This window comes from Cupriavidus sp. 207A1, assembly GCF_057798955.1.
The window spans coordinates 1-56713 of the sequence record NZ_JBYOJO010000025.1 but is presented as its reverse complement, the minus strand read 5'-3'; the positions used below and the strand labels follow the sequence as shown (position 1 = coordinate 56713).

General features: G+C 66.8%; 50 protein-coding genes and 2 tRNA genes. 24 read left to right on the top strand and 28 right to left on the bottom strand.

The features are described 5' to 3' along the window. Nucleotides 1-267 precede the first annotated feature (267 nt). Complete coding sequence (gene phaR / locus AC3FMM_RS30600; RefSeq protein WP_018004481.1) at nt 268-819, top strand: polyhydroxyalkanoate synthesis repressor PhaR; 552 nt, start codon at nt 268-270, stop codon at nt 817-819. A 54-nt stretch (nt 820-873) separates the two neighbouring features. Here phaR and AC3FMM_RS30595 read toward each other — a convergent pair whose 3' ends face one another. Next, nucleotides 874-1164: an addiction module antidote protein gene (locus AC3FMM_RS30595; RefSeq protein WP_115680057.1), complete on the bottom strand. Its 291-nt coding sequence runs from the start codon at nt 1162-1164 to the stop codon at nt 874-876. A gap of 3 nt (nt 1165-1167) precedes the next feature. Then, on the bottom strand, nt 1168-1467 hold the full coding sequence (locus tag AC3FMM_RS30590) for a type II toxin-antitoxin system RelE/ParE family toxin (protein WP_115709155.1): 300 nt from the start codon (nt 1465-1467) through the stop codon (nt 1168-1170). Between the two features lie 219 nt (nt 1468-1686). Here AC3FMM_RS30590 and AC3FMM_RS30585 point away from each other — a divergent pair, with 219 nt between their 5' ends. The 5 genes from AC3FMM_RS30585 to AC3FMM_RS30565 all read left to right on the top strand — a co-directional run bounded on the left by AC3FMM_RS30585 (nt 1687) and on the right by AC3FMM_RS30565 (nt 7495). Next, nucleotides 1687-2643, top strand: a complete 957-nt coding sequence (locus AC3FMM_RS30585) for a tRNA dihydrouridine synthase (RefSeq protein ID WP_488688187.1) — start codon at nt 1687-1689, stop codon at nt 2641-2643. Nucleotides 2644-2801: 158 nt separating this feature from the next. After that, nucleotides 2802-4181, top strand: coding sequence for a 30S ribosomal protein S12 methylthiotransferase RimO (gene rimO, locus AC3FMM_RS30580; RefSeq protein WP_488688185.1), 1380 nt, complete (start codon nt 2802-2804; stop codon nt 4179-4181). Nucleotides 4182-4296: 115 nt separating this feature from the next. Then, complete coding sequence (bktB, locus tag AC3FMM_RS30575) at nt 4297-5481, top strand: beta-ketothiolase BktB (protein ID WP_115709161.1); 1185 nt, start codon at nt 4297-4299, stop codon at nt 5479-5481. Between the two features lie 8 nt (nt 5482-5489). After that, entirely contained in the window at nt 5490-6113 is a 624-nt protein-coding gene (locus AC3FMM_RS30570) for a hypothetical protein (protein ID WP_115709163.1), read from the top strand. A 164-nt stretch (nt 6114-6277) separates the two neighbouring features. After that, entirely contained in the window at nt 6278-7495 is a 1218-nt protein-coding gene (locus AC3FMM_RS30565; RefSeq protein ID WP_116312445.1) for a cystathionine beta-lyase, read from the top strand. 13 nt (nt 7496-7508) lie between these two features. On the opposite strand, the gene AC3FMM_RS30560 is transcribed toward AC3FMM_RS30565, so the two are convergent. From AC3FMM_RS30560 to mfd, 8 genes are all read right to left on the bottom strand, one after another. Next, a complete protein-coding gene (locus AC3FMM_RS30560) occupies nt 7509-7748 on the bottom strand; it encodes a DUF2789 domain-containing protein (protein ID WP_115709167.1) in 240 nt (79 codons plus the stop codon). A 98-nt stretch (nt 7749-7846) separates the two neighbouring features. Further along, on the bottom strand, nt 7847-9496 hold the full coding sequence (locus AC3FMM_RS30555; RefSeq protein ID WP_488688181.1) for a PepSY-associated TM helix domain-containing protein: 1650 nt from the start codon (nt 9494-9496) through the stop codon (nt 7847-7849). Between the two features lie 10 nt (nt 9497-9506). Continuing rightward, nucleotides 9507-9818 (bottom strand): hypothetical protein, encoded by a 312-nt coding sequence (locus tag AC3FMM_RS30550; protein WP_115709171.1) that lies wholly within the window; start codon nt 9816-9818, stop codon nt 9507-9509. Continuing rightward, a complete protein-coding gene (locus AC3FMM_RS30545) occupies nt 9815-10102 on the bottom strand; it encodes a hypothetical protein (protein WP_488688178.1) in 288 nt (95 codons plus the stop codon). Before AC3FMM_RS30545 ends, AC3FMM_RS30550 begins: the two co-directional genes overlap by 4 nt. Before the next feature lie 278 nt (nt 10103-10380). Beyond that, a complete protein-coding gene (gene serB, locus AC3FMM_RS30540; protein ID WP_115680068.1) occupies nt 10381-11235 on the bottom strand; it encodes a phosphoserine phosphatase SerB in 855 nt (284 codons plus the stop codon). A 107-nt stretch (nt 11236-11342) separates the two neighbouring features. Further along, nucleotides 11343-12722: an amidohydrolase gene (locus AC3FMM_RS30535; RefSeq protein ID WP_488688176.1), complete on the bottom strand. Its 1380-nt coding sequence runs from the start codon at nt 12720-12722 to the stop codon at nt 11343-11345. Nucleotides 12723-12861: 139 nt separating this feature from the next. Then, a complete protein-coding gene (argE, locus tag AC3FMM_RS30530; protein ID WP_488688174.1) occupies nt 12862-14097 on the bottom strand; it encodes an acetylornithine deacetylase in 1236 nt (411 codons plus the stop codon). Nucleotides 14098-14176: 79 nt separating this feature from the next. Further along, a complete protein-coding gene (mfd, locus tag AC3FMM_RS30525; protein ID WP_326348305.1) occupies nt 14177-17626 on the bottom strand; it encodes a transcription-repair coupling factor in 3450 nt (1149 codons plus the stop codon). A 231-nt stretch (nt 17627-17857) separates the two neighbouring features. Between mfd and ispD the strand changes: the two genes are divergently transcribed. Continuing rightward, nucleotides 17858-18598, top strand: a complete 741-nt coding sequence (gene ispD / locus AC3FMM_RS30520; RefSeq protein ID WP_326348306.1) for a 2-C-methyl-D-erythritol 4-phosphate cytidylyltransferase — start codon at nt 17858-17860, stop codon at nt 18596-18598. Nucleotides 18599-18602: 4 nt separating this feature from the next. Further along, nucleotides 18603-19112, top strand: a complete 510-nt coding sequence (gene ispF, locus AC3FMM_RS30515) for a 2-C-methyl-D-erythritol 2,4-cyclodiphosphate synthase (RefSeq protein WP_115706715.1) — start codon at nt 18603-18605, stop codon at nt 19110-19112. A gap of 2 nt (nt 19113-19114) precedes the next feature. Here ispF and AC3FMM_RS30510 read toward each other — a convergent pair whose 3' ends face one another. The 6 genes from AC3FMM_RS30510 to ompR form a co-directional block, all read right to left on the bottom strand. Beyond that, entirely contained in the window at nt 19115-19687 is a 573-nt protein-coding gene (locus AC3FMM_RS30510) for a GNAT family N-acetyltransferase (RefSeq protein WP_115680074.1), read from the bottom strand. 180 nt (nt 19688-19867) lie between these two features. Further along, entirely contained in the window at nt 19868-20389 is a 522-nt protein-coding gene (locus AC3FMM_RS30505; RefSeq protein WP_010810111.1) for a carboxymuconolactone decarboxylase family protein, read from the bottom strand. A 105-nt stretch (nt 20390-20494) separates the two neighbouring features. Beyond that, complete coding sequence (locus AC3FMM_RS30500; RefSeq protein ID WP_092317241.1) at nt 20495-21043, bottom strand: peroxiredoxin; 549 nt, start codon at nt 21041-21043, stop codon at nt 20495-20497. Nucleotides 21044-21307: 264 nt separating this feature from the next. Then, on the bottom strand, nt 21308-22612 hold the full coding sequence (locus tag AC3FMM_RS30495; RefSeq protein WP_115709176.1) for an MFS transporter: 1305 nt from the start codon (nt 22610-22612) through the stop codon (nt 21308-21310). 202 nt (nt 22613-22814) lie between these two features. Beyond that, entirely contained in the window at nt 22815-24164 is a 1350-nt protein-coding gene (locus AC3FMM_RS30490; protein ID WP_115709177.1) for an ATP-binding protein, read from the bottom strand. Nucleotides 24165-24188: 24 nt separating this feature from the next. Then, a complete protein-coding gene (gene ompR / locus AC3FMM_RS30485) occupies nt 24189-24911 on the bottom strand; it encodes an osmolarity response regulator transcription factor OmpR (RefSeq protein WP_010810107.1) in 723 nt (240 codons plus the stop codon). Nucleotides 24912-25224: 313 nt separating this feature from the next. Here ompR and AC3FMM_RS30480 point away from each other — a divergent pair, with 313 nt between their 5' ends. Next, nucleotides 25225-25572: a hypothetical protein gene (locus AC3FMM_RS30480; protein WP_115680077.1), complete on the top strand. Its 348-nt coding sequence runs from the start codon at nt 25225-25227 to the stop codon at nt 25570-25572. Here the strand turns inward: AC3FMM_RS30480 and AC3FMM_RS30475 are convergent. Together AC3FMM_RS30475 and hpnD are read right to left on the bottom strand one after the other, a co-directional pair. Further along, complete coding sequence (locus AC3FMM_RS30475) at nt 25569-26831, bottom strand: Zn-dependent hydrolase (protein WP_488688168.1); 1263 nt, start codon at nt 26829-26831, stop codon at nt 25569-25571. The genes AC3FMM_RS30480 and AC3FMM_RS30475 overlap by 4 nt on opposite strands. Nucleotides 26832-26881: 50 nt before the next feature. Next, nucleotides 26882-27718, bottom strand: coding sequence for a presqualene diphosphate synthase HpnD (gene hpnD, locus AC3FMM_RS30470; protein ID WP_111519829.1), 837 nt, complete (start codon nt 27716-27718; stop codon nt 26882-26884). Between the two features lie 415 nt (nt 27719-28133). Between hpnD and AC3FMM_RS30465 the strand changes: the two genes are divergently transcribed. Both AC3FMM_RS30465 and AC3FMM_RS30460 read left to right on the top strand, forming a co-directional pair. Continuing rightward, nucleotides 28134-29336 carry an efflux RND transporter periplasmic adaptor subunit gene (locus AC3FMM_RS30465; protein WP_488688165.1) on the top strand — a complete coding sequence of 401 codons (1203 nt, stop codon included), beginning with the start codon at nt 28134-28136 and terminating at the stop codon, nt 29334-29336. A 4-nt stretch (nt 29337-29340) separates the two neighbouring features. Next, nucleotides 29341-32454, top strand: a complete 3114-nt coding sequence (locus tag AC3FMM_RS30460; RefSeq protein ID WP_488688163.1) for an efflux RND transporter permease subunit — start codon at nt 29341-29343, stop codon at nt 32452-32454. Nucleotides 32455-32496: 42 nt separating this feature from the next. Here the strand turns inward: AC3FMM_RS30460 and AC3FMM_RS30455 are convergent, their stop codons facing one another. Then, nucleotides 32497-32937, bottom strand: coding sequence for a hypothetical protein (locus AC3FMM_RS30455; RefSeq protein WP_115709184.1), 441 nt, complete (start codon nt 32935-32937; stop codon nt 32497-32499). Nucleotides 32938-33200: 263 nt separating this feature from the next. After that, nucleotides 33201-33287: transfer RNA gene (locus tag AC3FMM_RS30450), tRNA-Leu, on the bottom strand. A 244-nt stretch (nt 33288-33531) separates the two neighbouring features. Here AC3FMM_RS30450 and AC3FMM_RS30445 point away from each other — a divergent pair. After that, nucleotides 33532-33900 carry a VanZ family protein gene (locus tag AC3FMM_RS30445; protein WP_115709186.1) on the top strand — a complete coding sequence of 123 codons (369 nt, stop codon included), beginning with the start codon at nt 33532-33534 and terminating at the stop codon, nt 33898-33900. On the opposite strand, the gene AC3FMM_RS30440 is transcribed toward AC3FMM_RS30445, so the two are convergent. Continuing rightward, nucleotides 33875-34732 carry a 23S rRNA (adenine(2030)-N(6))-methyltransferase RlmJ gene (locus AC3FMM_RS30440; RefSeq protein ID WP_115680083.1) on the bottom strand — a complete coding sequence of 286 codons (858 nt, stop codon included), beginning with the start codon at nt 34730-34732 and terminating at the stop codon, nt 33875-33877. The two genes, AC3FMM_RS30445 and AC3FMM_RS30440, sit on opposite strands and share 26 nt — an antisense overlap. A gap of 146 nt (nt 34733-34878) precedes the next feature. On the opposite strand from AC3FMM_RS30440, the gene mnmC reads away from it, so the two are divergent. The 6 genes from mnmC (at nt 34879) to AC3FMM_RS30410 (ending at nt 43650) form a co-directional block, all read left to right on the top strand. Continuing rightward, nucleotides 34879-36852, top strand: a complete 1974-nt coding sequence (gene mnmC, locus AC3FMM_RS30435) for a bifunctional tRNA (5-methylaminomethyl-2-thiouridine)(34)-methyltransferase MnmC2/FAD-dependent 5-carboxymethylaminomethyl-2-thiouridine(34) oxidoreductase MnmC1 (protein ID WP_414249304.1) — start codon at nt 34879-34881, stop codon at nt 36850-36852. 230 nt (nt 36853-37082) lie between these two features. Beyond that, entirely contained in the window at nt 37083-38438 is a 1356-nt protein-coding gene (gene tig, locus AC3FMM_RS30430) for a trigger factor (protein ID WP_115709188.1), read from the top strand. A gap of 99 nt (nt 38439-38537) precedes the next feature. Further along, nucleotides 38538-39188 (top strand): ATP-dependent Clp endopeptidase proteolytic subunit ClpP, encoded by a 651-nt coding sequence (gene clpP, locus AC3FMM_RS30425; RefSeq protein ID WP_011615108.1) that lies wholly within the window; start codon nt 38538-38540, stop codon nt 39186-39188. Nucleotides 39189-39439: 251 nt separating this feature from the next. Further along, entirely contained in the window at nt 39440-40717 is a 1278-nt protein-coding gene (gene clpX / locus AC3FMM_RS30420) for an ATP-dependent Clp protease ATP-binding subunit ClpX (protein WP_115680086.1), read from the top strand. Nucleotides 40718-40972: 255 nt separating this feature from the next. Beyond that, nucleotides 40973-43384, top strand: a complete 2412-nt coding sequence (lon, locus tag AC3FMM_RS30415) for an endopeptidase La (RefSeq protein ID WP_115681436.1) — start codon at nt 40973-40975, stop codon at nt 43382-43384. A 190-nt stretch (nt 43385-43574) separates the two neighbouring features. After that, a tRNA-Val gene (locus AC3FMM_RS30410) sits at nt 43575-43650 on the top strand. A gap of 204 nt (nt 43651-43854) precedes the next feature. On the opposite strand, the gene AC3FMM_RS30405 is transcribed toward AC3FMM_RS30410, so the two are convergent. Next, nucleotides 43855-44952, bottom strand: a complete 1098-nt coding sequence (locus tag AC3FMM_RS30405; protein ID WP_488688159.1) for an enolase C-terminal domain-like protein — start codon at nt 44950-44952, stop codon at nt 43855-43857. A 221-nt stretch (nt 44953-45173) separates the two neighbouring features. After that, entirely contained in the window at nt 45174-45908 is a 735-nt protein-coding gene (locus AC3FMM_RS30400) for an RNA polymerase sigma factor (protein ID WP_488688157.1), read from the bottom strand. Between the two features lie 300 nt (nt 45909-46208). On the opposite strand from AC3FMM_RS30400, the gene AC3FMM_RS30395 reads away from it, so the two are divergent. Next, entirely contained in the window at nt 46209-47510 is a 1302-nt protein-coding gene (locus AC3FMM_RS30395; RefSeq protein ID WP_473703655.1) for a c-type cytochrome, read from the top strand. 106 nt (nt 47511-47616) lie between these two features. Here the strand turns inward: AC3FMM_RS30395 and pdxR are convergent, their stop codons facing one another. Next, the gene (pdxR, locus tag AC3FMM_RS30390; RefSeq protein ID WP_116312480.1) at nt 47617-49032 is read right to left on the bottom strand and encodes a MocR-like pyridoxine biosynthesis transcription factor PdxR; all 1416 of its coding nucleotides are present in this window, start codon (nt 49030-49032) and stop codon (nt 47617-47619) included. A gap of 87 nt (nt 49033-49119) precedes the next feature. Here pdxR and AC3FMM_RS30385 point away from each other — a divergent pair, with 87 nt between their 5' ends. From AC3FMM_RS30385 to AC3FMM_RS30375, 3 genes are read left to right on the top strand one after another with little or no spacing between them, the layout of a single operon-like run. Next, on the top strand, nt 49120-49536 hold the full coding sequence (locus tag AC3FMM_RS30385) for a cupin domain-containing protein (RefSeq protein ID WP_115709258.1): 417 nt from the start codon (nt 49120-49122) through the stop codon (nt 49534-49536). Between the two features lie 9 nt (nt 49537-49545). After that, nucleotides 49546-50001, top strand: coding sequence for a carboxymuconolactone decarboxylase family protein (locus AC3FMM_RS30380; RefSeq protein ID WP_115706766.1), 456 nt, complete (start codon nt 49546-49548; stop codon nt 49999-50001). Nucleotides 50002-50006: 5 nt separating this feature from the next. Next, on the top strand, nt 50007-51044 hold the full coding sequence (locus AC3FMM_RS30375; RefSeq protein WP_198035970.1) for a LysR family transcriptional regulator: 1038 nt from the start codon (nt 50007-50009) through the stop codon (nt 51042-51044). Between the two features lie 21 nt (nt 51045-51065). Here AC3FMM_RS30375 and AC3FMM_RS30370 read toward each other — a convergent pair whose 3' ends face one another. Beyond that, nucleotides 51066-51617, bottom strand: coding sequence for a RidA family protein (locus AC3FMM_RS30370; RefSeq protein ID WP_240987664.1), 552 nt, complete (start codon nt 51615-51617; stop codon nt 51066-51068). Nucleotides 51618-51803: 186 nt separating this feature from the next. Between AC3FMM_RS30370 and AC3FMM_RS30365 the strand changes: the two genes are divergently transcribed. Continuing rightward, a complete protein-coding gene (locus AC3FMM_RS30365) occupies nt 51804-52889 on the top strand; it encodes an alkene reductase (RefSeq protein WP_488688153.1) in 1086 nt (361 codons plus the stop codon). Nucleotides 52890-53072: 183 nt separating this feature from the next. Here the strand turns inward: AC3FMM_RS30365 and AC3FMM_RS30360 are convergent, their stop codons facing one another. Both AC3FMM_RS30360 and AC3FMM_RS30355 read right to left on the bottom strand, forming a co-directional pair. Beyond that, a complete protein-coding gene (locus AC3FMM_RS30360; protein WP_488688151.1) occupies nt 53073-53966 on the bottom strand; it encodes a LysR family transcriptional regulator in 894 nt (297 codons plus the stop codon). A 179-nt stretch (nt 53967-54145) separates the two neighbouring features. Next, nucleotides 54146-54631 (bottom strand): DUF6130 family protein, encoded by a 486-nt coding sequence (locus tag AC3FMM_RS30355; protein WP_488688149.1) that lies wholly within the window; start codon nt 54629-54631, stop codon nt 54146-54148. Between the two features lie 276 nt (nt 54632-54907). Here AC3FMM_RS30355 and AC3FMM_RS30350 point away from each other — a divergent pair, with 276 nt between their 5' ends. Then, on the top strand, nt 54908-55309 hold the full coding sequence (locus AC3FMM_RS30350; RefSeq protein ID WP_488688147.1) for a cupin domain-containing protein: 402 nt from the start codon (nt 54908-54910) through the stop codon (nt 55307-55309). A 75-nt stretch (nt 55310-55384) separates the two neighbouring features. On the opposite strand, the gene bcaP is transcribed toward AC3FMM_RS30350, so the two are convergent. Continuing rightward, the coding region (bcaP, locus tag AC3FMM_RS30345) for a branched-chain amino acid transporter BcaP (protein WP_488688145.1) at nt 55385-56713 on the bottom strand (1329 nt) is incomplete at its 5' end.

Here is a 56713-nt window from a genome sequence, read left to right as displayed (position 1 = left end):
CGGTCTACCGGGTTTTCCTTAAGCCTCGTCGCTTTTCTTAGTGCTTTGTTGGGCATAGAATCAGGGCAGCGGCGCAGCCAGCACCATAGTCGTGCAGCATCGCCCTCGCGGGGGCGAGACGGCGGGCCGCGGCGCGCAGCCATGCGCGAACAGCCGCAACACGGCCAACACGACTACAGCAGATGGCGCGGGCGGTACCGATTTGCGCACTGCACCCCATGCGGTGCAGCAGCGCGCAATCAGCGACGACACAAGGACAGAGCACCGATGGCCACGACCAAAAAAGGCGCAGAGCGACTGATCAAAAAGTATCCCAATCGCAGGCTCTACGATACCCAGACCAGCACCTACATCACCCTGGCCGACGTCAAACAGCTGGTGATGGATTCCGAGGAGTTCAAGGTCGTCGACGCCAAGTCAGGTGACGAACTGACGCGCAGCATCCTGCTGCAGATCATCCTGGAAGAAGAGACCGGCGGCGTGCCGATGTTCTCCAGCGCGATGCTGTCGCAGATCATCCGCTTCTACGGCCATGCCATGCAGGGCATGATGGGCACCTACCTGGAAAAGAACATCCAGGCCTTCATCGACATCCAGAACAAGCTGGCCGAGAACTCCAAGGGCTTGTATTCCGGCGAAGCGTTCAGCCCCGACATGTGGTCGCAGTTCATGAACATGCAGGGCCCGATGATGCAGGGCATGATGAGCAACTACATCGAGCAGAGCAAGAACCTGTTCGTGCAGATGCAGGAGCAGATGCAGAACCAGGCCAAGAACATGTTCGGCACGTTCCCGTTCAACCAGCCGGACAAGAAGTAGCAACAAGCGGCGGCGGGCGGTGTGCCCGCCACGCATTCGCACCCGGGCCGGCGCTCAGCCGGCGCTTGCGCGCAGGCGAATCCCCAGCGCCCGCATCACCTTCCAGATCGTCCCGAATTCCGGATTGCCTTCGCCCGACAGCGAACGGTAGAGGCTTTCGCGCGACAGGCCGGTTTCGCGGGCCAGCCGCGTCATGCCGCGGGCGCGTGCGACCACGCCGAGCGCGTAAGCAATGAAGCGATCGTCGTCGCCGGCCTCGGCCAGGCAGGCGTCCAGGTAGGCGGCGATTTCTTTTTCGTTGCGCAGTTGTGCGGCCGAGTCCCAAGGGCGGGTTGGTTCTTTCATGGCTCACTCCAGATCAAGATTCACCGCGAGGTGGCGTGCCCGTTCGATATCAGCGCGCTGGGTCGACTTGTTGCCGCCGCAGAGAAGAACGACAAGAACTTCGCCGCGTCGCTGAATATAGATGCGGTAGCCGGGACCATGATCCACCCGCATTTCGAAGATGCCACCGCCAAGGGCTTTCACGTCGCCTGGATTTCCGTTCAGCATGCGGTCGATTCGGACCTGGATGCGAATCCTGGCGGCGTTGTCGCGCAAGGCGGAGTACCAGCGGTCGAACGTTTGAGTTGTGCGGATGCTGAGCATACCACACCGTAGCCTTTAGGCTACAGGTGTGGAATCACCGATTCCCGAAAAACCGCCCCATCCCAAAGCAGGTAGAATGCGCGCTTTGCCCCATCCGGGGCCACGGTATCGCATCTTTCGGCGGCTCAGTCTGGGACTCGCCTTGTTTGCGCGGCGTCCCATGTTCCACCTTCTCCAATATTCCTGTCCGACGCCGGTGCCCGCGGCGCGGTGCCTGCCATGAGCCGGCTGTTCCTGGCCCCGATGGAGGGGCTTGCCGACTACGTGCTGCGCGATGTGCTGACCGATACCGGCGGTTACGACGGCTGCGTGTCTGAATTCGTGCGGGTGACGGGATCGCTGCTGCCGGCGCGGGTCTATGAGCGCGACACGCCCGAGATCCTGTCCGGCGGCTATACCCGCAGCGGCACGCCGATGGTGATCCAGCTGCTCGGCAGCGATCCCGAGTGGCTGGCGCGCAATGCCGCCTATGCCGCGACCCTGTCGCCGCACGGCATCGACCTGAACTTCGGCTGTCCCGCCAAGGTGGTCAACCGGCATGGCGGCGGGGCGATGCTGCTCGCCGATCCGCCGCTGCTTAACCGGATCGTCGCGTCGGTGCGCGCCGCGGTGCCGGCCAATATTCCGGTGACTGCCAAGATGCGGCTGGGCGTGTCGGATACCGCGCTGGCCATCGATTGCGCCACCGCGCTGGCCGAAGGCGGCGCGGCCTCGCTGGTGGTGCATGCCCGCACGCGCGACCACGGCTACCGGCCGCCGGCCCACTGGGACTGGATCGCGCGCATCGCGGCGGCCGTCGACATACCCGTGATAGCGAATGGCGACGTCTGGACCGTCTCGGACTGGGCGCGCTGCCGCGAAGTCAGCGGCTGCGACGACGTCATGATTGGCCGCGGCGCGGTCTCGGACCCGTTCCTGGCCCAGCGCATTCGCGGCCAGATGGCCAGCACGCCGTCCGCCGAAGAATGGCCGCTGGTGCTGGGCCAGATCGCAACGTACCTGGACAAGCTGCATGCGCGCATCGCCTCGTGCCACGAGCATGGACGCGTCAAGCTCTGGCTCAGCTACCTGAAGCGGACCTGGCCGCAGGCGGACGAACTGCATGCGGCGATCCGGCGGATGCAGGACTCGCTGCAGATCGCGCAGGTCCTGCAAGCCCTGCAACGCGCGGAGTGACTTCGGCGTAACCGTGGCCCGGCAGCATGTCGTGCGTCAGGCGCCGGCAAATTCCGGCAAACGGTTAAAATGCGCGATTGCCTGTTTCGCGCCTGGCGGCCTTGTCTCAGTGATCGACGGTCCGGCCGCCGCGCCTTGCCCCACATTCGGATTCCAACGTGAAAAACCCCTCAGAAGCAACGAACCAGAAAGACCATAGTCCGCGTGTGGGATTCGTTTCCCTTGGCTGCCCGAAAGCGCTGGTCGACTCCGAGCAGATCATCACCCAGCTGCGCGCCGAGGGCTACGCCATCAGCGGCACCTATGACGGCGCCGACCTGGTCGTGGTCAACACCTGCGGCTTTATCGACGAAGCGGTGCAGGAAAGCCTGGACGCGATCGGTGAAGCGCTGACCGAGAACGGCAAGGTCATCGTCACCGGTTGCCTGGGTGCGAAGAAGGATGCGGCAGGACACGACATCGTGTCGTCGGTGCATCCCAAGGTGCTGGCCGTCACCGGCCCGCACGCGCTGGGCGAGGTGATGCAGGCGGTGCACACGCACCTGCCCAAGCCGCACGACCCGTTTACCGACCTGGTGCCGGCCGCGGGCATCAAGCTCACGCCCAAGCACTACGCCTACCTGAAGATCTCCGAGGGCTGCAACCACCGCTGCTCGTTCTGCATCATCCCGTCGATGCGCGGCGACCTGGTCTCGCGCCCGGTGGCCGAGGTCATGCTGGAGGCCGAGAACCTGTTCAAGGCCGGGGTCAAGGAACTGCTGGTGATCTCGCAGGACACCAGCGCCTACGGCGTCGACGTCAAGTACCGCACCGGTTTCTGGAACGGCCGTCCGCTCAAGACCCGCATGACCGAGCTGGTGGCGGCGCTGGGCGAGCTGGCGGCGCAGTACGGCGCCTGGGTGCGCTTGCACTATGTGTACCCGTACCCGCACGTCGACGAGATCATCCCGCTGATGAACAATGGCCACGTGCTGCCGTACCTCGATGTGCCGCTGCAGCATGCTCATCCGGACGTGCTCAAGCGCATGAAGCGCCCGGCCAACGCCGAGAAGACCATGGACCGCATCCGCGCCTGGCGCGAGATCTGTCCGGAACTGACCATCCGCAGCACCTTTATCGCCGGCTTCCCGGGCGAGACCGAGGCCGAGTTCCAGACGCTGCTGGATTTCATTGCCGAGGCCGAACTGGACCGCGTCGGCTGCTTCGCGTATTCGCCGGTGGACGGCGCCACGGCCAACGACCTGCCGGGCGCGCTGCCCGACGAAGTGCGCGAGGAACGCCGCGCCCGCTTCATGGAAGTGGCCGAGGCGGTGTCCGCCCGTCGCCTGCAGCGCAAGATCGGCCAGACCCTGCGCGTGCTGGTCGACGAGGTCAACCAGGATGGCGGCATCGGCCGCTCGTCGGCGGATGCGCCGGAAATCGACGGTCTGGTCTATATCGCGCCGCCGCAACGGACTTCGCAACGCTACCGCGCCGGCGAGTTCGTCGATGTGAAGATCACCGGCGCCGACGGCCACGACCTGTGGGGCGAGGTCTGAGCTAGTCCCGGCGGACGATGCCGGCAAGGCGGCCATTAGGTAAAAGTACGACCGTTCGCTTCGGCTGCGCTGCGGCTATACTGTGCGGTGCAACATAACCTGGATGGAGACAGTCATGACGCGTGAAGTGGTAGTAGTGAGCGGTGTCCGCACCGCGATCGGAACCTTTGGCGGCAGCCTGAAGGACGTGGCCCCGGCCGAGCTGGGCGCGCTGGTGGTGCGCGAGGCGCTGGCCCGCGCGCAGGTATCGGGCGACGACGTCGGCCATGTGGTGTTCGGCAACGTGATCCAGACCGAGCCGCGCGACATGTACCTCGGCCGCGTAGCGGCCGTAAACGGCGGCGTTTCCACAAATGCCCCGGCGCTGACCGTCAACCGGCTGTGCGGCTCGGGCCTGCAGGCCATCGTCAGCGCCGCGCAGACCATCCTGCTGGGCGATGCCGACGTCGCCATCGGTGGCGGTGCCGAAAGCATGAGCCGCGCCCCCTACCTGGCCCCGGCGGCACGCTGGGGCGCGCGCATGGGCGATGCCGGCCTGGTCGACATGATGCTGGGCGCGCTGCACGACCCGTTCCACCGCATCCACATGGGCGTGACCGCCGAAAACGTCGCCAAGGAATACGAGATCTCGCGCACGCAGCAGGACGAGGCCGCGCTGGAATCGCACCGCCGCGCCTCCGCCGCGATCAAGGCCGGTTACTTCAAGGATCAGATCGTCCCGGTGGTGACCAAGGGCCGCAAGGGCGAGGTCAGCTTCGACACCGACGAGCATGTGCGCCATGACGCCACCATGGATGACATGACCAAGCTCAAGCCCGTCTTCGTCAAGGAAAACGGCACCGTCACCGCCGGCAATGCCTCGGGCCTGAACGACGCCGCCGCCGCCGTGGTGATGATGGAGCGCGCCGAGGCCGAGCGCCGCGGCCTGAAGCCGCTGGCGCGCCTGGTGTCCTACGGCCATGCCGGCGTCGACCCCAAGACCATGGGCATCGGCCCGGTGCCGGCGACCAAGATCGCGCTGGAGCGTGCCGGCCTGCAGGTGTCGGACCTGGACGTGATCGAAGCCAACGAGGCCTTTGCCGCGCAGGCATGTGCGGTCAGCAAGGCGCTTGGCCTGGACCCGGCCAAGGTCAACCCGAACGGCTCGGGCATCTCGCTGGGCCACCCGATCGGCGCCACCGGCGCGCTGATCACGGTCAAGGCGCTGCATGAGCTGAACCGCGTGCAAGGCCGCTACGCGCTGGTGACGATGTGCATCGGCGGCGGGCAGGGCATTGCCGCCATCTTCGAACGGATCTGAGGATTGCCTTGCGCGTGGCCCGGCTGACCGACCTTTGCACGACCCTTGGCGCCGCCGCCGTGCTCGCCCTGGCGGGCGCGGCGCAGGCGGCGCCGGCCACCGAGCTGTCGACCGGCCCGGTGAGCGGCGCCACCGCTGGCGGTGAAGCGCTGGGCCTGAACCAGGCCATCCGCGACGGCGAGGCCCGCCGCGGCGCGGCGCTGTCGACCGGCGCCGCCCGGCCGCTGGCGCCGCGGCCGGAGTACGCGTCGCTGCCGGTCTATGTCGGCAAGGTCGGCGACCAGCCGGTGCGCCTGCGCCTGGGCCCCAAGCCCGACGAACGCGACAGCGTGCGCGGCGAATACAGCGGCCGCGGCGCCGGCGTGCGGCTGCTGGCCGGCGAGTGGGAGGACGGCGCCTTCCTGATGGAGGAGTCCGACGACGGCACCCGGGTGTCGGGCAACTGGGAAGGCAGCATCGACGCCAGCGGCGCGGTGCGCGGCACCTGGACCGATGCCTTCAATCCGGCCATCGTGCTGCCGTTCTTTATCCGCCCGCTCGGCATGCTGGTGATTCCCCCGTTCGACATGACGCCCAACAGCGGCGTCACCTACGCGCCGCCGCCGCCAAAGTCGTCGATTTCCGGCTGGTAAGCCTTTTCCGGCGCCACGCGCTGAAGCCTCCCGGTGGCGCGGGCGGCATTTGCTGGTAAGCTCGGAGGCTCATCGCGTCTCATGCCTGACCGTGCCGCACTCTAAAGCACTCCGCCGCATTGGCTGGATGACGCGGCCGCCCGGCAGCCAGCAAGGAAACCGCCGTGTCCGATTCCCCATCCGACAAGCCCGCATCCCATTACCTGCAGACCGTCGCGGTCCAGCCTGAGCTGGACATCGCTCCCGGCTTTGCCTCGTTCTCCCCGGCCACGCACCGCGGCTCGACCGTGGTGTTCCGCAACCTTGCCGAACTGCGCGCGCATGGCGACGGTGCCACCACCTACTGGCGCTACGGCCTGCATGCCACGCCGACCAGCGAGGCGCTGTGCCAGCACCTGGCGCTGCTCGAGGGCGCGCGCCACACGCTGCTGCAGCCGTCGGGACTGGCGGCGATCTCGCTGGTGTATTTCGCGCTGCTCAAGAGCGGCGACGACGTGCTGGTGCCGCATAACGTCTACGGCCCCAACCGCGACCACGGCGAGTGGCTGGCGCGCGACTTCGGCGTGACCGTGCGCTACTACGATCCCATGGACGCCGCCGCGGTGCCCGGGCTGATCCAGCCCAACACGCGCCTGATCTGGATGGAGTCGCCCGGCTCGGTGACGATGGAAGTGCCCGACTGCGGCGCCATCGTCGCCGCGGCGCGTGCGCGCGGCGTGCTGACCGCGATCGACAATACCTGGTCGGCCGGCGTCTACTTCCGCCCGTTCGAGCACGGCATCGATATCTCGGTGCAGGCGCTGACCAAGTACCAGTCGGGCGGCAGCGACGTGCTGATGGGCGCGGTGCTGACCTGCGACGATGCCCTGCACGGCCGGCTCAAGCGCGCCCGCATGCTGATGGGCTGGGGCGTGTCCGCCGACGACTGCCACCTGGTGCTGCGCGCGCTGCCGAGCCTGCCGGTGCGGCTGGCGGCGCATGACCGCGCCGCACGCGAGGTGGCCGAATGGCTGCGCCAGCGGCCGGAGGTGGCCCGCGTGCTGCATCCCGCGCTGCCGGATTGTCCCGGCCATGCCAACTGGCGCCGCGAATTCACCGGCGCCAGCGGGCTGTTTGCCATCGTGCTGCGCGAGCGCTATACGCGCCAGCAGGTCGATGCCTTCGTCGAGGCCCTGCAGCTGTTTGCCATCGGCTGGTCGTGGGGCGGCGCGCACAGCCTGGCGGTGCCGTACCACGTGCAGGGCATGCGCCCGGCCGGCACCTGGCCGCCGGCGGGCTGGCACGATACCGGCGAGCTGGTGCGGCTCTATATCGGCCTGGAAGACACGCGCGACCTGATCGCCGACCTGCGCCAGGCGATCGAGGCCACGCTGTCCGCCTGAGCGGGCGACAATTTCAGGCTGGCTGCCTCAGCGCCAGGTTGAGCTGGTCGACGACTTCGGCCCAGTCGGCGTCATCGAGCAGCTCGTCGCGCAGCAGGGCGGCCTGGGCGGGCGTCCAGAACGGGGCTTCGGCCAGCTCGAGGGTCTCGGGCAGCGGCGCATGCTTGCCGATGAAGTTGCGGATGCTGGCTTCGTCGGACGCCAGGCCAAGCTGGTCGAACAGTTCTGAAAACTGGTGGAAGGTCGGTTCCATGATGGTTGGGCTCGCGGTGGTTGACCTCTGCTAGTGTAGGGCAGTCCCGACAACAAAAAACGGACGCCGCGGCGTCCGTTTTTTATTGCGGCAGCGCTTCAGCGCGACTCGGTGCCGGACATCGCCTTGGCCCCGGCAGCGGCGCTGGCGCCTGGTTGCGCCAGCCCTGCCCGCGGCATGGCCCAGACCGACTCCGCCGGCCCGCTGCGGGCCCGCCGCGCGGTGGCGCGGGCGAGGGCGACAAAACCCGCGGCCAGTGCGATCGCGCCGAGGTCGAAGCCGGCGATGATCCAGTGCCCGCTGGGGATGCTGTGCAGCAGGTGGTCGCCGGTCAGAATCGCGTTCGACAGCGGCACCGTCAGCGCGGCCAGCGCGGCGGCATAGAGCAGCTCCACCGCGGCGCGCACGGGCGCGCGCAGCAGCGCCCAGGCGCAGGCCAGGCCGAACACGATGAAATAGGTCTGGCTGACGGCGCGCTCGGGCCACAGCAGCGCCGCCGGGAAGCATAGCGCCACGCCGATGCAGCAGCCGATGCAGACGCCCACGGTGGCCTGCGCCAGCAGGCGATGCACGCGCGGCTGCTCGGCCTGGCGCAGCTTGCGCCGCGATTCGATCCACAGCAGGTTGCCCGAATAGAACAGGAAGGCGCCGGCCAGGCCGGCCAGCAGGTAGACCAGCCGCACCGGCAGCTCGCCGAAGGTGCCGAAATGCAGCGCGTACAGCGCGCTGTAGAGCCCGTGGTTGCCGTCGCGCGCGCCGGCGGTCTGGTTGGCCGTCAGCTGGCCGGCATTGGGTTCGCCGCTGGCGGCGTGGATGCCGACCGAGCCCAGGTTGCCGAGCGCCCGCGTGCTGGTGCCGCGCACTTCGACCACGGCGTTGGCGCCGCCGTAGCGCTGGAAGCGGAACGATTCTGGCGTGAAGCGCTCGCCGCCGTGTTCGCGCGCAATCTGCATCAGCGTGGCGGTGGGCAGCGTCGGCACCGCGCGCCCTGCGGCGACAACTTCCGGCACCGCGGTGGTGGCGGTCGGCACCGCCTCGAACAGGCGGCCGTTGAAGGTCAGCGTGTTGAACACCATCATCAGCACCAGCGACAGGCAGAACAGCGCCCCGGTGATGGCAAAGACCAGGTGGAAGGGCAGGCTGAACAGGCCCAGCACGTTGTGCGTGTCCATCCAGAAGCGCTTGAGGTTGCGACCGGGGCGCACCGCGAACAGGTCCTTCTTCAGCCGCGGCAGGTGCAGCAGCACGCCGGACACCAGCGCCAGCCCGTACAGCACCGAGATCGCGCCCATGAAATAGATGCCGCCGACCGGGATGCCGAGCGAATAGTGCAGGCTGTTCAGGAACGCCGACAGCTCGCCCATGACGTGGTCGCGCGAGGTGTCGCGCTGCATCGCCGCGTTGCCGGCCAGGCGCGCATCGGTGGTCATCTGCCACTCGCCGGCCTTGTCCTGCCAGTAGGCAGAGATACTGGGCTCGCCCTCCGACGGCATGATCACGTAGGCACTGGCCGCGGCTTCGGGATGGATCGCGACCAGCTTCTGCATGAAGCGGTCGACCGCGGCCGGGTCCGCCTGGGCCTCGACCGGCGCGCTGCCCTTGAGCCGTGATGGCGACTGCCAGACATGCAGCTCGTGGTGGAATACGGTGATCGCCCCGGCAAAGAAGGCGATAAACAGGGCCCAGCCGGCCATCAGGCCGACCCAGGTGTGCAGCGTCTGGTACAGGCGCAGGGTTGCGGTTTTCATGATGGCAATCTCAGGGGGTGGGCAGGGCGGCCAGTGCGGCCGGCGCCAGGCCGGCCAGGCGCAGCGCCCACAGCACGCCGAAGCCGAGCAGGTTGGCGCCGCCCAGCCATAGCCACGCACTGCGGCTGGAACGGAACAGCAGGCTGGCGCTGATGATCGCTACCCACACCGGCAGGCAGGCCGTCACGGCCGCGACGATGCCGGTTTGCCAGCCGTCCGGCAGGGCCAGGATCGCCAGCGTGCACAGCACCATCGCCAGCGGCAGGCCGAGCAGCGTGCCGGCCAGCCACTTGGTACCCATGCCGGAGGTGTCCGCGCTCATGCTTGCTGCCCCCGCGCGCCGTGGCGCTTGCGTGCCGCCCAGGTGCCGATGAATGGCCATACCGACAGGGCGCACGGCACCGTGACCAGGCTGGCGGCGATGGCGACCGGCCAGCCATCGCTGAGGCTCCACAGCCAGGTGCTGACACAGGTCAGCGCCAGCCCCAGCCAGCCGGCCAGCCGCGGGCGGGTCAGGGTGCCAGGCGGCAGCAACACCTGGTTGGGCGCAGCCAGGTACAGGCACGCGGCCGCAGCCAGGCCAAGAAGGACGGCCAGAACTTGCATGGGGCAATGTCAGATCAACGAAACATTAATAATAATGATTCGCATTTGTGTGCGCAAGCACCGGCTTGGGGGGTGTTCAGTTTGCCACTGTCGTTGCCGCGCCAGCGGGAACCCCGTGGCAGCAAAAGACGCTGGATTCCCGCCTGCGCGGGAATGACGGCGGTGCCTGATACCTTTTCGGGGAGTTCACTGCACCGGAAACGTCCCGCGCGGCGACGGCGCGCGAGCGGCGTCCGCGCGCGGCGGACGCTTCAGAAGGCGGGGCGCCTGGCGGGGGATCAGTGCGGGAACAGCGCCAGCAGGCCGTCGAGGCCGACGTGGTTGAAGGCGACGCTGGCCTGTGCGCGTACCACCGGCTTGGCGCGGAACGCCACCGACAGCCCGGCCACGGCCATCATCTTCAGGTCGTTCGAACCATCGCCCATGACGATGGCCTGGTCCGGCGTGGCGCCGATCTGCGCGCAGATTTCCTGCACGGTGCGGGCCTTGACGTCGGCGTTGACGATCTCGCCGACGACGTTGCCGGTCAGCTTGCCGTCGACGATCTCGAGCGTGTTGGCGCGGGTGAAATCGAGCTGCAGGCGCGGCTTGAGCTGGTCGGTGAAGTGCACGAAGCCGCCGGATACCAGCAGCGTCTTCAGGCCCAGCGCGCGCACCGTTTCCAGCATGCGCTCCGCGCCCGGCGACAGCCGCAGGCGCTCGGCATAGACGCGCTCCAGCACGGTGGCGTCCAGCCCCTTGAGCAGCGCCACGCGGCGGCGCAGGCTTTCGTTGAAGTCGGTGATCTCGCCGCGCATGGCGGCTTCGGTGATGGCGGAAACCTCGGCCTTGAGGCCGCAGAAGTCTGCGATCTCGTCGATGCACTCGATCGTGATCAGGGTCGAGTCCATATCCATCGCCACCAGGCGGAAGTCGGACAGTTTGCGCCCGGCCGGCACCACTGCCCAGTCGATCGCGCGCGGGCCGCAGAAATCATCGAGCGCGTCGCGCAGCGCCGGCGTCAGTGGTGCGCAGTCCTCGGCCACGGCCACGGTGTCGCTGCGCGGCACCAGTGCGGAAGCACGGGCCAGGGTGCGGGCGGTGTCGAGGTCGGCGGGGGACAGCGGGGCGAGGCTCTGCAGGATCAGGGGCATGGCGGACGGAAAATCGGGCGCTTGCCGCGGTCGTCGGCAAGGCGGAGGGGGCTGCAACGCGGCAAAAACGCTATTGTAGCCCCCCGCGGCGCGCACGGGCGATGCGCTCAGCGCTGCGCCATCACCATGTAGTCCACGGTCAGGCTCGACAGCGCGCGCACGCCGTTGATCAGCGCCGGCTCATCCACATAGAACTCTGGCGAGTGGTTCGACGGCGCCTTGGTCACATCCTGTCCCTTGGGCGTCACGCCGAGATTGAAGAACAGGCCCGGCACCTTCTCCTGGTAGAACGAAAAGTCCTCGGAGGCGGTGGCCTTGGGCGTGATCATCCAGTTGCCGTCGCCGGCCACGCGCTGCAGCGTGGGCGCCATCTTCTCGGTCAGCGCCGGCTGGTTGATGGTGGCGTTGTACAGCTCGACCACGCGGAAATTCGCCTCGGCGCCGGCGCTCGACGCAATCGCCTCGGTGGTGCGCTTCATGCGGGCGTGGATGTCCTTCTTCATGCCTTCGTCATAGGTGCGGATGGTGCCCATCATCTCGACCTTTTCCGGCACGATATTCATGCGGTTGCCGCCGTGGAAGGTGCCCACGGTGATCACCGACGGTTCCAGCATGGCGTTGACCTGGCGGCTCTGGATGGTCTGCAGCCCCATCACGATCTGCGATGCCACCACGATCGGGTCGATCCCGCCCCACGGCCGCGCGCCGTGCGTCTGGCGGCCCTTGACGTCGATCCAGAACTGGTCGGCCGCGGCCATCGACGCGCCGCTGCGCCAGCCCAGCTTGCCCGATTCGATGCCGCTGGTGACGTGCAGGCCGAAGATCGCGTCGACCTTCGGGTTGTCCAGCACGCCCTCGGCCACCATCTGCTTGGCACCCCACATGTTCGAGCCGTTGGGCTCGAAGTCGGCGGGGCTTTCCTCGGCCGGCTGGAAGATGAACTTGACCGAGCCGGGCAGCTGGTCCTTCATGCCGGCCAGCACCTCGGCCGTGGCCATCAGGATTGCCACGTGCGTGTCATGGCCGCAGGCGTGCATCACGTCGACTTCCTTGCCCAGGTACTGGCCCTTGGCCTTGGACGCGAACGGCACGTCGACGCGCTCCTTCACCGGCAGCGCGTCCATGTCGGCGCGCAGCGCCACCACCGGTCCGGGCTTGCCGCCCTTGAGCACGCCGACCACGCCGGTCTTGGCCACGCCGGTCTTTACCTCCATGCCGAGCTTGCGCAGGTGGTCCGCCACCAGCTTTGCGGTGCGGGTTTCGTAGTTGCCCAGTTCGGGATGCTGGTGGATATCGCGGCGCCAGGCGATCAGCTGCTTTTCCACCGCCCTGGCGCGGGTTTCGATCTGGGCATGCAGCGCATCGGCGCCGGCGGGTGCGGCAGGCGTCTGCGCCTGCACGCTGTGGCACAGCAGGCCGGCGGCCAGGGCCAGGCCGGCGAGGGCCAAGCGGGTGGTGGAGCGGGATGCGGTGCGACGTGCGGCCATGCAGGATCTCCTTCGTTGTTGTTGGTCTGATGCTGGCGGTGTGGTTGGCGCTCTGCAAAATGCAATGCACCGTGGAATGTAAAGTGGTTTCTCCCCTCTCCCAAAGGGAGAGGGGAGCAAGGGTTCGATACGCCGGCAGTCAGCTCACGCGCAGGCTGTCCACCACCTTGTGCAGGAACGCCTCGCACGCGGCCAGCTGTTCCAGCGCAACGAACTCGTCCGGCTTGTGCGCCTGCTGGATATCGCCGGGCCCGCATACCACCGCCGGAATGCCCGCGCGCTGGAACAGCCCGGCCTCGGTGCCGTAGGCCACCTTGTTGGTGTCGCGGTCCGCGGTCAGCGCGCGTACCAGTTGCGTGATCGCTTCCTGCTCGGCCACGTCGAGCGACGGCGCGGCGGCGATCTTGCTCAGCGTCAGGTCGGCATCGGCATGTTCGGCGCGCATCTTCGGCAGCAGCACGTCGTTGGCATAGGCCTGGATGCGCGCGTAGATCGCTTCCGGATCGACGCCTGGCAGGTTGCGGAACTCGAACACGAACTCGCACAGCGCCGGGATCGTGTTGAGCGCAATGCCGCCCTGGATGGTGCCGGTCTGCGCGGTGGTGTAGGGCACGTCGAAGGCCTGGTCGTAGGGGCCGTTGGCCTTGAACTCGTCGGCGATGTCGCGGATGAAGCAGATCAGCCGCGCCGCGTATTCGATGGCGTTGACGCCGCGCGGCGTCAGCGACGAATGCGCGGCCTGGCCGCGCACGCAGCAGCGGTAGGCATTGATGCCCTTGTGCGCGACGATCACGCGCATGCTGGTGGGTTCGCCGACGATGCAGCCGCCGGGAGTCACGCCGCGCTCGCGCAGTTCGGCCAGCAGGTAGGGCGCGCCCATGCAGCCGATCTCTTCGTCGAACGACAGTGCGTAGTGCACCGGCTCGCGCAGGCGGGCGTCGAGGATGGCGGGCAGCAGCGACAGGCTGGTGCCGATAAAGCCCTTCATGTCGCAGGTGCCGCGGCCGTACAGCTTGCCGTCGCGCACCACCGGCTTGAACGGGTCGGTGGTCCAGGCCTGGCCGTCCACCGGCACCACGTCGGTATGGCCCGACAGCACGATGCCGCCGTTGGTTTCGCCATTGGCCGCGGGCACGGTGACGAACAGGTTGGCCTTGTCCCGTTGCGGGTTGTAGCTCAGATGCGGCTTCAACCCCTTGGCCAGGAAATGGTCGCGCACCGACTCGATCAGTCCCAGGTTGGAATTGCGGCTGGTGGTGTCGTACGCGACCAGACGCTGGGTCCATTCCAGCGCGCTGCCGCGCGCGGCGGTTTCAGGGACGGGCTGGCGGGAATGGGCTGGAGCGGCTTGGGCGGGGGCGGCTTGGGTCGGCATGGGGCGTTATCGCTAACTTGTTAAGGAATCGATGCTACACCCGGCCGCGCGCCGCGTCCATGCACGCCCGGCATCGGCGCTACGCCAGTTGCCGCAGCGTATGCTTGATGGTCTGCGCGCGCACCGCCACGTCCGGCATCTTGGCCTCGATGCGCAGCTTGTCCTGACCCGCCAGCTTGATATGGCGGTTCTTCTGCACCAGGTCGATGATGCGCATCGCGTCGATCGGCGGGTTGGGCACGAACTGCACGCTGATGGCGGCTTCGCCGGCGTCGATCTTGCGCACGCCCAGCGGCGCCGCGGCGATGCGCAGCCGGTGCGTTTCCACCAGCGCCTGCGCCTGCGCCGGCAGCCGGCCGAAGCGGTCGACCAGCTCTTCCTGGATATCGTCGACGCGCTCGGGGGTCTCGCAGTTGGCTAGCCGCTTGTACAGCGACAGGCGCTCGTGCACGTCGGCGCAGTAGTCGTTGGGCAGCAGCGCCGGCGTGCCCAGGTTGATCTCGGTGGTGGCGGCCAGCGGCGCCATCAGGTCGGGCTCCTTGCCGGCCTTCAGCGCCTTGACCGCATGGTTGAGCATGTCGGTGTATAGCTGGAAGCCGATCTCGTGGATCTCGCCCGACTGCTTGTCGCCCAGCACCTCGCCGGCGCCGCGGATTTCCAGGTCGTGCATGGCCAGGTAAAAGCCCGAGCCCAGTTCCTCCATCTGCTGGATCGCCTCGAGCCGGCGCTGCGCCTGCTTGGTCAGGCCGTCGACGTCATGCACCAGCAGGTAGGCATAGGCCTGGTGGTGCGAACGCCCGACGCGGCCGCGCAACTGGTGCAGCTGCGCCAGCCCGAACTTGTCTGAGCGGTGGATCAGGATGGTGTTGGCGGTCGGCACGTCGATGCCGGTCTCGATGATGGTGGTGCACAGCAGGATGTTGTCGCGGCGCGAGACGAAGTCGCGCATCACGCGCTCCAGCTCGCGCTCGTGCATCTGGCCGTGCGCCACCGCGATGCGCGCCTCGGGCACCAGCTCGGCGAGCTTCGCGCGCTTGTTCTCGATGGTCTCGACCTCGTTGTGCAGGAAGTAGACCTGCCCGCCGCGCTTGAGCTCGCGCAGGATGGCCTCGCGGATCACGCCGTCTTCCTCGCGCCGCACGAAGGTCTTGATCGCCAGCCGCTTCTGCGGCGCGGTAGCGATCACCGAGAAGTCGCGCAGCCCTTCCAGCGCCATGCCCAGTGTGCGCGGGATCGGCGTGGCGGTCAGCGTCAGCACGTCGACCTCGGCGCGCAGCGACTTCAGCGCTTCCTTCTGGCGCACGCCGAAGCGGTGCTCCTCGTCGATGATGACCAGGCCCAGGCGCTGGAATTTCACCTGGTCGGACAGGATCTTGTGGGTGCCGATGACGATGTCGACGCTGCCCTCGTTGATCTGTTTGATGGCCGCGTCGATCTCTTTCTTGGTCTTGAAGCGCGACAGCTCGACGATGCGCACCGGCCATTCGGCGAAGCGGTCGGACAGCGTCTGGAAATGCTGTTCGGCCAGCAGCGTGGTCGGCGCCAGCATCGCCACCTGCTTGCCGCCGAGCACGGCGACAAAGGCCGCGCGCAGCGCCACCTCGGTCTTGCCGAAGCCGACGTCGCCACAGACCAGCCGGTCCATCGGCTTGCCCGAAGTCATGTCGGCGATCACCGCGGCGATCGCGGCGGCCTGGTCGGGGGTTTCCTCGAAGCCGAAGCTTTCGGCGAAGGTCTCGTAGTCTTTCGGCGAGAGCGGGAAGGCGAAACCCTCGCGCGCGGCGCGGCGCGCGTACAGGTTGAGCAGTTCGGCGGCAGTGTCGCGGATCTGCTGCGCAGCGCGGCGCTTGGCCTTGTCCCATTGGCCCGAGCCGAGGTGGTGCAGCGGGGCGGTATCGGGATCGGCGCCCGAATAGCGCGAGATCACGTGCAGCTGGTGCACCGGCACGTACAGCTTGCTGCCCTTGTCGTAGTCCAGGTGCAGGAACTCTTCGTCGCCCTGGCCCATGTCCAGCGTCACCAGGCCCTGGTAGCGGCCGATGCCGTGCTCGCTGTGCACCACCGGGTCGCCGATCTTCAGCTCGGCCAGGTCGCGCACCATCGAATCGACGGCCGAGGCCTGCTCCTGCTTGCGGCGGCCGGTGCGGCGCGCGGTGCCGGCGTAGAGCTCGGCTTCGGTGACGAAGGCCAGTTGCGCCTGCGGCAGCGCAAAGCCGCTCTGCAGCGGCGCCACCGCGATCGAGAAATGCGCGTCGCCGGCCAGGAACGCGGCAAAGTCATCGACCGGATGCGGACGCAGGCCGCTTTCGGCAAACAGCTGCAGCAGCGTCTCGCGCCGGCCGGCGGAGTCGGCGCACATCAGCACGCGGGTCTGCCGGTCGAGCAGCAGCGACTCCAGGTTGACCAGCGGGTCTTCGGCGCGGCGGTTGACCGCGACGTCGGGCAGGATGCCCGAGAACGCCGGCATCTCCGCGCCGGCTTCCACCTGCAGCACCAGCCGCGCCATCGGCTTGGCGGCGACGAAGAACTGCTCCTCGGACAGGAACAGGTCCGCGGGCGGCAGCAGCGGGCGCTCGCGGTCGTGGCGCATGAAGTTGTAGCGCTGCGTGGTGTCGGCCCAGAAGCGGCGGATGGCCTCGTCGATGTTGCCGGCGAATACCAGCTGGGTGTCGGCGGGCAGGTAGTCGAACACGGTGGCGCTGTGCTCGAAGAACAGCGGCAGGTAGTATTCGATGCCGGCCGACGGCACGCCGTTGCCGATGTCCTTGTAGATCGGCGACTTGGTCGGGTCGCCTTCGAACACCTCGCGCCAGCGGCCGCGGAAGGCGGTGCGCGCGGCTTCGTCGAGCGGGAACTCGCGCCCGGGCAGCAGCCGCACTTCCTTGACCGGATACAGGCTGCGCTGCGTGTCCGGATCGAAGGCGCGGATGGTCTCGATCTCGTCGCCGAACAGGTCGATGCGGTATGGCAGCGCCGAGCCCATCGGGTACAGGTCGATCAGGCCGCCGCGCACGCTGTATTCGCCGGGCCGCATCACCGCGCTGACGTGCTCGTAGCCGGCCAGCGTGAACTGTGCCTTGAGCGCGGCCTCGTCGAGCCGCTCGCCCTGCTTGAAGAAGAAGGTGTAGGCGGCCAGGAAGGCCGGCGGCGCGAGCCGGTACAGCGCGGTGGTGGCGGGCACCAGCATCACGTCGCACTGGCCGGTCTGGATGTCGTGCAGGGTCGCCAGGCGCTCGGACACCAGGTCCTGGTGCGGCGAAAAGCTGTCGTAGGGCAGGGTTTCCCAGTCGGGCAGCAGGCGCACGCGCAGCTCCGGCGCGAACCACGGGATCTCCTCGGCCAGGCGCTGCGCATCGACCGCATGCGAGCACACCACCGCCAGCATCGGCGCGCGCTCGCGGTGCTGGCGCGCATAAGCGGCCACCGCGAGCGCATCGGCGGAGCCGCGCAGGCCGGCCACGCTGTGGCGCAGCCCCGGCTTGACCAGCGGCAGGTTGACAAAGGGAAAGGCGGGCGTGGCGTCAGGCATGTCGGCAGGGGGCGTTCAAAACGACGACGCCCCGCCGGCATTGCGGGCGGGGGTCGGAACCGGGGACTCCAGGTGCCGGTGGCGCCCTGCCGGTTACGGCGAAGCGGCATGGCGACCGGCAAGGGCCGTATTATAGAATGCGCACCGGTTGTCCCGCAGCCGCCCGTGGTGCCGCACCATTGGCCGGGCCGGCCGGCAGTCCCGCGCTTCTTTTCACTCCACGCCGATCCTGTGTCCGCTCGCCGCTTTGCCCTGATTCCCTGTGCCGGTACCGGCAGCCGTGCCGGCGGCGCCGTGCCCAAGCAATACCAGACCGTGGCCGGCCGGCCGATGATCTGGTACGCGCTGGCGGCGTTCTCGGCGTGCGACGCCATCAGCGCCAGCGCGCTGGTACTGGCCCCCGACGACATGCCGCTGGAATCGCGCTTCGGCGCGGCCGCCTTTGCCGGGCTGCGCTTCGATACCGCCTTTGTCGGCGGCGACAGCCGCCATGCCTCGGTGCTGGCGGGCCTGCACCACCTGGCGCAGCTGGGCGCGACCGACGCCGACTGGGTGCTGGTGCACGATGCCGCGCGCCCGGGCCTGACCCCGGCGATGATCCACGCGCTGGTGCGCGCGGTGGAAAGCGACGGCGACGACGATCCCGACGCCGCCATCGGCGGCATCCTGGCGGTGCCGGTGCCGGATACGCTGAAGCGGGCCCAGGACGATGCCCGTATCGGCGCCACGGTGCCGCGCGAAGGGCTGTGGCAGGCCCAGACGCCGCAGATGTTCCGCCTGGGCGTGCTGCGCCAGGCGCTGCAGGACGCCATGGCGGCCGGCGCGGTGGTGACCGACGAGGCCAGCGCGATCGAGCGCCTGGGCTTGCATCCGCGGCTGGTCAACGGCTCGCTGCGCAATTTCAAGGTGACTTACCCGGAGGACTTCGCGCTGGCCGAAGTGCTGCTGGGCAGCCACGCCAAAGGAGCATGACCGCATGATGCCTTTCGATATCCGGGTGGGACAGGGCTATGACGTCCACGCGCTGGTGCCCGGCCGCAAGCTGATCCTGGGTGGGGTCGAGATCCCGCACGACCGCGGCCTGCTGGGCCATTCCGATGCCGATGCGCTGCTGCACGCGGTCACCGACGCGCTCTTCGGCGCGGCCGCGCTGGGCGATATCGGCCGTCATTTCCCCGACACCGACGCACGCTTCGCTGGCGCCGACAGCCGCGCGCTGCTGCGCGAGGCGGCACGCCGCGTGCGCGAGGCCGGCTATGAGATCGGCAATGTCGACGCCACGGTGATCGCGCAGGCGCCCAAGCTGGCGCCGCATATCGGCGCCATGGTGGCCAACCTGGCCGAAGACCTGGCGATTGCGCGCGGGCGCTGCAACGTCAAGGCCAAGACCAACGAGAAGCTGGGCTTCGAAGGCCGCCAGGAAGGCATCGTGGCGCAGGCCGCGGTGTTGCTCTGGCGCGCCTCGGTGGCGGACGCGCAGGACTGAACTCAGGCGCGCGGCGTGTCCGCCGCGGTGTCTTCGGGCGGGATGGCGTAGGTGTAGTCGATCAGCCGCGCCATCGCGCCGCTGCGTGCGCCGGCCTCGGTGCGCTTGGTGAATCCCATTTGCTGGCACAGGCGGTTGGCCGACGCCATTTCGGGCATGGTGCGCACCACCAGCGTCGACGCGCCGATATCGCGCGCGCGCTGGATGCAGATCTGCATGAGCGTGCGGCCCAGCCCCAGGCCGCGCGCCTGCGGGCTGACCGACAGCAGCCGTGCTTCGGGCTGGGTCAGGGTGATGGTGCTGCCGTCCAGCGCCGGCAGTGTCGCGCCCGGGTGGCAGAACAGCACCGCGCCCATGATGCCGTGATCGGTCTCCGCCACCCACCATTCCATGTCCGGGTGGCTGGTCGCCAGCACGGCCTGCATGCCGCGCTGGAACGAGGCGCGGCAATCTTCCATGATGGCGAGCTCGTATTGCCCGTAGGCCTGTTGCGTGACGGCGGCGATATCGCCCCAGTCATGCACCGCCGCCAGGCGGTAATGGAAGCGGGGGGAAGTCGGCGAAGGCAGGGTCATGGCAGGCTGAAAGTGCGGATCCTGCCTGGATTGTAGGCGGATCGCCGCGCCCGCGCAGGATGCGGCCATGACGGTTGCAGGATGGGGACAGCCGGCAAGTTCCGATGGGAAGCTGCCGGCTGTTGTGCTACGGCGCCCGTTGCCGGGCCGCCAGGGAGGGCGCGGGGGCGCGCGGATGCCTTACTGGGCCGCGATCACGTTGGCCGCGGCCACGATCACCGCGGCAATGCGGCCGACGTCGCGCAGCTGCTGCGCGGTCATGCCCTGTTCATTCTTCAGCAGCTGGTAGTGCGACTTCACGCAGAAGTGGCACTTGCCCACGATCGATGCGGCCAGCGCGTACATCTCGAAACGGCGCTTGTCCACGCCGCCATGGGTGGCGTAGGCGTTCATGCGCAGCCCGGCCGGCTGGCTGGCCAGGTCCGGATCGTCGGCCATCTCGACATACGGATACCAGGTGTTGTTCATGCCCATCAGCGCGGCCGCGGTCAGCGCGCCGTTGGTTTCCTCGGGCGACAGCACGCCGGCATTGCGGATGGCGTCCACCAGCACCTTGCTCTGCGCCGCGAATGCCGCCGCCAGCGCCACGCCGACCGCATCGTTGCCTTCCAGCGAGGAACGGGCGATGGTGCCGTCGACGTTCAGGCGGATGTCCTTGGCGTAGTCGGGGATAAGATTCTTAATCGTGCTGAGGAATTCCATTTATTTCTCCTATCGATCAGGGCTCAAAAAACCCGCGCAAGCGGGTTTCGATGCGGAGGGCGGGGCCCTCCGCGGATCGCCACGGCGTCTGGCGACGGTCAGAAATTACAGCGTGGCGCCACCAACCGCACGGTTGCACGGGCACAGCTCGTCCGTTTGCAGGCCGTCCAGGATACGCAGGACTTCGTCCGGGTTGCGGCCGACGTTCAGGTTGTTCACCGAAACGTGCTGGATGGTGTTTTCCGGGTCGACGATGAAGGTCGCGCGCAGGGCAACGCCGGCGGCGTGGTCACGCACGCCCAGCTGGTCGATCAGCGAACCGGTCACGTCGGCGAATTGCCACTGGTTCAGCTTGTTCAGGTCCTTGTGTTCGCGGCGCCATGCCAGCTTGACGAACTCGTTGTCGGTCGAGCCGCCCAGCACGATCGCATCGCGGTCGGCGAAGTCGCCATTCAGCTTGGCGAAGGCCACGATTTCCGTCGGGCACACGAAGGTGAAGTCCTTCGGGTAGAAGTAGATGATCTTCCACTTGCCTTCGAACGACTTCTCAGTGATGTCTTCGAAAGCCGACTGGCCGTTCTCTTCGTGATTGTTGAAACCCGGCTTGACACCGACGACGTGGAAGGCTTCGAGCTTGTCACCAACGGTCTTCATAGACTTCTCCTGATACGGTTGCAATGAGAGCGGTGCCGCTGCCGCGTGCCCCGGCGTGGGACCGGTGAGTCGGCTGCTGCGGCGGCGTACCGCGACAAAACGTGATTATGCGTCATCATCCGGGCCCGGGCTAATTGATATTCTCAAACGGCCCGATAGGCAAAGCATGTGGCGCGTCGTCGCGCCAGCCCCGCCGATCCGATGGGGCAGTATGCCATGCACGATGACACCGTACATGGCAACTTGGTGACGGTTACGGGGAAATCAAGCCGCCTGCATCGCCGCCTCGCTGCCGCGGCGCGCGCGGAAGATCACCAGCGTGGCAACCAGCCCGCACAGCGCGGCGAACATCAGCCACAGCCCGGGCGCGGCCTTGTTGCCGGTGGCGTGGATCAGGTAGGTCGAGATCGCCGGCGTGAAGCCGCCGAACAGCGCGGTCGCAAGGCTGTAGGCCAGCGAGAAGCCGGTGGTGCGCACCGCGGGCGGCATGATCTCGGTCAGCGCCACCACCATCGCGCCGTTATAGCTGCCATACAGGAACGACAGCCACAGCTCCACCATCAGCAGCCGCGCGAACGACGGCTCGGCCACCAGCCACGACACCGCCGGATACGCGGTCAGCAGCGTCGCCACCGTGAAGCCCAGCAGCAGCGGCTTGCGCCCGACCCGGTCCGACAGCGCGCCCATCAGCGGCAGCCAGATGAAGTTGGACAGGCCCACGCACATGGTGACGATGAGGTTGTCGGTGTCGTCCAGCTTCAGCACGGTCTTGCCGAAGGTCGGCGTGTACGCGGTAATCATGTAGAACGACACCGTGGTCATCACCACCATCATGCAGCCGGCCAGGATGATGCGCCAGTTCTGCAGCATCGAGCGGTAGATCTCGCCGATCGCCGGGCGGTGCTTGCGCGCCTTGAAGGCCTCGGTCTCTTCGAGCGAACGGCGGATCAGGAACAGGAACGGCACGATCAGGCAGCCGACCAGGAACGGGATGCGCCAGCCCCATTCGTCCATCTGCGCCGGCGCCAGCGTGGCGTGCAGGATCACGCCGAGCAAGCCGGCGAAGATCACCGCCACCTGCTGGCTGCCCGATTGCCATGCGACATAGAAGCCCTTGCGCCCGGGTTTGGCGATCTCGGACAGGTAGACCGAGACCCCGCCCAGCTCCACCCCCGCGGAAAAGCCCTGCAGCAGCCGGCCGGCCAGCACCAGCAGCGGCGCGGCCACGCCGATGGTGGCATAGCCCGGCACGCAGGCGATCAGCAGCGTGCCCATGGCCATCAGCACCAGCGTCATGATCAGCCCCTTGCGGCGGCCATGGTGGTCGATATACGCGCCCAGCACGATCGCGCCCAGCGGCCGCATCAGGAAGCCCGCGCCAAAGGTGGCGAGCGAAAGCATCAGCGAGGCAAACTCGTTGCCGCTCGGGAAGAACGTCCTGGCAATGGCGGCGGCGTAGAAGCCGTACACCATGAAGTCGTACATTTCCAGGAAGTTGCCGCTGACGACGCGAAACACGGTGCGGAACCCGTGCTGCGAGCCGGCGGACGCTGCGGTGGTCTCTGACATGGCTGTCTCTCAGTCACCGCCGGTGCGATCCGGCGGCATGATTCTCGGGAGGTATCAGCCAGGCGCGCGCGGGCCGCGCCATGTGGGAGGGGAGTTGCCGCGGGCCTGACGGGCGCCAGTGTGCGCCGCGCCCCTGTCATTGCCCTGTCAAATGCCTTTCAGGAAGCTATCAGCGGCTGTCGAAAACCTGTCAGTGCGCCGCTCAGGCGCGCCGGAAGCATGCGCTGACCACCAGGCCGGTGGCCGGCGCGGCGCGGTTGGCCAGCAGCAGCCGGCCGCCGTTGCGCTGCATGATGCGGTTGACGATGGACATGCCCAGCCCGGCGCCCTTGGCCTCGCTGCGCGCGGCGTCGAGCCGGTAGAACGGCCGCGTCAGCAGCGACAGCTGGCCGTCGGGCACGCCGTTGCCGTGGTCGGCCACGGTCAGCACGGCTTCCTTGTCATCCACGCGCGTGGAGATTTCCACCACCGCCATGCCGGTCTGCTCGTCCTTGGCATAGCGGCGCGCGTTCTCGACCAGGTTGTCGAGGATGCGCTGCACTTCCATGCGGTTGGCCACCGCCATCACCGGCTCCTTCGCGCGCACATGCACGCGCACGTCGTCGTGGGCGGCATAGACGCCGACCGCATCGTGCACCAGCGCCGACAGGTCCACCGGCTCGACTGTCTCCAGCGGCGGGCGGGCGTAATTGAGGAACTGGCCGATGATGGCGTCCATCTGCTCGATGTCGGCGATCATGGCGTCGCGCGTGGTGCCGTCCATCGGCGACATCTCGGTTTCCAGCCGCAGCCGCGTCAGCGGCGTGCGCAGGTCATGCGAGATGCCGGCCAGCATCACCACGCGGTCGTCGTCGAGCTGGCGCAGGTCGCGCACCATCTGGTTGAAGCTGTGGTTGGCCAGCGCCACTTCGCTGGCGCCATGCTCGGGCAGCGGCGGCGGATCGCCGCCGGCGCCGATGGCGCGCGCGGCGTTGGCCAGCCGCTTGAGCGGGTAGTTGACGCGCGCGGTGATAAAGGCCGCGCCGATGATCGACAGCAGCAGCGCGGCGATACTCCACCACAGCCACTGGATGCCGGGCACGCGCTCGAAGCGTTCCGGGCTGATCGCGACCCAGTAGTCATCGCCCTCGATCTCGAAGCTGACCCACACGCCGGGGATGTCGTTGACGGTGGTGGCCAGCACGGTGTCCTCGCCCAGGCGGCTGCGGATCTCCTGCTGCACCAGCGAGGTCAGGAACGGGTTGGCGGTGGGCGCGGCGAAGTCGTCGTCCTTCTCGCGCGGATAGACCTTGATGCCTTCGTTCTGCACCAGGTCCAGCAACAGGAAGCGACGCCGCGCGGGATCGGAATAGAGCAGCGCGGCGCGCGTGAGCTTGACCACGCTGACCACCTGCATGGCGATCTGCTGCGCGCGCGGGGCGCGTTCGAACAGCCGGTAGCTCTGGAACCAGATGCCCAGCGAGATGGCCAGCAGCAGGGCGATCAGCATGAAGGTCCGCCAGAACAGCGAACCAAAGAACCGCGTTGCGGTACGGCCGATTACGGTCGCCACGATAGGAACAGCGGCCGCAATCGGTTATTTCACGCCATCGGGAATGAAGACGTAGCCCAGGCCCCATACCGTCTGGATGAAACGGGGGTTGCTGGGATCCGGCTCGATCAGCTTGCGCAGGCGCGAGATCTGCACGTCCAGGCTGCGGTCGAATACTTCGTATTCGCGGCCGCGCGCCATTTCCATCAGCTTCTCGCGCGACAGCGGCTGGCGCGGATGGCGCGCGAACACCTTCAGCACCGAGAACTCGCCGGTGGTCAGCGTGATCTCTTCGTCGTTCTTGGTCAGCGTGCGCGTCGCCAGGTTCAGCACGAAGTCGCCGAAGGCAAAGGTCTCGGGCGTTTCCGACGGGGCGCCTGGCACTTCGGCCGGGCCCTTGCGGCGCAGCACCGCATGGATGCGCGCGATCAGCTCGCGCGGGTTGAACGGCTTGGGCAGGTAATCGTCCGCGCCCATCTCCAGGCCGACGATGCGGTCCACGTCCTCGCCCTTGGCGGTGAGCATGATGATCGGGGTCTGGTCATTGGCGCCGCGCAGCCGGCGGCAGATCGACAGGCCGTCTTCGCCGGGCATCATCAGGTCCAGCACCAGCAGGTCGAAACGCTCGCGCAGCCAGAGCTTGTTCATCGCGGTGGCGTTCTCCGCCACCAGCACGGTAAAACCCTGTTCGCCCAGATAGCGGCGCAGCAGATCGCGCAGACGCGGGTCATCGTCGACGACAAGAATCTTGTGGCTGGTATTTTCCATGGCGGTATCTTAGCGACTATCGCTTTCGCTCAAAATGGCTTAACAAAACGTTACATACTTTACCCCGTGGTATGGCAGTGTGCATCAATCGTGCGATTACACTGCGCAATCCGTCCATTTCGGCGCCGTGCGCGGCGGTTTTCCGCGCATTTTCGCCGGACGCTCCACGGCTTCCGCCAGCCCGTCCAGCGCCAGCTGGCGCAATGCTTGCAGAGGGCGCGGTGCCGGACGGGGTACCGGAATTCCCGGCTTCAGGCAGTCCAACAGGCAGTCCAACCACTGCCTTTTCGCGAAGCCAAGACCGCCATTATCAATGAAAGTGAACCGAACCCGGCACGGGCATCCGCAGCATGGTATCGCCGGCGCATGCCTTGCGCTGGCGCTGGCCGTGCTGGCGCTGTGCATGCCGGGCGGGACGGCACTGGCGCAATCGGCGGGTATGGCCAACCTGCTCAAGCGCTATCCGTCGGCGCAGGCGAGCGACCCGGGCAACAGCCAGCGCGAAGCGCGCGCCCGTGCCGAGCGCCACCGCACCGAACAGCGCGAGGCCGAGCGCCGGCGCGGCGAGGAACGCGGCGGCTCGCGGCTGTCGCCGGACGAACGCCGCCGGCTGCGCAAGAATCTCTACGACTTCGGACGCGACATCTACCAGGGCGGCTAGCCGCGCGGCTGGAAGTGGCGTAGGAAATCCACGAAAACCTCCGCGGCCAGCTGCGCATCTTCGGCGGTGATGGTCTCCAGCGGGTTGTGGCTGATGCCGCCGTTGCCGCAGCGCACGAACAGCATCGCCACGTCGGTGACCCGCTGCATCATCATGGCGTCATGGCCGGCCCCTGACGGCAGCTCGAACGCCTGCAGCCCGCGCTTTTTCAGCACCGCCCCGAACTGATCCATCAGCCGGCGCGCGCACGGCGCGTTGTTGACCGGCGGCACGCGCTCCACCTGCGCGCTCAGGCCGCGGCGTTCGGCAATCTGCGCGATGCCGGCGACGATGTCGGCGATAGCGGCCTCGCGGATGGCATCCTCGCCGGCGCGAATATCCATCGAAAAGGTGCAGGCCGCGGGGATGACATTGCTCGAGCCGTCCGGCACCTGCAACTGGCCGACGGTGCCGACCAGCGTCGGCGCCGCCGCGCAGCGCTGCTCCACCAGCAGGATCATTTCGGCCGCGCCCGCCGCGGCGTCGCGGCGCATGCCCATCGGCGTGGTGCCGGCGTGGCTGGCCACGCCTTCGACGCGCACCGAGAAACGGCTGCTGCCGGCAATCTGCGTGACCACGCCCAACGGCAGCTCATGGTGCAGCAGCACCGGACCCTGTTCGATATGCACTTCGACAAAGCCCAGCAGCGACGCCGGATCGAGCGCCGCGTCGCGCAGCGCCTGCAGCTCGCCGGCGCCGGGCAGGCCGGATGCGGCCAGCGCTTCGCGCAGGGTTACGCCGTCGGCGTCCTGACGTTCGAGCAGCGCGGCGTCGAAGCGGCCGGCCAGCACGCTGCTGGCCAGGAAGCTGGTCTTGAAGCGCAGTCCTTCTTCCTCGGCGAAGGCCACCACGTCGACGTGATAGGGCAGGCGGATGCCGGCCTGGTTGAGCGCGCCGAGCACGGCGATCGGCAGCAGGATGCCAAGCCGGCCGTCATAGCGCCCGCCATTGCGCACGGTGTCGAAATGCGAGCCGGTCAGCAGCACGCGCGCGTCACGCACTGCGGGATCGGCGGCATAGCGGCCGATGACATTGCCGATGGCATCGATGCGCACCTGCATGCCGGCGGCTTCCATCCACTGCGCCAGCAGGGCCTGCGCAGAGCGGTGGGCGGGCGTCAGGTAGGCGCAGGTCAGGCCGCCCTCCATGTCGGAGAAACGGGCGAGTTCGTCGGCATGGGCGAGGATGGTGTCGCCGAGGGAGGCGGAGGTCTGCGTCATGGCGGTACGGCTTGGGACAGGTGGTCGGAAAAGGCGGCGTAGTCCGCGCGCTAGCTGTTGCGCACCCAGGTCTTCCAGGCGATCCACAACTTGCGCAGCGGCGTCAGCGCAATGCGCTGGTTCAGCACCTGGAACTGGCTGGCTTCGAGTTCGTCGAGCAGCGCGTGGTAGATCGCGCCCATCAGCAGGCCGGCGCGCTGGGCGCGACGGTCCTGCCGCGGCAGCAGCGCGAGCGCCTCATGGTACAGCGCGCGGGCCCGGCCGGCGTGGTACTGCATCAGCGCGACAAAGCGACCGGAATGCTCGCCCTTCAGGATCTCGGAAGCCGGCACCTGGAACTGCTGCAAGGTATTGACCGGCAGGTAGATGCGCCCGCGCCGGGCGTCCTCGCCGACATCGCGCAGGATATTGACCAGCTGCAGCGACTGGCCCAGCTTTTCGGCAAAGACCAGCGTCTGCGGATCGGTGTAGCCGAACAGGCGCGCGCTCAGCGTGCCGACCACGCCGGCCACGCAGTGGCAGTAGCGCGCCAGGCCGGCCTCGTCCAGGTAGCGGGTCTGGGTCAGGTCCATTTCCATGCCCTCCAGCACCTCGGCCATCTCGGCCTGGCTCAGGCCGGCGCTGGCGACATGCGGCTGCAGGGCCTGGGTAGTGGGGTGGGTCGGCGCGCCGTCGAACAGGCGGCGCAGCTCGGCACGCCACCAGTCGAGCTGCTGGTGCGCCAGGCCGGCGTCATGGGTGTCGTCGACCACGTCGTCGACTTCGCGGCACCACGCGTACAGCGCGGTGATCGCGCGGCGGCGCTCGGCCGGCAAGAACAGGAAGCTGTAATAGAAGCTCGAGCCGCTCTGGGCGACTTTCTCTTGGCAATACTGATCGGGCGTCACGCCGGTCTCGGGTCGAAGAAGTGGGGAAACCGCTGGGGAACCGCTGGGGAACCGCGCCGGATAAGCGGGGTGCCAGGCCGATGGGGGCAGCCGCGTCGCGGTGCGCCGCCGGCGCGCCGGATTGTAGCACCGCGGCCGGGCTGGCCCGCGCGCGTCCGGCGCGGTTCGCCACCCTGTAGCGCCGCTTGAAGCTTCATTCCAGGCGTTTCGTCGCCTGCCGTTTGACGCACCCCGGGGCGGTCGTTATATTACTGACCGGCAAGTTATTTAGTGCCCGTGCCGGCTTCCGGACACCCGCCGGCTGCCCGCCGGCCTGCGTCAGGCTGCCACCTCGGCGCGCCCGATCGGGCGGCGTGAACCATGGTGGAGCGCGGCCCGCCCAGCAGTTGTACCCATTCCGACTCGTTGCCTACCGATGCCAGTGCTTTGCCAAGTGCCGGAAGTTGCGGCTGCAGATTCCTCTGTCACCTCCGTCGTCACCACGCCGCAGCGGCAGGCCAGGCGCCCCGGCCCGGTCGTGGCGGCGCTGTCGCTGGCCGGTGCGCTGGTCCTGGCCGGCTGCGGCAAGGCGCCCGAGCCCGCGCCGGAGATCCGCCCGGTGCGCATGATGCAGCTCAGTCCGCACAGTGGCAAGACCGCCTTCGAGTTTTCCGGCGACGTGCGCCCGCGCGTGGAGTCGCGGCTCGGCTTCCGCGTCGGCGGCAAGATCGCGGCGCGGCTGGTGGACGTCGGCGCCGTGGTCAGCAAGGGACAGCCGCTGGCCCGGCTCGATCCCGCCGACCTGTCGCTGGCCGAAGCGGGCTCGCGCGCGCAGTTCGAGGCCGCCCGCACCGATCGCGACCTCGCCGCGGCCGACCTGAAGCGCTACAACGACCTGTTCGCGAAGGGCTTTATCAGCGCCGCCGAGCAGCACCGGCGCCAGGCCAGTTTCGACGCCGCCGAAGCGCGGCTGCGCCAGGCGCAGGCCGGGCTGCGCAGCCAGTCCAACCAGACCGCCTATGCCGTGCTGCATGCCGACGCCGACGGCGTGGTCACCGCCATCGACGCCGAGGTGGGCCAGGTGGTCACCCCTGGCCAGCCGGTGGTGCGGGTGGCGCAGACCGCCGAGAAGGAAGTCGCGATCGGCCTGCCCGAGGACCAGGTCGGCCTGCTGCGCGGGCTGACCGAGGTGACCGTCCATACCTGGGCCGAGCCGCAGCGCGCGCTGCCCGGCCGCGTGCGCGAGATCGCCGCCGCGGCCGACCCGGTCACGCGTACCTACGCCACCCGCGTAAGCGTGCCCAATCCGCCCGCCGACCTCAAGCTGGGCATGACCGCGGTGGTGACCTTCGTTCGCAACGGCGCCGCGCCGGCGCTGCGCGTGCCGCTGACCGCGCTGCTGCAGGAGCAGGGCCGCGACATGGTCTGGATCTACGATGCCGCGTCGGGCACGGTCAAGCCAGTGGCCGTGACGTTGGGCGAAGCCTTCGGCAATGACATCGAAGTGCGCCAGGGCCTGGCGCCGGGCCAGACCATCGTCACCGCGGGCGCGCACCTGCTGCGCCCGGGGCAGAAGGTGCGACCGCTGCAGACGGTCGCGCCGGCGTCGGCAGCGGCCGCCACCCCGAAGCAGGGGTGAGCGGATGGACCATTCCCGCTTCAACCTGTCGCGCTGGGCGCTGGAACACCAGCCGCTGACCCGTTACCTGCTGGTGGTGCTGCTGCTCGGCGGCCTGCTGGCATTCTTTCAGCTCGGCCAGGACGAGGACCCGCCGTTTACCTTCCGCGTGATGGTGGTGCAGGCCTTCTGGCCCGGCGCCACCGCCGAGCAGATCGCGGTCCAGGTCACCGACAAGATCGAGCGCCAGCTGCAGGAAGTGCCCTATGCGGACAAGATCCGCAGCTTCTCCAAGCCCGGCGAGACCACGGTGATCTTCCAGCTCAAGGACACCTCGCCCGCGAAGGAGACCGCGCAGGTCTGGTACACCGTGCGCAAGAAGATCGGCGACATCCAGCAGACCCTGCCGGCCGGCGTGCGCGGGCCGTTCTTCAACGACGAGTTCGGCGACGTCTACGGCACCATCTACGCGCTCTCGGCCGATGGCTTCAATTACAAGGAGCTGCGCGAATATGCCGACCTGGTGCGCCAGGAACTGCTGCGCGTGCCGTCGGTGGCCAAGGTCTCGCTGATCGGACTGCAGGACGAGAAGGTCTACATCGAGTTCAACCAGGCGCGCTTTGCCCAGCTGGGGCTGGACATCAACGCCATCGCCGACCAGATCTCGCAGCAGAACAACCTGACCGGCAGCGGCGTGCTGGTGACCCCGAGCGACAACCTGCAGGTGCGCCTGTCGGGCCAGTTCGCCAGCGTGGCAGACCTGGAGAACCTGGTGCTGCGCGGGCCCAACGGCATCGCCAATATCCGCCTGGGCGACATCGCGCACGTATACCGCGGCTATGTCGACCCTACCCAGCAGCGCATGCGCTTCAACGGCAAGGACGTAATCGGGCTCGGTATCTCGATGCAGAAGGGCGGCGACATCATCGAGCTGGGCAAGAACCTGCGCAGCGCCTTCGAGCGGCTGCGCGGCCAGTTGCCGGTGGGCATCGAGATGGACCAGGTGCAGGACCAGCCCGAGGCGGTGCAGCGCTCGGTCGGCGAGTTCGTGCGGGTGCTGATCGAGGCAGTGGTGATCGTGCTGGCGGTGAGCTTCGTCTCGCTTGGGCTGCACACGCGGCCGCTGCGGCTCGATGTGCGCCCCGGGCTGGTGGTGGCGCTGACCATCCCGCTGGTGCTGGCGGTGACGTTCCTGTTCATGAACATCTTCGGCATCGGCCTGCACAAGATCTCGCTGGGCGCGCTGATCGTGGCGCTGGGGCTGCTGGTCGACGACGCCATCATCGCGGTCGAGATGATGGTGCGCAAGCTGGAAGAGGGCTTCTCCAAGATGGAGGCCGCCACCTTTGCCTATACCTCGACCGCGATGCCGATGCTGACCGGCACCCTGATCACCGCGGCCGGCTTCCTGCCGGTGGGACTGGCGCGTTCGACGGTGGGCGAGTACACCTTCGCCATCTTCGCGGTGACGGCGCTGGCGCTGGTGCTGTCGTGGCTGGCGGCGGTCTACTTCACACCTTACCTGGGCTACCTGCTGCTCAAGACCCGCGGCCCGGGCGCGGGCGAGGCCCACGAGGTCTTCGACACGCCGTTCTACGCGCGCTTCCGCCGGCTGGTGGACTGGTGCGTCACCTGGCGCAAGCTGGTGATCGCGATCACGCTGGTGGCCTTCGCGCTGGGCATCTACGCCTTCAAGTTCGTCGAGAAGCAGTTCTTCCCGGATTCCAGCCGCCCGGAACTGATGGTGGAGCTGTGGATGCCGGAGGGCACCAGCTTCGCCCAGATGGAGACCGAAGCCAAGCGCTTCGAGCAACGGATCGGCAAGGACCGCGACGTCGCCAGCCTGACCACCTTCGTCGGCACCGGCGCGCCGCGCTTCTACCTGCCGCTGGACCAGATCTTCCCGCAGTCCAACGTGGCGCAGGTGATCGTGATGCCGGCCAGCACCGAAGTGCGCGACGCGCTGCGCCGCCGTGTCATCCAGCTGCTCGATGCCGAGTTCCCGTACCTGCGCGGGCGCGTCAAGCTGCTGCCCAACGGGCCGCCGGTGGCCTATCCGGTGCAGTTCCGCGTGATCGGCCCGGACGCCGCCGCCGTGCGCCGGCTGGCCGACCAGGTCAAGGCCGAGATGCGCGCCAACCCCAACACCGTCGGCGTCAACGACAACTGGAACGAGAACGTCAAGATGCTGCGCCTGGAGATCGACCAGGACAAGGCGCGCGCGCTGGGCGTGACCACGCAGGCCATCGCCCGCGTCACGCAGACGGTGCTGAGCGGCGTGCCGGTAGGGCAATACCGCGACGGCGACAAGCTGATCGACATCCTGATGCGCACGCCGCGCAACGAGCGCGATGCAATCTCGGACCTTAACAACATGCTGGTGCCGACCAACACCGGCCGCGTAGTGCCGCTGACGCAGGTGGCACGCGTGACGCTGCGCGCCGAGCCCGGCGTGGTCTGGCGCGAGAACCGCGACTTCGGCGTGACCGTGCAGGCCGACGTGGTCGACGGCATCCAGGGCCCGACCGTCACCGCGCAGATCAACCCGAAGCTGGACGCGCTGCGCGCGCAGCTGCCGCCGGGCTACCGCATCACCGTGGCGGGGGCGGAAGAAGAGAGCGGCAAGGCCGGGGCCTCGATCGCGGCGCAGCTGCCGCTGTGCATCTTCATCATCTTCACGCTGCTGATGCTGCAGCTCCACAGCTTCTCGCGCGCGGCGATGGTGTTCCTGACCGGCCCGCTCGGGCTGATCGGCGCCGCGGCCACGCTATTGCTGCTGCGGGCGCCGATGGGCTTCGTGGCGCAGCTGGGCATCACCGCGCTGCTTGGCATGATCATCCGAAACTCGGTGATTCTGGTCGATCAGATCGAGCAGGACATCCGCGCCGGCGTGCCGCAATGGACTGCGATCGTCGAAGCCGCGGTGCGCCGCTTCCGCCCGATCATCCTGACGGCGGCCGCGGCCGTGCTGGCGATGATCCCGCTGTCGCGCTCGATGTTCTGGGGGCCGATGGCGGTGGCCATCATGGGCGGGCTGATCATCGCCACGGTGCTGACGCTGCTGTTCCTGCCGGCGCTGTACGCGGCCTGGTTCCGCGTGCGGCGGCCCGAAGACGGACCGGGCGCCGTGGCCGTGTGACGGCCGGCGCCAGGGTCCTGCGCTACGTCACCAGGCGTGCGCCTAGTTGCAGATCGTGCCGGGAACCGGCTTGCCGGAGGCGGTCAGCCCCTGGCATGCGTCGCCGCTGGCCAGGCTGGTATCCGACGCCGAGGCCGGCGACAGCTTCAGCTTGCCGGCCACGGTGCAGCAGCCGCGCGGCGGTGGCGGGTAGGGGCTGCGTTTGATAGTGGTCCCGGTTATCGTGGCTGGGGCGCTCGGGGTTACCGAAGTGGTCGGTACCGGAGTCACCTCCGCCGCCGGCACGGCAGCCGCTGCGGCAGCACCGGACTTTGGCGGACCGCCCGCTTCGGCGGACTCTTCCACTTCGGGATAGACGCATTGCCCGTGGTGGCAGATCCGCTCACCTTTGCACTGCATGTCGTACTGGCATCCGGCGGCCTGTGCGAGCGATGTCCAGCCAGCGGCCATCGACGCTGCCAACAGCAAGGCAGGGAATTTCATATGCCCTCCGCGGGGCTGAGGTGATCATGCCGGGCACCACCTGCGCAGTGCGCACGGCGGCTCCGACATCTTCAGCATAGATCGCCGCACGGGTCCGCGAAAGGCGCTGCCACTCAGGTGTTCTACCACCTGCGCCAAGCGCCGCGAATCGGCGCAAACGCGCGCGTCGTCGCTTCGACACGCAGCGGTTGCCGCATGGCCGATCGATGTCAATCGAAGTCTTTTTTGGGGGGAGGTTGTCAGCCCGCCACTTGTCGGGCGGGTGGTGCGAGGGAGGGGACTCGAACCCCTACACCATTGCTGGCGTCAGGACCTAAACCTGGTGCGTCTACCAATTTCGCCACCCTCGCGGTCCTTGCGGCGCTGCCCGGGCGGGCGGCCGCGATGCTCGTTGCCGGAGACGAAAGCAAAAAAGGCGGCTGGAAGTGCCCGCCTTTGCCGTCTTCTTGCCGGATCTGCCGCAGGCAGCCCGCAGTGCAACGAGGTTGCGGATTGTAGCGCAAGGCGCGGGGGGAATCCAGCCCCGTGGCGACTGCGCGCCCCGGCGGGCCCGTGCGGCTATATTGTCGGCTTTCCAGACCTTGGTCCCCGCCCATGATTGCCGTTCCGACCCTGACCCCGCTGCGCTGGCGCCTGCTGTTCTGGGCCTGCGCCGCCGCCGTGCTGGCGCTGTCGCTGATGCCGCCGACGCAGCCGCTGCCGACCACTGGCTGGGACAAGGCCAACCACGCGCTCGGGTTTGCGCTGCTGGGCCTGCTGGGCGCTCGCGCCTACGCCGCGCGTGGCTGGCCGCTATGGCTGGGCCTGGTCGCGTATGGCGGCGTGATCGAGCTGTTGCAAGGGCAGACCGGCTACCGCGAGGCCGACTGGCTCGACCTGCTCGCCGACACGGTCGGCGTGGCCGCGGCCATGGCGCTGGACTGGCTGGTGCGCCGGCTCAGCGCTCCTCGGCTTCGAGCGTAAAGCCGGCGCCGTCGTCCTGGCCGAGCAGGTCGACCAGCACGGGCATGGCCTGGCGCAGCGATTCCTGCAGCCGCCACGGCGGGTTGACGATGAACATGCCGCTGCCGTGCAGGCCCAGGCCGCCCTCGACCGGGCGCTTGACCGTCAGGGTCACGTGCAGCCAGCTCTTGAGCGGCAGGCCCTGCAGCTGCACCGGCAACTGCACTGCCTCGCGCCGCTGCACCTGCGGGTACCACACCGCATAGACGCCGGTGGCAAAACGCTCCAGCCCGTCGCGCACGGTCTGCACGGTGCGCGCGTAGTCCTGCTTGTCTTCGTACGACGGATCGACCAGCACCAGCGCGCGCCGCGGCGGCGGCGGCAGGATCGCCTTGATGCCGCCGAAGCCGTCGCCGTCGTACAGCATCACGCGGCGGCCGGCGCCACGGAAGTTGTCGCGCAGCACCTGGATCTCGGTGCTGTGCAGCTCGAACAGCCGCAGGCGGTCGTGCTCGCGCAGCATTTGCCAGGCCAGCCAGGGCGAGCCCGGGTAGTGGCGCAGGTTGCCGTCCGGGTTGAGCGCGCGCACCTGGTCCAGGTATTCGTCCAGCATCGGCGGCAGCGGGGTGCCGCTTGCCGCGGCGCGCCACAGCGGCGCGATGCCGGTCTCGAATTCCGCCTTCTTCTGCGCGTAGGCGTGGTCCAGCGCATAGAGGCCGGCGCCGGCATGGGTGTCGATGTACCAGAACGCCTTGTCCTTCTGCGTCAGGTGCTCCAGCAGTTGCACCACGACGGCGTGCTTGAGGACATCGGCGTGATTGCCGGCATGGAAGGCGTGACGATAGCTGAGCATGTGGAGCAGGGCGCCCTGGCGGCGCAAGATTCGGGGCAGACGGCGGCGTCCGCGGAAAGGCCGCTATGCTACCATCCGCCGCGAGTCGCCCCTGCCACGCTCCCGACGCTGCGTCCGGGGCATTCCGCTTTCGAATTTCCTGTCCCATGCCGCGCGCACTCGAGCCCGCCGAGCCCATCCTGTCCGCCCAGGGCACCCCGTATTCGCCCCGCTACGACGACGTCTACCACAGCACCGAAGGCGGCCTGGCGCAGGCCGCCCATGTCTTCCTCGGCGGCAATGGCTTGCCGGATGCGTGGGCCGGGCAACGGCAGTTCGTCATCGTCGAGACCGGCTTCGGCCAGGGGTTGAATTTCCTCGCGACCTGGCAGGCGTGGCGCGACCATCCGCAGCGCTGCGGCACGTTGCACTTCGTCTCGATCGAAAAGCATCCGTTCACGCGCGACGGGCTGGCGCAACTGCATGCCAGCGTGGAGGCGTTGCAGCCCCTGGCGCAGGCGCTGCAGGCGCAATGGCCGCTGGCGCTGCCGGGCCTGCACCGGCTCGCGTTCGACCAGGGCCGCGTGGTGCTGACGCTGGCGCTGGGCGATGCCGAAGCGATGCTGCCGCGGCTGGCCGCGGGGGCAGATGCCTTCTATCTGGACGGCTTCTCGCCGGCGCGCAATGCCGAGATGTGGTCGGTGCCGGTGTTCCGCGGCCTGGCGCGGCTGGCGCGTCCCGGTGCCACGCTGGCGACGTATACCGCCGCGGGCTTTGTGCGGCGCGGGCTGAAGGAGGTCGGCTTCGAGGTCGCCAAGGTCCCCGGTTTTGGCGGCAAGCGCGACATGACCGTCGCGCGCTTTCGCCCGCAATGGAAATCGCGTCGCCACGCGCCGCCGCTGCCGGCGCAATGGGCCGAGCGCCATGCCATCGTGATCGGCGCCGGACTGGCCGGCTGCGCCGTGACCGAGCGCCTGGCCGCGCGCGGCTGGCGCGTGACCCTGTTCGATGCCCATGACGGGCCGGCGCGGCAGACCTCGGCGCATCGCGCCGCGGCCATGCATGCGCATGTGTCGGCCGACGACAGCCTGCTGTCGCGGCTGTCGCGCGCCGGCAACCAGTACGCGCTGCGCGCCTGGGCGGCGCTGGCCGAGGCCGGGCACGCGGTCGGCTGGCACGGCTGCGGCGTGCTGCAGATCGGCGCGGACGAGGCCGAGGGCGAGGCCCAGCGCGCGGCGCTGGACGCCATGGGCTTGCCGCAGGATTTCGTGCGCTGGATGAGCGCTGATGAGGCGGCCTCGGCGCACCACGCCGGCGTGCCGCGCGGCGGTCTGTGGTTCCCGCTGGGCGGATGGGTGGCGCCGCCGGACATCTGCGCGGCGCAGCTTGCGCGCGCCGGCGAGGCGGTGGCGACGCGCTTCGGCTGCCGGGTCGGCGCGATCGCGCGCGTCGACGGGCAATGGCGGGCGCTGGCGCCGGGCGGCGCCGTGCTGGCGTCGGCACCGGTACTGGTGTTGGCCAACGCACACGAGGCACAGCAACTGCTGCCCCAGCAACACTGGACCCTGCGGCGCGTGCGCGGACAGCTGACCACGCTCGCGGCCGCGCAGGTCGACGCGCTCGGCGGCTGGCCCGACTGCGTGGTGACCGGTGCCGGCTACCTGTTGCCGCGTGCCGCCGACGGCAGCGGGCGCGTCGGCTCGAGCTATGACGAAGATGTCGGTCCGCTGGTGGCGCAGCCGGCGGTCCACGCCGCCAACCTGGCCCGGCTGGCCGGGCTGCTGCCCGGCCAGGCCGACGCGGTGGCCGCGATCGATCCCGCCAACGTGTCGGGCTATGTCGGCGTGCGCACGGTCACGCACAACCGGCTGCCGCTGATCGGGCAAGTGCCGGACGAGGCCGCCGCGGTGGCGCAGGCCGCGTCGCTGCGCGGCGCGCACCTGCGCGACCTGCCGCGCCAGCCCGGGCTCTATGCGGCGCTGGCCTATGCCTCGCGCGGCCTTACCTGGGCCGCGCTGGGCGCGGAACTGCTGGCCAGCCAGATCGAAGGCGAGCCGCTGCCGCTGGAGTCGGACCTGGCCGATGCGGTGGATCCGGCACGCCTGCTGCTGCGCGCGCTGCGCCATGGGCAGGCGGCGTAGCGCGGCGCGGCCAGGCAGCGGGGGCGGGGCGCGTTCCGGGCAAAATCTGCCGGAAGCGAATCAAAACCGTGCGATAATCCCCGTTTTCCGTTTGCGCGGAGCTTTCCGTTCGCCGGTGCGCTGCCCTGGCCGTCCTCTGGTGACGGCGCCGTGGCGGTAAAGCGGGCGGTACGCGTACAAGACGGCAGCACCTACGAACACAACTACATTTCTGGATTGGATCTACGACCATGTCGAACGTGATTGAGAACCTCGGCAAGCTGGACCGCAAGGTGACCCTGGCCATCCCCAAGGCCGAAGTGGAGAAGGAAAAGCAGGAGCGCCTGGTTCGCCTGTCGAAGACCGTGAAGATGTCGGGCTTCCGTCCGGGCAAGGTGCCGATGAAGATGGTCGAGAAGCAGTACGGCCAGCAGGTCGAGTTCGAAGTGCGCTTCGACAAGGCCGCACGCAAGTTCTTCGACATCACCAAGGAACAGGACGTCAAGGTTGCCGGCCAGCCCAAGTTCGAGATCAAGAACGAAGGCGTGGGCGAGGACGAAGTCGCCTTCGACGCCACCTTCGAGGTGTACCCGGAAGTGAAGATCGGTGACCTGTCGGCTGCCGAAGTCACCCGCACCGGCACTGAAATCACCGATGCCGAAGTCGACAAGACCATCGACATCCTGCGCAAGCAGCGTGTGCACTACCACGCCCGCGGCGAAGCCGGCGAGCATGGCGACGGCGGTGCCGACGTCACCGCGCAGAACGGCGACCGCGTGACGCTGGACTTCGTCGGCAAGATCGACGGCGAAGAGTTCGCCGGCGGCAAGGCCGAGGACTTCCCGTTCGTGCTGGGCGAAGGCCGCATGCTGCCCGAGTTCGAGCAGGCCGCGCTGGGCCTGAAGGTCGGCGAAAGCAAGACCTTCCCGCTGGCCTTCCCGGCCGACTACCACGGCAAGGAAGTGGCCGGCAAGACCGCCGAGTTCACCGTGACCCTGAAGAAGATCGAGTGGGCCCACCTGCCGGAAGTGAATGAAGCCTTCGCCAAGTCGCTCGGCATCGCCGACGGCAGCGTCGACAAGATGCGCGCCGACATCCGCGAGAACCTCGAGCGCGAAGTGAAGCGCCGCACGCACGCCATGCTGAAGGACCAGGTCATGGAAGCGCTGCTGAAGGCCAGCGAGCTGGACGTGCCCAAGGCCCTGATCGAGCAGGACCAGGAGCGCCTGGTGGAAATGGCCCGCCGCGACCTCGAGCAGCGTGGCATGCCCAACGCCAAGGACATGCCGATCCCGGCCGAGATGTTCGCGCAGCAGGCCGAGCGCCGCGTCAAGCTGGGCCTGATCCTGGCCGAGATCGTCAAGGCCAACGGCCTGGAAGCCAAGGCCGACCAGATCAAGGCCGAGATCGAGGACTTCGCCAAGAGCTACGAGGACCCGAAGGAAGTCATGCGCTGGTACTACGGCGACCAGCAGCGCCTGGCCGAAATGGAAGCCTACGTGCTCGAAAACAACGTGGTAAATTTCGTGTGCGGCAAGGCCAAGGTCACCGACAAGAAGGTGTCCTTCGAGGAACTCACCGCCGAAGGCAACGCGCAGCAAGCCTGAGGCCGGAAGTGACCGGCAGCCCCGCGCCACGGTGCGGGGCCGGAACTTCCCGAGTTACCCGGATTGCCTTGCGATCCGACGAATCCATGGAGAACATGCATGACCCGCAATGATTTGCTTGACCGTCTCGCCACCACGCAGGCTTCGGCACTGGAAACCCAGGGCCTGGGGCTGGTGCCGATGGTCGTCGAGCAGTCCGGCCGGGGCGAGCGCGCCTATGACATCTACTCGCGCCTGCTGAAGGAGCGCGTGGTGTTCATGGTGGGCGAGGTCAACGACCAGACCGCCAACCTGGTGGTGGCACAGCTGCTGTTTCTGGAAAGCGAGAACCCCGACAAGGACGTGTCCCTGTACATCAACTCGCCGGGCGGTTCGGTGTCGGCGGGGCTGGCCATCTACGACACCATGCAGTTCATCAAGCCGGACGTGTCGACGCTGTGCATGGGCATGGCGGCCAGCATGGGCGCCTTCCTGCTGGCGGCGGGTGCCAAGGGCAAGCGTTCGGCGCTGCCCAACTCGCGCATCATGATCCACCAGCCGCTGGGCGGCGCGCGCGGCCAGGCCTCGGATATCGAGATCCAGGCGCGCGAGATCCTGTACCTGCGCGAGCGGCTCAACACCATCCTGTCGGAAGTGACCGGCCAGCCGGTCGAGAAGATTGCCCGCGACACCGATCGCGACAACTTCATGAGCGGCGACCAGGCGGTCGACTACGGCCTGATCGACAAGGTTCTCGCCCGCCGCGGCTGATGCGGCGCGCCGCCGTGGCCATGGTGCAACGGCGGCCTGCCACGCTGGCTGGGCCCAAATGGCGAAGGCTATACCGGAACGAGGCCCCATGCCTCGTTTTTTGCATCGGAACCTGTGAAACGGGGCCTTGGCCCCACAGCCGGGGGGAACCGCCGGTGGTGCCAATTGTTTTGGCGTATGATGCGTTTGAAGCGTATCGCCGAGGAGCCTGTCGCCCCGCGGTGTGCGCACTGCAAAAGTGACTGATTCCTATGGCGGACAAAAAAGGTTCATCCAGCGAAAAGCTTCTGTACTGCTCCTTCTGCGGCAAGAGCCAGCATGAGGTCAAGAAGCTGATTGCCGGCCCGTCGGTGTTCATTTGCGACGAGTGCATCGACCTGTGCAACGAGATCATTCGCGACGAGGCCACGGCATCCGAGAAAGACGCCGCCACGGCCGCGCGCTCCGACCTGCCCACGCCCCACGAGATCCGCGAAAGCCTGGACCAGTATGTGATCGGCCAGGAACAGGCCAAGAAGATTCTGGCCGTGGCGGTCTACAACCATTACAAGCGCCTCAAGCACCTCGGCAAGAAGGATGACGTCGAGCTGTCCAAGAGCAATATCCTGCTGATCGGGCCCACCGGCTCGGGCAAGACGCTGCTCGCGCAGACGCTGGCGCGCCTGCTGAACGTGCCGTTCGTGATCGCCGACGCGACCACGCTGACCGAAGCCGGCTACGTCGGCGAGGACGTCGAGAACATCATCCAGAAGCTGCTGCAGAACTGCAACTACGAAGTCGAGAAGGCGCAGCGCGGCATCGTCTACATCGATGAGATCGACAAGATCTCGCGCAAGTCGGACAACCCGTCGATTACGCGCGACGTGTCCGGCGAAGGCGTGCAGCAGGCCCTGCTCAAGCTGATCGAAGGCACCATGGCATCGGTGCCGCCGCAGGGTGGCCGCAAGCATCCGAACCAGGACTTCCTGCAGGTGGACACGACCAACATCCTGTTCATCTGCGGCGGCGCCTTCGATGGCCTCGAGAAGGTCATCATGCAGCGCTCGGACAAGACCGGCATCGGCTTTGCCGCGCAGGTCAAGAGCAAGGAAGAACGCGACGTCAGCGAGGTGCTGCCGCAGACCGAGCCGGAAGACCTGATCAAGTTCGGCCTGATTCCCGAACTGATCGGCCGCCTGCCGGTGGTGGCGACGCTGGCCAAGCTGGACGAGGCCGCGCTGATGCAGATCCTGGTCGAGCCCAAGAATGCGCTGGTCAAGCAATACCAGAAGCTGCTGGCGATGGAAGGCGTCGAGCTCGAAATCCGTCCCGGTGCGCTGAGCGCCATCGCGCGCAAGGCGATCCGCCGCAAGACCGGTGCCCGCGGGCTGCGCTCGATCCTGGAGCAGTCGCTGATGGACGTCATGTATGACTTGCCTAATTACAAGGGCGTGCAAAAGGTGGTGATCGATGAAAATACGATCAACGGCGATGCACCGCCGCTGCTGATGTACGAAGAGCAGCAGCCCAAGGTGGCAGGGTCTAACTGACGCGAGGCCTGCCAGAGTGGTCAGAGGTCGGCACCACACGGGCAGCAGGTCGAAAAAGGCCGTTCGCGTAGAAGCGAGCGGCTTTTTTTGTTTATTTCTACCGACGAGAGGGAGGAAACGCGGGTATGCTGTTTCAGAGGGGCCACCAAGTGCAGGTAGCGGCATCTGCCTGTCTTGATGAATCGATTGGCACGTATCTTGTAATCGATTCGGGCGGCCCAATTTACGCCTTAAATGACTGACTTGGGGAAAATGATGTCCGGAACACAACTCCTCCCGGCCGAGCCGATTCGCCTCCCACTGTTGCCGCTGCGCGACGTGGTGGTGTTTCCGCACATGGTGATCCCGCTGTTCGTGGGACGCCCAAAGTCCATCAAGGCGCTTGAGACTGCGATGGAGGCGGGCAAGAGCATCATGCTCGTGGCCCAGAAGACGGCGGCCAAGGACGAGCCGACCGCCGACGACCTGTACGAGGTCGGCTGCATCGCCAATATCCTGCAAATGCTGAAGCTGCCCGACGGTACCGTGAAGGTGCTGGTCGAGGGCACCCAGCGCGCAAATATCCGCGAGGTGAGCGAGGACGATTCGCACTTCATGTGCGAAGCCGTGCCCGTGCCGCCCGCACCTGGCGAAAGCGCCGAGACCGAGGCCCTGCGCCGCGCGATCGTGTCGCAGTTCGACCAGTACGTAAAACTCAACAAGAAGATCCCGCCGGAGATCCTGACCTCGCTGTCGGGCATCGACGAGGCCGGGCGCCTGGCGGACACCATCGCCGCGCACCTGCCGATCAAGCTCGAGCAGAAGCAGAAGATCCTGGAGATGGTCAACGTGACCGAGCGCCTGGAAAGCCTGCTGTCGCAGCTCGAGGGCGAGATCGACATCCTGCAGGTCGAAAAGCGCATCCGTGGCCGCGTCAAGCGCCAGATGGAGAAGAGCCAGCGCGAGTACTACCTGAACGAGCAGGTCAAGGCCATCCAGAAGGAACTGGGCGAGGGCGAAGAAGGCGCCGACCTGGAAGAACTCGACAAGCGCATCAAGGCTGCGCGCATGCCGAAGGAAGCCAAGAAGAAGGCCGACGCCGAATTCAAGAAGCTCAAGCTGATGTCGCCGATGTCGGCCGAAGCCACCGTCGTGCGCAACTACATCGACACGCTGGTGAACCTGCCGTGGCGCAAGAAGAGCAAGGTCAACAACGACCTCGCCAACGCCGAGCGCGTGCTGGATGAAGACCACTACGGCCTGGAGAAGGTCAAGGAACGCATTCTCGAGTACCTCGCGGTGCAACAGCGCGTGGACAAGGTGAAGGCACCCATCCTCTGCCTGGTCGGGCCTCCCGGCGTGGGCAAGACCTCGCTCGGCCAGTCGGTGGCGCGCGCGACGAACCGCAAGTTCGTGCGCATGGCACTGGGTGGCGTGCGTGATGAGGCCGAGATCCGCGGCCACCGCCGTACCTACATCGGGTCGATGCCGGGCAAGATCTTGCAGAGCCTGTCCAAGGTTGGCGTGCGCAATCCGCTCTTCCTGCTCGACGAGATCGACAAGATGGGCCAGGATTTCCGCGGCGATCCGTCGTCGGCGCTGCTCGAGGTGCTGGACCCGGAACAGAACCACACGTTCCAGGACCACTACATCGAGGTCGATTTCGACCTGTCCGACGTGATGTTCGTGGCGACGTCGAACTCGCTGAACATTCCGCCGCCGCTGCTCGACCGTATGGAAGTGATCCGCCTGTCGGGTTATACCGAGGAAGAGAAGCTCAACATCGCCACGCGTTACCTGCTGCCGAAGCAGATCAAGAACAATGGTCTGAAGGCGGGCGAGATCGAGGTCACCGATGCGGCGATCCGCGACATCATCCGCTACTACACGCGCGAAGCCGGTGTGCGTTCGCTCGAGCGCGAGGTCTCCAAGATTGCCCGCAAGGCGGTCAAGCTGCTGCTGCTGAAGAAGGAGTCGGGCACGATCAAGGTCGATTCGGACAACCTCGACAAGTTCCTGGGCGTACGCAAGTACGACTTCGGCCTGGCCGGCAAGGAAAATCAGGTGGGCCAGGTGACCGGCCTGGCGTGGACCGAGGTGGGCGGCGACCTGCTGACCATCGAGGCCGCGATCATGCCGGGCAAGGGCAACATCACCCGCACCGGCTCGCTGGGCGACGTGATGAAGGAATCGGTCGAGGCCGCGCGCTCGGTGGTACGTTCGCGGGCACGCCGCCTGGGCATCACCGATGAGATGTTCGAGAAGCGCGACATCCACATCCACGTGCCCGAAGGCGCCACGCCCAAGGACGGCCCGTCTGCGGGCGGTGCCATGACCACGGCGCTGGTGTCGGTGCTGACCGGCATCCCGGTGCGCGCGGATGTCGCCATGACCGGCGAGATCACGCTGCGCGGCGAGGTGCTGCCCATCGGCGGCCTGAAGGAGAAGCTGCTGGCAGCCCACCGCGGCGGCATCAAGCTGGTGCTGATCCCCGAGGAAAACGTCAAGGACCTGGCCGAGATCCCGGACAACGTCAAGAACGCCATCGAGATCGTGCCGGTGCGCTGGATCGACAAGGTGCTGGAACTGGCACTCGAGCGCAAGCCCGAGGCGTTGCCGGAAGAAGATGCCAAGCCCGCCGAGGTGGCGGACAAGGCCACCGCCAAGGTCGAGCGACTGCATCACTGACGACGCCTTAGCCGCATGAACCAAACGCCGCAGGGCAGCGATGCCCGGCGGCGTTTTTTTGTCCGCGCGGGCCTTGGCAAACCGAAATCACATGTATTAAACTTGCGCCCTCGCAACGCAAACCACGGCATCTGCCGCGAGGTGCGGAGCGTTCAGCAAGTTGCAGGCAGGCAGCCTGCGATGGTCGAGCGGGTGCTTAGCTCAGTTGGTAGAGCGGCGCCCTTACAAGGCGTAGGTCGGGGGTTCGAACCCCTCAGCACCCACCACCGCTCCACCAGCAAGAATCAAGGACTTAGAGCGATCTGGGTCTTTTTTTGCCTGTTTCACCACCCTGCATCCGAGCCCAAAAGAGCCTCTGCCACCCAAAGAGAGCTGCTCGACGAAATCACCGCTGATATCGGTGCCAGTGCTAGCCGATGCCGCGCTCTGCAAGAATGCCAGCCACCCGCGCTAGCCACTGCGCGGAAGCCTTAGTCGTACTGAAAGCGCTTCACCACGCTCTCGTCCCACTCGATTCCAGATCCGGGCCTGTCCGGCACCACCAGGTGTCCATCTGCAAGCGCAAAAGGCTCCTTCAGCACGGGATAGGCCCAGTCCTGCCATTCCAGCCAGTGCGCCGTTTCGGTGATGCGCATCAGATGTGCGCAGACTTCCGGATACAGATGCGTGGAGACAGGGATTCCTGCCGCCGAAGCGATCGGCGCAGACCGCAGCCACCCCGACACGCCGCCGATCCGCATCATGTCCAGCATGACGCAGTCACACGCCTCGGCCTGCACTGCCTTCAATAACTCGCGCGGACCATAGAAGTTCTCGCCCAGCTGGATCGGCGTCTTGATCTCGCGCGCCAGCCGCGCATGGCCGCTGGTGTTGTTGTATGCGAGGGGCTCCTCGAACCAGTACAGCCGCTCGTTATCAAGGGCATGGCAGCGGCGCAGACCGTCATCAAACGACAAGCCCTGGTTGAAATCCACCATTAGCTTGATCTCGTCGCCAGCCGCTTCGCGCACCGCGCGAATGGCATCAAGGTCGTCTTGCAGCTTTTGGCGGCCCAGCCGCAGCTTCAAAGCGCTGAATGCTCCTTCTGCAACGAGCGAACTAGCTTCTTCTGCAACGCCATCCACGTGGCTCAACCACAGCCCATTACTGTTGTACGCCTGCACGCTGCCCACTGTTCCGCCAAGCAATGCTGCGAGAGGCAGGCCTGCGGCCTTGCCGAGCGCGTCCCACGCGGCCATGTCGAGCCCTGCGATGGCGATCATCGTGATGCCTTCGTAGCCGAGGAGATGCGTTGAACCTCTGGCGTTCTGGAAGTCATCAAGCGGTGCGATCCTGCTACCGGCCCGTGATGCGGCAAGATCCCGGATCGCAGGCACGATGTACCTGGGCGCCTGTATCAGATATGGCTCAAGATAACTGCGACCGACAACGCCTTCCCGAGTGTGAAGATCAACCAGGATCAGCGGCCACTGGTCGAATGCGCCGACCTTCGAAATGATTGGTCGATTTAACGGAATCAGAACCGCACGGACCTCAACGCTTTGGTAAGTGAGGGGTTCGAAATCCATGGCGACACCTCCTGACGACCAGTACAACCCGCGCGGCACCGGACCAGGAACTCCTTATCGGAGTTCCTCGAGTCTGGCCAGCGCTCGCGCAGGCTGTAACCCGCACAGTACGCCGCGATCGGTGGGATCCGCAACTGGAATCAGTCGCCGCCCGTGCGCCGACGAGATGCCGTTTGTTGCCGAAATCCGCTTCCCAGGAGCACTGCCGCGTTCCCTCGTCGTCATTGCGAGCGGACCAGCCCGCGCTCGCTGAGGGCGTCGAACACGTGATTGACCACCGCGTCGCAGCGCGTACCGGCAAAACTGAACGTGCTCTGCAGATAGGGACTTACCTCCGCGGCCAGGGATTCGCGCAGCATCATGCGGGCCCGCAGAAAGCGCGTCTTGACCACGTCGCCGCTAACGCCAAGGCAATAAGCCGTTTCCTCTACGCTCAAGTCTTCGACCGCCCGAAGGATGAACACGCAGCGGTAGATCGGCGGCAGCTTTTCGACCGCAAGCTGCAGCAGTTCCCGCACCTGACCGCGTTCGGCCATGGCTTCAGGTGATTCGTCGTCAGCGGCGCGGAAGGACATCATGTTCTCCTGTAAAGGTCCGCCAGGAAGATCTTCTTCTTCGCCCCGGGCTTCGATCTGAAAGAGCCGGCGTCTCTTGCGCTGCGCTGTCAGGGCGACATTGATGGCTATGCGCGCCAGCCAGGTGCTCAGCGCGGCCTCGCCGCGAAACGAATCCAGGCTGGTAAAGGCGCGCAGGTAGGTTTCCTGCACGACATCCTGGGCTTCGGCATCGTCCGCAACCACGCCACGGGCCGTGCGGAACAACAGGCGGTTGTTGCGCCGCATGATGGCCTCGAAGGCAGACGCGGCGCCGGCGCGGGCGCTGGCGACCAGTTCGGCGTCTGTGGTGGCACTGGCGCCAGACGGCAGGGGCGGCCTGAGATCCCGGTTCTTGTCCATTTGGAGATCTGGCTCCTTTTCCGTTGCAGATCATTAGACGGCACAGCTGCCAAAAGGTGACAGTCGACTGGGCGCATACGCGACTGCGGTACCTCGCCTGGGGTCGAACCACGCGTCAGTAATCATAGGCAGATGCATGCAGCCACAACTCATCGCAATGTGGCTCAGACCTCGTGTCACCTTCCGGCGTCTGCAAACGTCTAACGCCTATGCAACGGACAAATTCGAGCCACTGCCGTCGGAGACCTGTCGGTTGTTTTTTTTCAGTTGCTGCATCTCCTCCTGACAAGGACGTCGATCATGAAAAGGCAACCCTCCGCACTGACATCTGAAACTGAAGTGCAGCCGGTACCGCTGCGGCAGCCAGCGATGCCGCAGCTGGCTCGACGGAGGCTGGCAAATGCACTGCTCACGGCAGCCGCAGTGGCGGCCGTGGCGGCATGTGGCGGCAGTTCTGGAGGGGGCGGCACGGATGCGGCCAGCACGGAGGCGGCGCAGAAGGCCCTGGTCGAGCAGGGCAAGCAGATCTTTCGCTTCGACACCTTCGGGGACGAAGCGAAGTGGACCGATCACCTGAGGATGCACGAGGTCATCGCCAGCTCGGTGGATCCCTTGACTGCACTCTCCGTGGGCCTCAAGGTGGACGCCGAGGCCTTGCCCGAGGCTATCGCAAACGGCATCCGCAATGGCACGATCGACCTGAAGAGCCCGGCTACGACGGTGGCGCTGCTGAAACTGAACGCGGTCGTCGGCCTCCAGGGGACCGTCGAGACCGTCAATGGGGTCGACAAGCTGACCCGCGTCGGCACCACCTGCGCCCTCTGTCATTCGACGGTGGACAACTCGTTCGCGCCGGGCATCGGCAAGCGGCTGGACGGATGGCCCAACCGGGATCTCAATCCCGGCGCCATCATCGCGCTGTCACCGGCCATTGACGAGGCCATGAAAAAGGTCCTCAACGCCTGGGGCGCAGGCAAGTACGACCCGCGCAATAATATCGACGGCCTCAGCAAGCCGGTCGTGATACCGCCCGCCTTCGGGCTGGCCGGCATTCACCGCATTACCTTTACCGGCGATGGCGAAGACATCATGTACTGGAACCGGTATGTCGCCGTCTCCCAGATGGGCGGCCTCGGCTCCGTATCCGAACCGCGCCTGAATATCTCCATCACCAATGGCTCGGTGGACCTTGTCACCAGCAAGCTTCCGGCCCTGCAAGCGTATCAGCTATCCCTGGGCGCTCCGCCGCCACCGGCTGGCAGTTTCGACCCGGCGGCGGCGCTGCGGGGCAAGGCCCTGTTCGAAGGCGCGGGCCGATGCGCCACGTGCCATAGTGGCCCGGCATTTACCGATGCCAACTCGCTGCTTCACCCGCCCGCCGACTCGATGGCGGAACCGGAGAGCCCGAGCTACGCCTCGCGCTCCGCAACCAAGCAATACCGGACCACGCCGCTGAAGGGCGCATGGCAACACCCTCCCTATTTCCATGACGGCTCTGCGGCGACTTTGCCGGAGGTCGTGACGACCTACAACACCAAGCGGGGACTGGGGCTGAGCAGCCAGGATATTGCCGACCTGGCGGAGTATCTGAAGTCGCTGTGACGTGAAGCCCAGGCGGAATGTGCCGCGACGGCGGCGCGCATCGCCTCCGTCTGCGGCTGCGCGCGCGTCTGACGCGCGCAACAGGGTGTTATCGGCTTGCAGGACTTTACGAAAACTTGCGGATCAATTGCTGCAAGCGGTCGCAGGCAGCGGGAACCTGGTGCTCAATCGCCGTCGCGACACCAAGCAGCAGGCCGGACCGTTGTGTGGAAGCAGAGCAGAACCAGCCCGATAACGGTGCGGGCGCCAGCCCGTAGGCATAGGCTTCCCGGGCGATCCTTTGGTCGTCGGCGCCGTCCGGCAGTCTCACCACTACGGCGAGGCCTGCCGCATAGGCCTGGAATTCCCTGGCGTTGAGCGCAGCCAGAAGCGCATCGCTGCGGGCTGCGTAAATGCGTTTCATGCGCCGCAGGTGCCGCAGATAGTGTCCATCGCGCATAAACTCGGCGGTCGCCATTTGCACCGCCGGCCCTGGCGCGGAAGCGAGGCAGGCGACGACTTCTTCGAAGCGCGATACCAGGACAGGCGGCACGACCACGAAGCCGAGCCGCAGCGTGGGGCTGAGTGTCTTGCTGAAGGACCCGATATGGATGACCCGCCCGGCCCGATCCTGCGATGCCAGTGCGGGAGCCGCGCGACGCCTGAGCTGGAGTTCGCCAAGGTAGTCGTCCTCGATGATCCATGCACCCGCGCGGCTGGCCCACTCGAGCAGTTGCACGCGGCGACCGAGTGAGAGAGTCGGGCCCAGGGGCGCCTGCTGACCCGCCGTAACCAGCGCCACCGCGGCATCCGGTGCATGTGCCTGGCCGTAGCCGACATCGATGCCGTTTTCATCCACCGGGATGGGAACGGTCGTGAGCCGGGACAATGCCATGGCTCTGCGACTGGGAAGAAATCCCGGATTCTCGACCCAGGCTTGCCGGCCCTCGGCCTGGATCACCCGCAGCGTGACACCGAGCGCGCCGGTAAAGCCCGCGGTGATGAAGACCTGCGAGGGCTGGCAGTCCATCGCCCGGGACAATGCCAGGTGCGCCGCGATCTCTCTGCGGAGTTCATGCTCGCCGCGCGGATCCGGGTAGGTCGCCGGCGCCTCCACCTCGTCACGTGCCGCCCGCGATCGCAGCCGTGCGAACAAGGGGGCAGGGAAGCAGTCCGATGCCGGCACGCCCATCTGGAACACTGCCGGGCCCGGCAGAAAGTGCTGGTACAGCTCCGAGCGCAAATCGGTTTCGAGCGAACGCGCCTGTTCCGCGTGGGGCCTTGCGGCTCCGGCGTGGTCGGAAACCCTGGTGCCGCCGGCGCGCGATGAAACCACCAGTTGCGCATCGGACAGCCGCTCGTAGGCGGTCCTGACAGTGCCTCGCGCCACGCCAAGCTGGGCAGCGAGGTCGATCCACGACGGCAACCTGGCGCCTGGAACCAGCACGCCACTCTCGATCGCGCCGGTGATGCCGAGCCGTATCTGCTCCGCCAGTGAGGTTCTGGACGCACGGTCCAGCTTCAGGTCGAGGATGCTGGTCATCGCCGCTGGTACATTCAAAAATCGTGTTTTTGGTTCTTTTTTGTGAACCAGATGGGGTGCATGATTCTAGCCTCCAAGGAGCCAAACATGAAACTGCAACGCATTCTTCTCTCCCTGCTGGCGGCAACGGGCATCGCCTTTACCGGGGTCGCAGCGGCGCACGGCGCCGGTGACACGGTGAAGCCCAATTTCTCGAAGGAGATCCCCAATATCCCGGGCAAGTCGCTCGTCGCCGTCGAGGTCTTTTATCCGCCCGGTGGTGCATCGCTGCCGCACACCCATGCCAGGTCGTCGTTCATCTATGCCTACGTCGTTTCGGGCAGCATCGCCAGCAAGGTGAACGACGAGCCGGAACGAGTCTACAAGGCGGGCGAGAGTTTCTTCGAGAATCCGGGCTCCCGCCATCCGGTGAGCCGCAATGCGAGCAAGACCAGGCCGGCAAAGCTGCTGGCCGTGTTCGTAGTCGATACGGCCGACCAGGAACTGACCATCTACGACAACTAGGAGCTTGAAATGAGACTGGACTACACCAAGGTATCGGCGGGCGGCGTCAAGGCATTTGGCGGCGTATACGGCTATGTCATGCAATCGGGCCTGGAAGACGTCCTGGTCGACCTGGTCTATCTGCGCGTAAGCCAGATCAATGGGTGCGCGTATTGCCTCGACATGCATACGCGCGACCTGATCAAGAAGGGCGTTACGCCGGCAAAGCTCGCGCTTGTGCAGGCCTGGCAGGAAGCGGGGCCGCTGTTCAGCGAACGCGAGCAGGCGGCGCTGGCCTGGACGGAATCCGTCACCCGCGTCGCTGACACCCATGTGCCCGACGAAGACTTTCGACGGGCCGCGGCGGTGTTCAGCGAAAAGGAACTCGCCGACCTCACCATGGCCATCGGGCTGATGAATGCCTATAATCGGCTCGCCATCAGCTTCCGCCGTGCCCCCGAATCTGCCCTCGCTGCTGCAGCCTGAAGCGGTTGGGTCTCGAACACCGGGCGGATCTCGATGCCATCGCGGGAGCCACCAACGTGCAATCGACATCCCCAGATAGCGTGCCGGGCAATGACGCGCGCGAGCGCGCAGGGCAGGCGTCGGGCGACGCCGCCCAGCGCCTGTCGTGGGACGACCTGCGCATTATCAAGACGCTCAGCGAAAGCGGCAGTCGTGCGATCGCCGCCAGCAAGCTGGGCATCAACGTATCCACGGTGTCGCGCCGGGTGGCGCAGGCCGAAGCGGCGCTCGGCGTCACGCTGTTCGACCGGCGGCGTGCCGGCTACAGGCTCACGGCCGAGGGATTGGAGTTGCGCGCGCTGTGCGAGCGCGTCGAGCTCGATGTCGTCAGCGTCGCCAGACGTGTCTCGCGCGGCCTGCACGGACCGCTGGGGACGTTGCGGATCACGACCAGCGACTCTCTGTTGCTGTACTTCCTTACGCCCATCATCGCGGACTTCAAAACGCGCAATGCCGCGGTGGCGGTCGAGGTGCTGGTCGGCAACGGCGCCTTGAACCTTGCCCGCGACGAATCCGATATTGCATTCCGGGCGACCCGGCGCCCGTCGGAAAGTCTGGTCGGTCGAAAACTCGCGACCATCGCGTGGGCGCCTTACGGCTGTGCGACGCAGTTCGGCCGCAACGTGCCCGCGGCCGATGGCCTCTACGATCGCGCGTGGGTGTCCTATGCAGGCCAATTGTCCGCTCTCAAGGCATCTCAATACGTAGAGCGCCGGGTCGCCTCCGCCAATATTTCATACCGTTCCGACTCCGTCGCAGCGGTCAGCGCGGCCATCGCGGCCGGGCTCGGCCTGGGGTTTCTGCCGTGCATGCTGGGAGATATCATGCCCGGGCTGGTGCGCGTCGGTCCCGTCGTGCCCGAGCTGCGGGATGAACTCTGGCTGCTCACCCATCCGGATATCCGAAGGTCTCGCCGCGTTCAGGCATTCATGAGCTTCTGCGCAGCCGCGGTCGCCGAGCGCAAGGCATTGATCGAGGGCCGGGAGCCTGTCGGCGGCGCGTAGGCCGAAGCCCGGCCGCCGCGGTCAGGCTGCCGCCGCCGGCCTCAGCACCGCCTTGCAGGCGATCTCGATCAATTGCGGTGCCATGGCCAGCCTGGAAACGCCGATCAGATTGCTTGCGCATTGCGGCCGTTCGGTACCGTACGCCTCCTTGCGCACCGAGCCGGCGGCAGCGAATGCCGCATCCACGTCCAGCACATACAGGGTTTCCTCCACCACGTTGTCGAGTGTGGCGCCAAAGCGCGCAAGAATGCCCGACAGGTTTTCGTAGGTGGCGCGCATCTGGGCTTCCATCATGGAAAAATCGCGCGGCCGGCCGCTTGCGTCGAGGGATGCCGGTGCCACCAGGTTGCCGCCGCTGTCGTGGCTGAGCTGGCCGGAAACATAGATATCGTTGCCCACCTGCACCGCCTGCGCATAGCCGTATGCCTCTTCCCACGGGACACCCCAGTAGGTCGCTTTCTTGTCGATTGAACGCGCATTGCCAACCATGATCTGCTCCTTGGGCGAAGGACCGCCAGGGAGAGACGATCCGGCACCCAGACTAGCATTGCGGGGCAATCCGATGCGCGGCATTTGTGCATTTTCAACGCGCAAGAATGCGATCAGATCTCGTGCGCGGGATCTCCGGCGGTCGAAGGCGGAGTGATCCAGATATGGGATGAGGTGTCTGATTTTGGTGGTCTACCGCCCTTATCCGGAACGGTCTAACGTTCACACCACGCGTCAGGCGCTCTTCCATTCATCCTTCTGGAGTAATCAATGACCACCATCTGGGATCCCGTCCGCGTAGGGCGCATGACCCTGAAGCATCGACTGGCTATGTCTGCGCTTACGCGCAGTCGCGCGCTATCCGATGGCACGCCGGGACCGCTGGCTGCCGAATACTATGCGCAACGGGCCTCGCTTGGACTGCTGATTACCGAAGGCACGCAGCCATCGGAGGACGGGCAAGGGTTTCCCAATTCCCCTGGCATCCATACCGAGGCGCATGTCGCCGCCTGGCGCAAGGTAGCCGATGCGGTGCACGCTGAAGGCGGTCACCTGTTCATCCAGCTTATGCATGCAGGCCGCATGTCGCACCCGGCCAATACACCGCACGGCCGGCAGGCCGTTGCGCCATCGGCGATTGCGCCGAACCTCGAACTCTACACCCCCTCGGGCATGCTGCCGGTTCCGGTGCCGCGTGCCTTGACGCAAGTGGAGCTGCTGGCCACCGTTTCGGAGTTTCGACGTGCTGCCGCAATGGCGGTGGAAGCGGGGGCCGACGGCGTGGAAATCCACGGCGCCAACGGCTACCTGATTCAGCAATTCCTCGCTCCTAACGCCAACACGCGCATGGACAACTATGGCGGTTCGATCCCGAACCGGATCCGGTTCGCGATGGAAGTCGCGGCCGCGGTATCGGCCGAGATCGGCGCCGATCGCACCGGCATCCGTCTGTCGCCCGGCTCGCGCCTGGGCGGCATCGACGAGGGCGAGCATTATGGCGACTTGTACCGTCACCTGGTTGCCGAACTGGCGAAGCTGGATCTTGCCTACCTGCATCTCGCGCACGGCGGCGACGAGCCATTGCTGAAGGACATTCGCGCCATCTGGCGCGGAATACTGCTTGTCAATCGAATCAACCGGCCGGTCAATGCCGTCGGAAAGGATATTGAAGCAGGACTGGCGGATATGGCCCCGATTGGCCGATGGGCGCTTGCCAATCCTGACGTCGTGGACCGGCTTCGCATCGGCGAACCGATGAATGAGGCCGACCAAATGACGTTCTACGGCGGAGGTGCCGAGGGTTACACCGACTATCCCAGGCTGGCCACGTCGAACGTTGCGGCCAAGGTAGCCTGATCGCCGGCGATTCGGTGGCTGAGAGGGCGCAGACTCGCCCGCCTCGGATACGGGCGCCACAATGGTGCTCCATATGGAGCGTTGAGCCATCCTGCGGGATGGCTCTTTTTTGTTTGCTTGGCAATGCGCGTGGCCGGTGACGGTGCTGGTTCTATCCGTCGGCGGTAAAACGGGTTGCCAGCATCATCGCGCCGCAAACAGTTTCCGCGCAGGAAACGCGTTGCTCAGATAGGCGATGAAGGCGTTGACTTTTGAACTCGAGAGCCGTCGGGATGAATGCAATACCCACAACTCAATGGGGCGGTCCGGGACAGGACCCCATATGTTCAATGCTGCCTCGTCCACGCATGGCAAGGTGAGCAACGAGCGCGGCAGCAGGCCAACACCGGCACCAGCCAGCACCGCATCGCGAACCGGGATAAGCGACGACATGCGCAGGCGTTCCCGCGGATTGAGCGTGATTTGCCGGCCTTCATGCGTGAAGATCCAATGCCCGCTGTCGAAGCCACTGGCGAGCACCACGGCCGGCACGTCGAAGACATCGCCGTCCTGACCTTCCGGAACTGGCATGGAGGCGGGCGCGACTACCAGCATCTCGTCACGCGCAAAACAGCGCCCCACCAGCATTTCGTTAGGCCGTGGATTCACACGAATGGCCACATCGTAGTTCTCTTCGACCAGATCGACATTGCGGTCCTCGGCGTTGATCTCCAGCACCACATCGGGGTAGGCCCTGGCGAAGCCAGCGGCAAGCTTGCCGATCATGGTGTGGGAAAACAGCACTGGCGCGCTGATACGCAGGCGTCCTCTGGGTGTCGACAAGCCTGTTGCGGCAAGGTCCCCGGCTTCCAGGATTTCCGCCACGAGCGGGTGCGTGCGTTCGTATAGCGCGCGGCCTGCCTCGGTAAGCTTGAGCGATCGGGTGCCGCGCTCGAATAGCCGTACACCGAGGCTATCCTCCAGATCCATCACGCGCCGGGACAGCGTCGCCTTGGGGCGGCCGCTGTATCGGCTGGCCTTGCCGAAGCCTCCTTGGGCAGCAACCAGATTGAAGTCAGCCAGGGCCGCCAGGTCCACGGTAGGTCCAATGTTGAGCTTGTTGCCAAATCTTACCTTCCTTATCCAGCAAATGAAAACGTTGTGCAGGTGGGGAACGTGTGACTACCCAGCGCGTATCCCCGCGTCATGGTGGCTGGTGGCGATTTGCCATAAAGCCGGTCGCTGCCAGTGCCCGCTACCGACAGGCTTGAATCCTATCAATGCCGGTGGGAACCAGACGCGGATGCCGGCGCCGAGCCCGAGGCCTTGACGTCAGGCACCGTGACGGTGACCACCTCGGTGGCGAGGATCTTGTGGCCGGGATCGGCCAGCTCCAGGCGCAGCCTGTGCGGCCCCGGCGTGAGGCCGACCACGATGATCGGATCCTCGCTCGTATGTGCCCAGGTGCCAGGAGTATCGTCAACCGTCACGTGCAAGTGCCCGATGCGAGGCGAGATCCCGGCGGCGGCATTGCCGAATATCGGCATGACGCGGAAATTCCCGGTGCGAAACTGGACGATGACTACGCCGCGCGCGAGCGGCTCCGGCAGCGCCGCATAGGGCAGCAACTTTGGTGCGGGTTCGCTGCCGAGGGGAAGAATGGCAGGCGGGCGGATGGCGTCTTGTGCAGGTTGCGCGGAGACACTCGCGCAGAACGCGGCTGCAATGCCGGCGGCTGAAAGGGACTTGACGATAGGGTGCATGGCGTTTTCCTTTGATGCGGAGGGTTGCCTCCACACGCACATCCAGGTCGGATGTGACGGGCGATTTCAGGATAGGCCTTGCATCTGAACACGCCGCCGCGGCGGGCTGTCGGCAGTTTTGTATGACAACGTAGCGGCACAACTGGCTGATACGAACAAATACATTAGGTGCCGCGGTTCGCTACAGCGGGGATACATCCGCATCGTTCAATGCTGCTTATGCAACGTATATCCGCTGCATGCATATATCCCAACCGGAACTGAGGACACGCCCAAATGAATCTCGCCAAGTTTGCAACCGCCGCCATGACCGTAGCCTGCCTTGCCGCAACGTTCCACCACGCCCACGCACAAGCACCGGGGATCCATCGGGCCGACCTGGTCAGCCATGAACTCAGCGTCGCGGGCAAGGAAGGCATTCAGGTGCGCGTGGATTTTGAACCGGGCGCGTTCGCGCCCAGGCACGCACACCCGGGTGAGGAGATCGCTCACGTGCTGCAGGGCAGCCTTGAGTATCAGCTTGGCGATCAGCGGCCGGTGACGCTGAAGGCAGGGGAATCGCTGTTCATACCGGCAGGCACGCCGCATTCAGCCCGGAATGTTGGCGGCGGCCTGGCATCGGAATTGGCAACCTATATCGTCACGAAGGGTTCGCCGCTGGTTGTGCCCGCGAAATAGGGTTTCCGGCCGCTGACCAGGAGGGGGTGGAAGACTTGTGATTCCACGGGTCGTTTCACCACCCCGTATTGGCGTCTACCTGGCGGCGCTGTGCAGCACGGCATTGCGCCGCGCATAGGCGAAGTAGATCACCAGCCCCAGCACCAGCCACACCAGGAAGGCGGCCCAGGTCAGCGCCTGCAGGTGCGCCATCAGAAACAGGCAGAAGCCGATCGACAGCAGCGGCACCACCGGCACGCCCGGGCAGCGGAACGCGCGCGGCAGCTCGGGCCGGGTCTTGCGCAGCACCAGCACCGCCACCGAGATCAGGGTGAAGGCGGCCAGCGTGCCGATATTGATCAGCTCGGCCAGCACGTTCAGCGGCACGAAGGCGGCAATCGCGGCAAATACCACGCCCACGGTCCAGGTGGCGAAATACGGCGTGGCATGCACCGGGTGCACCGACGACAGCCGCTCGGGCAGCAGCCCATCGCGCGACATGGCAAAGATCACGCGGGTCTGGCCGTAGGTCATCACCAGGATCACCGTGGTCATGCCCAGGATCGCGCCCAGGTCGACAAAGCCCGCCACCCAGTTCTGGCCGGCGAACTGCAGCGCCAGCGAGACCGGGTGGTCCACGCCGGCAAACTTCGCGAACGGCACGATGCCGGTCATGATCGCTGCGACCACCACATACAGCACGGTGCAGACCGCCAGCGAGCCGATGATGCCGATCGGCAGGTCGCGGCGCGGGTTGCGCACTTCTTCCGCGGCCGAGGTCACGGCATCGAAGCCGATAAAGGCGAAGAACACCAGCGCCGCCGCATTGAAGATGCCGGCAAAGCCGAACGGCGCGAACGGCTGCCAGTTGGCCGGCTGCACGTGCCACACGCCCACCGCGATAAACAGCAGCACCACGCCGATCTTCACCGCCACCATCAGGTTGTTGACGCGCGCGGACTCGCGCACGCCGTACGACACCACCCAGGTGATGGCCAGCATGATCAGGCACGCCGGCAGGTTCAGCACGGTGTGCACGCCCGGCACCGAGCCCGGCGCCGCGCTCAGCGCCGCCGGCAGCTTCATGCCGAAGCCCGCCATCAGCGACTGGAAATAGCCCGACCAGCCCACCGACACGGCCGAGGTGGCCAGCCCGTATTCCAGCAGCAGGTCCCAGCCGATCATCCACGCGACGATCTCGCCCAGCGTGGCGTAGCTGTAGGTATAGATCGAGCCCGACACCGGGATCGCCGAGGCGAACTCCGCGTAGCACAGCGCGGCAAAGCCGCACGCCAGCGCCGCGATCACGAACGACACCGTCAGCGCTGGCCCCGCGGTCAACGCGCCGGTGCCGGTCAGCACGAAGATGCCGGTGCCGATGATGGCGCCGATGCCCATCAGCACCAGGTCGACCGGACCCAGCAC

Bases quoted from the DNA above. Each gene is read 5' to 3' on its own strand.
- phaR (WP_018004481.1), top strand. From the start codon at position 268: ATGGCCACGACCAAAAAAGGCGCAGAGCGACTGATCAAAAAGTATCCC.
- AC3FMM_RS30595 (WP_115680057.1), bottom strand. From the start codon at position 1,164: ATGAAAGAACCAACCCGCCCTTGGGACTCGGCCGCACAACTGCGCAAC.
- AC3FMM_RS30590 (WP_115709155.1), bottom strand. From the start codon at position 1,467: ATGCTCAGCATCCGCACAACTCAAACGTTCGACCGCTGGTACTCCGCC.
- AC3FMM_RS30585 (WP_488688187.1), top strand. From the start codon at position 1,687: ATGAGCCGGCTGTTCCTGGCCCCGATGGAGGGGCTTGCCGACTACGTG.
- bktB (WP_115709161.1), top strand. From the start codon at position 4,297: ATGACGCGTGAAGTGGTAGTAGTGAGCGGTGTCCGCACCGCGATCGGA.
- AC3FMM_RS30560 (WP_115709167.1), bottom strand. From the start codon at position 7,748: ATGGAACCGACCTTCCACCAGTTTTCAGAACTGTTCGACCAGCTTGGC.
- AC3FMM_RS30555 (WP_488688181.1), bottom strand. From the start codon at position 9,496: ATGAAAACCGCAACCCTGCGCCTGTACCAGACGCTGCACACCTGGGTC.
- AC3FMM_RS30550 (WP_115709171.1), bottom strand. From the start codon at position 9,818: ATGAGCGCGGACACCTCCGGCATGGGTACCAAGTGGCTGGCCGGCACG.
- AC3FMM_RS30545 (WP_488688178.1), bottom strand. From the start codon at position 10,102: ATGCAAGTTCTGGCCGTCCTTCTTGGCCTGGCTGCGGCCGCGTGCCTG.
- serB (WP_115680068.1), bottom strand. From the start codon at position 11,235: ATGCCCCTGATCCTGCAGAGCCTCGCCCCGCTGTCCCCCGCCGACCTC.
- AC3FMM_RS30535 (WP_488688176.1), bottom strand. From the start codon at position 12,722: ATGGCCGCACGTCGCACCGCATCCCGCTCCACCACCCGCTTGGCCCTC.
- argE (WP_488688174.1), bottom strand. From the start codon at position 14,097: ATGCCGACCCAAGCCGCCCCCGCCCAAGCCGCTCCAGCCCATTCCCGC.
- mfd (WP_326348305.1), bottom strand. From the start codon at position 17,626: ATGCCTGACGCCACGCCCGCCTTTCCCTTTGTCAACCTGCCGCTGGTC.
- ispF (WP_115706715.1), top strand. From the start codon at position 18,603: ATGATGCCTTTCGATATCCGGGTGGGACAGGGCTATGACGTCCACGCG.
- AC3FMM_RS30510 (WP_115680074.1), bottom strand. From the start codon at position 19,687: ATGACCCTGCCTTCGCCGACTTCCCCCCGCTTCCATTACCGCCTGGCG.
- AC3FMM_RS30505 (WP_010810111.1), bottom strand. From the start codon at position 20,389: ATGGAATTCCTCAGCACGATTAAGAATCTTATCCCCGACTACGCCAAG.
- AC3FMM_RS30500 (WP_092317241.1), bottom strand. From the start codon at position 21,043: ATGAAGACCGTTGGTGACAAGCTCGAAGCCTTCCACGTCGTCGGTGTC.
- AC3FMM_RS30495 (WP_115709176.1), bottom strand. From the start codon at position 22,612: ATGTCAGAGACCACCGCAGCGTCCGCCGGCTCGCAGCACGGGTTCCGC.
- ompR (WP_010810107.1), bottom strand. From the start codon at position 24,911: ATGGAAAATACCAGCCACAAGATTCTTGTCGTCGACGATGACCCGCGT.
- AC3FMM_RS30480 (WP_115680077.1), top strand. From the start codon at position 25,225: ATGAAAGTGAACCGAACCCGGCACGGGCATCCGCAGCATGGTATCGCC.
- AC3FMM_RS30475 (WP_488688168.1), bottom strand. From the start codon at position 26,831: ATGACGCAGACCTCCGCCTCCCTCGGCGACACCATCCTCGCCCATGCC.
- AC3FMM_RS30465 (WP_488688165.1), top strand. From the start codon at position 28,134: ATGCCAGTGCTTTGCCAAGTGCCGGAAGTTGCGGCTGCAGATTCCTCT.
- AC3FMM_RS30460 (WP_488688163.1), top strand. From the start codon at position 29,341: ATGGACCATTCCCGCTTCAACCTGTCGCGCTGGGCGCTGGAACACCAG.
- AC3FMM_RS30455 (WP_115709184.1), bottom strand. From the start codon at position 32,937: ATGAAATTCCCTGCCTTGCTGTTGGCAGCGTCGATGGCCGCTGGCTGG.
- AC3FMM_RS30445 (WP_115709186.1), top strand. From the start codon at position 33,532: ATGATTGCCGTTCCGACCCTGACCCCGCTGCGCTGGCGCCTGCTGTTC.
- AC3FMM_RS30440 (WP_115680083.1), bottom strand. From the start codon at position 34,732: ATGCTCAGCTATCGTCACGCCTTCCATGCCGGCAATCACGCCGATGTC.
- mnmC (WP_414249304.1), top strand. From the start codon at position 34,879: ATGCCGCGCGCACTCGAGCCCGCCGAGCCCATCCTGTCCGCCCAGGGC.
- tig (WP_115709188.1), top strand. From the start codon at position 37,083: ATGTCGAACGTGATTGAGAACCTCGGCAAGCTGGACCGCAAGGTGACC.
- clpP (WP_011615108.1), top strand. From the start codon at position 38,538: ATGACCCGCAATGATTTGCTTGACCGTCTCGCCACCACGCAGGCTTCG.
- clpX (WP_115680086.1), top strand. From the start codon at position 39,440: ATGGCGGACAAAAAAGGTTCATCCAGCGAAAAGCTTCTGTACTGCTCC.
- lon (WP_115681436.1), top strand. From the start codon at position 40,973: ATGTCCGGAACACAACTCCTCCCGGCCGAGCCGATTCGCCTCCCACTG.
- AC3FMM_RS30405 (WP_488688159.1), bottom strand. From the start codon at position 44,952: ATGGATTTCGAACCCCTCACTTACCAAAGCGTTGAGGTCCGTGCGGTT.
- AC3FMM_RS30400 (WP_488688157.1), bottom strand. From the start codon at position 45,908: ATGGACAAGAACCGGGATCTCAGGCCGCCCCTGCCGTCTGGCGCCAGT.
- AC3FMM_RS30395 (WP_473703655.1), top strand. From the start codon at position 46,209: ATGAAAAGGCAACCCTCCGCACTGACATCTGAAACTGAAGTGCAGCCG.
- pdxR (WP_116312480.1), bottom strand. From the start codon at position 49,032: ATGACCAGCATCCTCGACCTGAAGCTGGACCGTGCGTCCAGAACCTCA.
- AC3FMM_RS30385 (WP_115709258.1), top strand. From the start codon at position 49,120: ATGAAACTGCAACGCATTCTTCTCTCCCTGCTGGCGGCAACGGGCATC.
- AC3FMM_RS30380 (WP_115706766.1), top strand. From the start codon at position 49,546: ATGAGACTGGACTACACCAAGGTATCGGCGGGCGGCGTCAAGGCATTT.
- AC3FMM_RS30370 (WP_240987664.1), bottom strand. From the start codon at position 51,617: ATGCCGCGCATCGGATTGCCCCGCAATGCTAGTCTGGGTGCCGGATCG.
- AC3FMM_RS30365 (WP_488688153.1), top strand. From the start codon at position 51,804: ATGACCACCATCTGGGATCCCGTCCGCGTAGGGCGCATGACCCTGAAG.
- AC3FMM_RS30355 (WP_488688149.1), bottom strand. From the start codon at position 54,631: ATGCACCCTATCGTCAAGTCCCTTTCAGCCGCCGGCATTGCAGCCGCG.
- AC3FMM_RS30350 (WP_488688147.1), top strand. From the start codon at position 54,908: ATGAATCTCGCCAAGTTTGCAACCGCCGCCATGACCGTAGCCTGCCTT.